At 42.2% G+C, this 57671-nt stretch carries 49 protein-coding genes and 3 pseudogenes (2 of these 52 running past the window's edge); 45 read left to right on the top strand and 7 right to left on the bottom strand.

Features of this window, described 5'->3' with window-relative positions:
• The 5 genes from JI665_RS23195 to JI665_RS23215 all read left to right on the top strand — a co-directional run.
• Nucleotides 1-341: the 3' end of a Gfo/Idh/MocA family protein gene (locus tag JI665_RS23195; RefSeq protein ID WP_206844704.1), read on the top strand. It extends 721 nt beyond the left edge of the window; only the last 341 of its 1062 coding nucleotides appear in the window; its start codon lies beyond the left edge, outside the window; its stop codon occupies nt 339-341.
• Nucleotide 342: 1 nt separating this feature from the next.
• Complete coding sequence (locus JI665_RS23200) at nt 343-1230, top strand: sugar phosphate isomerase/epimerase family protein (RefSeq protein ID WP_206844706.1); 888 nt, start codon at nt 343-345, stop codon at nt 1228-1230.
• Nucleotides 1231-1454: 224 nt separating this feature from the next.
• Nucleotides 1455-2609 (top strand): ROK family transcriptional regulator, encoded by a 1155-nt coding sequence (locus JI665_RS23205; RefSeq protein ID WP_206844709.1) that lies wholly within the window; start codon nt 1455-1457, stop codon nt 2607-2609.
• Nucleotides 2610-2637: 28 nt separating this feature from the next.
• On the top strand, nt 2638-3654 hold the full coding sequence (locus JI665_RS23210; RefSeq protein WP_206844713.1) for an asparaginase: 1017 nt from the start codon (nt 2638-2640) through the stop codon (nt 3652-3654).
• Nucleotides 3655-3687: 33 nt separating this feature from the next.
• On the top strand, nt 3688-4374 hold the full coding sequence (locus tag JI665_RS23215) for a copper homeostasis protein CutC (protein ID WP_206844716.1): 687 nt from the start codon (nt 3688-3690) through the stop codon (nt 4372-4374).
• A gap of 165 nt (nt 4375-4539) precedes the next feature.
• Here JI665_RS23215 and JI665_RS23220 read toward each other — a convergent pair whose 3' ends face one another.
• A complete protein-coding gene (locus JI665_RS23220; protein ID WP_197204514.1) occupies nt 4540-5328 on the bottom strand; it encodes an HAD family hydrolase in 789 nt (262 codons plus the stop codon).
• Between the two features lie 132 nt (nt 5329-5460).
• Between JI665_RS23220 and JI665_RS23225 the strand changes: the two genes are divergently transcribed.
• From JI665_RS23225 to JI665_RS23245, 5 genes are all read left to right on the top strand, one after another.
• Entirely contained in the window at nt 5461-6069 is a 609-nt protein-coding gene (locus JI665_RS23225) for a GNAT family N-acetyltransferase (RefSeq protein ID WP_206844721.1), read from the top strand.
• Between the two features lie 148 nt (nt 6070-6217).
• A complete protein-coding gene (locus JI665_RS23230; RefSeq protein ID WP_206844910.1) occupies nt 6218-6517 on the top strand; it encodes a hypothetical protein in 300 nt (99 codons plus the stop codon).
• 50 nt (nt 6518-6567) lie between these two features.
• Entirely contained in the window at nt 6568-6834 is a 267-nt protein-coding gene (locus JI665_RS23235) for a hypothetical protein (RefSeq protein ID WP_206844724.1), read from the top strand.
• Between the two features lie 223 nt (nt 6835-7057).
• The gene (locus tag JI665_RS28735; RefSeq protein WP_244671298.1) at nt 7058-7219 is read left to right on the top strand and encodes a hypothetical protein; all 162 of its coding nucleotides are present in this window, start codon (nt 7058-7060) and stop codon (nt 7217-7219) included.
• Nucleotides 7220-7655: 436 nt separating this feature from the next.
• Entirely contained in the window at nt 7656-9560 is a 1905-nt protein-coding gene (locus JI665_RS23245) for an endonuclease MutS2 (protein WP_206844732.1), read from the top strand.
• A 376-nt stretch (nt 9561-9936) separates the two neighbouring features.
• On the opposite strand, the pseudogene JI665_RS23250 reads toward JI665_RS23245, so the two are convergent.
• Nucleotides 9937-11366 (bottom strand): annotated as a pseudogene (locus JI665_RS23250) (flavin monoamine oxidase family protein).
• A gap of 505 nt (nt 11367-11871) precedes the next feature.
• Between JI665_RS23250 and JI665_RS23255 the strand changes: the two are divergent.
• From JI665_RS23255 to JI665_RS23265, 3 genes are all read left to right on the top strand, one after another.
• Nucleotides 11872-13224: a helix-turn-helix domain-containing protein gene (locus tag JI665_RS23255; RefSeq protein WP_244671299.1), complete on the top strand. Its 1353-nt coding sequence runs from the start codon at nt 11872-11874 to the stop codon at nt 13222-13224.
• A 384-nt stretch (nt 13225-13608) separates the two neighbouring features.
• A complete protein-coding gene (locus tag JI665_RS23260) occupies nt 13609-15189 on the top strand; it encodes a BCCT family transporter (RefSeq protein WP_206844737.1) in 1581 nt (526 codons plus the stop codon).
• A 26-nt stretch (nt 15190-15215) separates the two neighbouring features.
• The gene (locus JI665_RS23265; RefSeq protein ID WP_206844740.1) at nt 15216-16781 is read left to right on the top strand and encodes an HAL/PAL/TAL family ammonia-lyase; all 1566 of its coding nucleotides are present in this window, start codon (nt 15216-15218) and stop codon (nt 16779-16781) included.
• A 110-nt stretch (nt 16782-16891) separates the two neighbouring features.
• On the opposite strand, the gene JI665_RS23270 is transcribed toward JI665_RS23265, so the two are convergent.
• Nucleotides 16892-18313: a Na+/H+ antiporter NhaC family protein gene (locus JI665_RS23270; RefSeq protein WP_206844742.1), complete on the bottom strand. Its 1422-nt coding sequence runs from the start codon at nt 18311-18313 to the stop codon at nt 16892-16894.
• Nucleotides 18314-18406: 93 nt separating this feature from the next.
• Nucleotides 18407-18601, bottom strand: a complete 195-nt coding sequence (locus JI665_RS23275) for a hypothetical protein (protein ID WP_206844743.1) — start codon at nt 18599-18601, stop codon at nt 18407-18409.
• Between the two features lie 67 nt (nt 18602-18668).
• Here JI665_RS23275 and JI665_RS23280 point away from each other — a divergent pair, with 67 nt between their 5' ends.
• From JI665_RS23280 to JI665_RS23320, 9 genes are all read left to right on the top strand, one after another.
• Nucleotides 18669-18896 (top strand): heterocycloanthracin/sonorensin family bacteriocin, encoded by a 228-nt coding sequence (locus JI665_RS23280; RefSeq protein ID WP_244671307.1) that lies wholly within the window; start codon nt 18669-18671, stop codon nt 18894-18896.
• Nucleotides 18897-19055: 159 nt separating this feature from the next.
• The gene (locus JI665_RS23285) at nt 19056-21011 is read left to right on the top strand and encodes a putative thiazole-containing bacteriocin maturation protein (RefSeq protein ID WP_206844745.1); all 1956 of its coding nucleotides are present in this window, start codon (nt 19056-19058) and stop codon (nt 21009-21011) included.
• Nucleotides 21008-22951 carry a TOMM precursor leader peptide-binding protein gene (locus JI665_RS23290; protein WP_206844746.1) on the top strand — a complete coding sequence of 648 codons (1944 nt, stop codon included), beginning with the start codon at nt 21008-21010 and terminating at the stop codon, nt 22949-22951. The genes JI665_RS23285 and JI665_RS23290 overlap by 4 nt, the downstream gene beginning before the upstream one ends.
• Before the next feature lie 23 nt (nt 22952-22974).
• Entirely contained in the window at nt 22975-24549 is a 1575-nt protein-coding gene (locus JI665_RS23295; protein ID WP_206844747.1) for a SagB family peptide dehydrogenase, read from the top strand.
• 363 nt (nt 24550-24912) lie between these two features.
• Nucleotides 24913-25698 carry an aminoglycoside adenylyltransferase domain-containing protein gene (locus tag JI665_RS23300; protein ID WP_244671300.1) on the top strand — a complete coding sequence of 262 codons (786 nt, stop codon included), beginning with the start codon at nt 24913-24915 and terminating at the stop codon, nt 25696-25698.
• 134 nt (nt 25699-25832) lie between these two features.
• Nucleotides 25833-26510, top strand: coding sequence for a GNAT family N-acetyltransferase (locus JI665_RS23305; protein WP_206844749.1), 678 nt, complete (start codon nt 25833-25835; stop codon nt 26508-26510).
• A gap of 112 nt (nt 26511-26622) precedes the next feature.
• Entirely contained in the window at nt 26623-27045 is a 423-nt protein-coding gene (gene fosM / locus JI665_RS23310) for a FosM family fosfomycin resistance protein (RefSeq protein ID WP_206844750.1), read from the top strand.
• A 115-nt stretch (nt 27046-27160) separates the two neighbouring features.
• The gene (locus tag JI665_RS23315) at nt 27161-27676 is read left to right on the top strand and encodes a DinB family protein (protein ID WP_206844751.1); all 516 of its coding nucleotides are present in this window, start codon (nt 27161-27163) and stop codon (nt 27674-27676) included.
• Nucleotides 27677-27964: 288 nt separating this feature from the next.
• The gene (locus JI665_RS23320; protein WP_206844756.1) at nt 27965-28849 is read left to right on the top strand and encodes a sensor domain-containing protein; all 885 of its coding nucleotides are present in this window, start codon (nt 27965-27967) and stop codon (nt 28847-28849) included.
• A 219-nt stretch (nt 28850-29068) separates the two neighbouring features.
• On the opposite strand, the gene JI665_RS23325 is transcribed toward JI665_RS23320, so the two are convergent.
• Nucleotides 29069-29455 (bottom strand): winged helix-turn-helix transcriptional regulator, encoded by a 387-nt coding sequence (locus JI665_RS23325; RefSeq protein WP_206844758.1) that lies wholly within the window; start codon nt 29453-29455, stop codon nt 29069-29071.
• Between the two features lie 158 nt (nt 29456-29613).
• On the opposite strand from JI665_RS23325, the pseudogene JI665_RS23330 reads away from it, so the two are divergent.
• The 18 genes and pseudogenes from JI665_RS23330 to JI665_RS23415 all read left to right on the top strand — a co-directional run bounded on the left by JI665_RS23330 (nt 29614) and on the right by JI665_RS23415 (nt 51803).
• A pseudogene (locus tag JI665_RS23330) lies at nt 29614-30478 on the top strand (SDR family oxidoreductase).
• 496 nt (nt 30479-30974) lie between these two features.
• Complete coding sequence (locus tag JI665_RS23335; protein WP_206844760.1) at nt 30975-31823, top strand: helix-turn-helix domain-containing protein; 849 nt, start codon at nt 30975-30977, stop codon at nt 31821-31823.
• Between the two features lie 117 nt (nt 31824-31940).
• Entirely contained in the window at nt 31941-32969 is a 1029-nt protein-coding gene (locus JI665_RS23340; RefSeq protein ID WP_206844761.1) for a TRAP transporter substrate-binding protein, read from the top strand.
• 166 nt (nt 32970-33135) lie between these two features.
• Nucleotides 33136-33657 carry a TRAP transporter small permease gene (locus JI665_RS23345; protein WP_206844762.1) on the top strand — a complete coding sequence of 174 codons (522 nt, stop codon included), beginning with the start codon at nt 33136-33138 and terminating at the stop codon, nt 33655-33657.
• Nucleotides 33654-34922 carry a TRAP transporter large permease gene (locus JI665_RS23350; protein WP_206844763.1) on the top strand — a complete coding sequence of 423 codons (1269 nt, stop codon included), beginning with the start codon at nt 33654-33656 and terminating at the stop codon, nt 34920-34922. The genes JI665_RS23345 and JI665_RS23350 overlap by 4 nt, the downstream gene beginning before the upstream one ends.
• 325 nt (nt 34923-35247) lie before the next feature.
• Nucleotides 35248-36438, top strand: coding sequence for a Gfo/Idh/MocA family protein (locus JI665_RS23355; protein ID WP_206844764.1), 1191 nt, complete (start codon nt 35248-35250; stop codon nt 36436-36438).
• Nucleotides 36410-37600, top strand: coding sequence for a dihydrodipicolinate synthase family protein (locus tag JI665_RS23360; protein ID WP_206844765.1), 1191 nt, complete (start codon nt 36410-36412; stop codon nt 37598-37600). The genes JI665_RS23355 and JI665_RS23360 overlap by 29 nt, the downstream gene beginning before the upstream one ends.
• On the top strand, nt 37587-38399 hold the full coding sequence (locus JI665_RS23365; protein ID WP_206844767.1) for a sugar phosphate isomerase/epimerase family protein: 813 nt from the start codon (nt 37587-37589) through the stop codon (nt 38397-38399). The genes JI665_RS23360 and JI665_RS23365 overlap by 14 nt, the downstream gene beginning before the upstream one ends.
• 341 nt (nt 38400-38740) lie before the next feature.
• Nucleotides 38741-39180, top strand: a pseudogene (locus JI665_RS29170) (CaiB/BaiF CoA transferase family protein); the annotation flags it as partial.
• A gap of 169 nt (nt 39181-39349) precedes the next feature.
• Complete coding sequence (gene eutB / locus JI665_RS23375; RefSeq protein WP_206844769.1) at nt 39350-40369, top strand: hydroxyectoine utilization dehydratase EutB; 1020 nt, start codon at nt 39350-39352, stop codon at nt 40367-40369.
• Nucleotides 40370-40677: 308 nt separating this feature from the next.
• A complete protein-coding gene (locus JI665_RS23380) occupies nt 40678-42390 on the top strand; it encodes a PucR family transcriptional regulator (protein WP_206844771.1) in 1713 nt (570 codons plus the stop codon).
• A 389-nt stretch (nt 42391-42779) separates the two neighbouring features.
• Entirely contained in the window at nt 42780-43967 is a 1188-nt protein-coding gene (locus JI665_RS23385; protein WP_206844773.1) for a M24 family metallopeptidase, read from the top strand.
• A gap of 16 nt (nt 43968-43983) precedes the next feature.
• The gene (locus JI665_RS23390) at nt 43984-44988 is read left to right on the top strand and encodes a cyclodeaminase (RefSeq protein WP_206844774.1); all 1005 of its coding nucleotides are present in this window, start codon (nt 43984-43986) and stop codon (nt 44986-44988) included.
• Between the two features lie 14 nt (nt 44989-45002).
• A complete protein-coding gene (locus JI665_RS23395; protein WP_159863011.1) occupies nt 45003-46205 on the top strand; it encodes a cystathionine gamma-synthase family protein in 1203 nt (400 codons plus the stop codon).
• A gap of 29 nt (nt 46206-46234) precedes the next feature.
• Nucleotides 46235-47482 (top strand): M20 metallopeptidase family protein, encoded by a 1248-nt coding sequence (locus tag JI665_RS23400; protein WP_206844775.1) that lies wholly within the window; start codon nt 46235-46237, stop codon nt 47480-47482.
• On the top strand, nt 47472-48527 hold the full coding sequence (locus tag JI665_RS23405) for a homoserine dehydrogenase (protein WP_206844776.1): 1056 nt from the start codon (nt 47472-47474) through the stop codon (nt 48525-48527). Before JI665_RS23400 ends, JI665_RS23405 begins: the two co-directional genes overlap by 11 nt.
• Before the next feature lie 21 nt (nt 48528-48548).
• Complete coding sequence (locus tag JI665_RS23410; RefSeq protein ID WP_206844777.1) at nt 48549-49991, top strand: aldehyde dehydrogenase family protein; 1443 nt, start codon at nt 48549-48551, stop codon at nt 49989-49991.
• A gap of 267 nt (nt 49992-50258) precedes the next feature.
• Nucleotides 50259-51803, top strand: a complete 1545-nt coding sequence (locus tag JI665_RS23415) for a BCCT family transporter (protein WP_206844779.1) — start codon at nt 50259-50261, stop codon at nt 51801-51803.
• A 188-nt stretch (nt 51804-51991) separates the two neighbouring features.
• Here the strand turns inward: JI665_RS23415 and JI665_RS23420 are convergent, their stop codons facing one another.
• Nucleotides 51992-53866 (bottom strand): prenyltransferase/squalene oxidase repeat-containing protein, encoded by a 1875-nt coding sequence (locus tag JI665_RS23420; protein ID WP_206844784.1) that lies wholly within the window; start codon nt 53864-53866, stop codon nt 51992-51994.
• 80 nt (nt 53867-53946) lie between these two features.
• On the opposite strand from JI665_RS23420, the gene JI665_RS23425 reads away from it, so the two are divergent.
• From JI665_RS23425 to JI665_RS23445, 5 genes are all read left to right on the top strand, one after another.
• Nucleotides 53947-55074 carry a DUF2515 family protein gene (locus JI665_RS23425; RefSeq protein ID WP_244671301.1) on the top strand — a complete coding sequence of 376 codons (1128 nt, stop codon included), beginning with the start codon at nt 53947-53949 and terminating at the stop codon, nt 55072-55074.
• Nucleotides 55007-55453: a CBO0543 family protein gene (locus JI665_RS23430; protein ID WP_244671302.1), complete on the top strand. Its 447-nt coding sequence runs from the start codon at nt 55007-55009 to the stop codon at nt 55451-55453. Before JI665_RS23425 ends, JI665_RS23430 begins: the two co-directional genes overlap by 68 nt.
• A gap of 531 nt (nt 55454-55984) precedes the next feature.
• The gene (locus JI665_RS23435) at nt 55985-56137 is read left to right on the top strand and encodes a hypothetical protein (protein WP_206844786.1); all 153 of its coding nucleotides are present in this window, start codon (nt 55985-55987) and stop codon (nt 56135-56137) included.
• A gap of 253 nt (nt 56138-56390) precedes the next feature.
• Nucleotides 56391-57146, top strand: coding sequence for a DUF2087 domain-containing protein (locus JI665_RS23440; RefSeq protein ID WP_206844787.1), 756 nt, complete (start codon nt 56391-56393; stop codon nt 57144-57146).
• Nucleotides 57147-57163: 17 nt separating this feature from the next.
• The gene (locus JI665_RS23445; RefSeq protein ID WP_206844788.1) at nt 57164-57517 is read left to right on the top strand and encodes a GIY-YIG nuclease family protein; all 354 of its coding nucleotides are present in this window, start codon (nt 57164-57166) and stop codon (nt 57515-57517) included.
• Nucleotides 57518-57544: 27 nt separating this feature from the next.
• Here the strand turns inward: JI665_RS23445 and JI665_RS23450 are convergent, their stop codons facing one another.
• On the bottom strand, nt 57545-57671 hold the final stretch of the coding sequence (locus JI665_RS23450; RefSeq protein WP_206844789.1) for a dicarboxylate/amino acid:cation symporter. Its footprint extends 1136 nt past the window's final position; only the last 127 of its 1263 coding nucleotides appear in the window; the start codon falls outside the window, past its right edge; its stop codon occupies nt 57545-57547.

Raw genomic sequence — 57671 nt, forward strand, 5'->3', positions numbered from 1 at the left:
AGAACGGAGCCTCTTTATTTGTGGATGTATCCTATACACTTCATGCGAAGCAAGATGAAATTGGAGTCAAATTATATGGCACAAAAGGAGGCGCAGAACTTGAGCCTGAATTGGCCATTGTAAGTGAAGAAAATAACACAATCCTTAATATTCATCCGCAGATGGATCATTTAACTTTTGATTTTGCCAATGCCTTCCAGAATCAGATCGATTCCTTTGTTTCAAGCTGCATAACAGGAACAAATCCACTGGCGCCCGTTGAAGATGGGGTGGAAATGATGAAGATCCTCGCTGGCATTTATGAAGCGGCTGATAAGAAAAGCGAGGTGACATTTGCTTAAAATGGAGACTGTAAAACTCTCAAATAAAATTGGTGTGATGGTGGATAGCCTGCGGATGCCCTTGTATGAAGGACTTAAAGTCTGCAGGGATATGGGGGCTGATGGTGTACAAATATATGCGGTGGAAGGAGAAATGGCTCCTGAAAATATGGATCAGAACTCCCGGAAACATCTTAAGAACTATTTGGAATCCATTGGTCTTGAAATTTCTGCCCTTTGCGGTGACCTTGGGGGGCATGGGTTTCAGGATGCTGAGCAAAATCCAATGAAGATCGAAAAATCCAAACGCATTTTGGATCTTGCAGCAGAATTGGGAACAAATATTGTGACGACGCATATTGGCATTATTCCTGAAGTGCAGGACAACCCCATCTATGAAGCCATGCAGACAGCATGTGAAGAACTGGCTGTTTATGCAAAAAGCATGAATGCCTACTTTGCCATTGAGACAGGTCCTGAACCATCCGCCAGGCTTAAAAACTTTTTGGATACTCTGAGCACGAATGGGGTATCAGTTAATTTCGATCCGGCGAATATGGTGATGGTAACCGGAGATGACCCGGCAGATGGTGTCAGGCTCTTAAAGGATTATATTGTCCACACACATGTGAAGGATGGAAAGAGGCTTAAGCCTGCTGATCCCCGTGATGTATACGGGTTCCTTGGATATGGCGGCGGCACAGACCATGAGGAAATTGCCGAAATGGTTGCCACAGGTGAGTATTTTAGGGAGATGCCGCCCGGTAAGGGAGAAGTTGATTTCGGGGCTTACTTCAATGCTTTGAACGAAATTAATTATCAAGGGTACTTGACGATTGAAAGAGAAGTGAATCAAAATCCAATAAGTGATATCTCAGAAGCGGTAGGATTCATTAAAAGCTTTAGGTAAATGGATTCATGCTTTGAACAAAGTGTATAATGAGATAGGGATTTCCAATGTAAGCTTCCAAAAGGGATTACTCTTTTGGAAGCTTTACCGGACTTGCACAGAAAAGTGATTAAGTTTTAAAGGATGATGTTGGTTTTTCCAATGAAGGCAAGAGTCAACACGATTCTTTAAATGCACCTTCAGAGTTGGAAGTCTAAATCTGCAGGCATAAAGAAGGTAGGATAATGGAGAAGCACGATCAGCTTTTAATGAAAAGACAAAATAAAAATCTTGTTCTGGATATTTTAAAGACCAAATCTCCTATATCGAGAATTGATATTGCAAAAATGACGGGGATGAGCCCGACTTCCATAACACGAATTGTCACTGAGCTTCAGCTGCAGGGTTACCTGAGGGAAACAGAAGCAGTTGCATCCGGAGTAGGGAGAAAAGCAACCTTGCTGGAAGTTCGCGGAGATGTGTTTTATACAGTTGGCATTGAAATTGACAAATCCCTGCTGAAGATTGGTATTGTCAATTATATTGGAGAAATGGTTTCATTACATAAGAGTAAAAGAAATGAATCAGAGAGTTATATGGAAACGCTTCAAAAAATAAATGCGGTCATTCGAAAGATCATGGATGAAAACGAGATTCCTGCTGCTAAAATAATGGGCCTGGCAGTCGGTTTGCCAGGATATATAGATTATAAAAACGGTATTGTGAAGGTATCGGATCAGTTAAAGTGGAAAGATGCAAGCCTGGCTGAAGATCTGCAAAAGCTTACCTCTTTTAATGTCATTGTTGATAATGAATTAAAAATGAAGATTGTGGCTGAGAGCTTTACAGGCAAAGCGAAGGATACGCAGAATTCCATATTAGTAGGAATTGGTTCCGGAATTGGTTCTTCTATCATGCTTAATGGAGAAATTTACAGAGGGGAAACCAATAATGCAGGGGAAATCGGGCATACGGTGATTGACCCTACAGGCAATGTCTGCAATTGCGGCAAAATAGGCTGTCTCGCAACCTATATTTCTGAAGGAGCGATTCTTGCTGACAGCAGGAAGGTGAAGGATATTTCTTCTATAGAAGATGTGTTCCAATCCTATCGGGACCGAGAGCCCTGGGCACTAAATATTATGGATAGAGCCTCTACTTATATTGCTTTGGCCATCAGCAATCTCCTCTGTCTATATAATCCTGAAGTCATTATTCTAAGCGGCAATACGATTGAAAAACTGCCTGAAATGAAGGAAGCCATTGAGCAAAAATGCGAGTTATATATATGGGAGCCGTTGAAGCAGACAGTGAGAATTGTATATTCAGAATTAAGTGATTATGGAGTTGTGCTAGGTTCGGCAATACAGGCCCAAAATCTTATGCTGGAGCTTGAGTAGAAAAGCCAATTTTAAGGAGAGAACTGAATTGAAATTTACTGCATTAGTAGAGGAAGTCAGGGGAGGGATCGTTGAGAATATACATACCGGGATTATTTGCGGTGTGGATGATCAATTGGAATCCTTTTATCAGGTTGGTGATGAAGAGCATTACACATACTTTCGCTCTGCATCTAAGCCAATCCAGGCGCTGCCGGTCTTTCTGACTGATATAATTGAGAAGTACGGATTAACAGAGCAGGAAGCTGCATTGTTTACAGCCTCCCATCGGGGAGAGCCCTATCATATTGAGGCTCTTGAATCCATGTTAACCAAACTCCCTGTAAAGGAAGAAGAACTTTATTGCCCTCCATCTTATCCTTTAAATATACAGCCAAGAGAAGAGATGATCAGACAAGGGAAACAGAAAAGGAAGCTTTATCACAATTGCGCCGGCAAACACATGGGATTTATTACAGTATGCCGTGAATGGGGATTTCCAGTGGAGGGATACTGGAAAGAAGACCATCCTTTGCAAAAGCACATCATGGATATTCTTTCTCATTTATCGGGCATCCCCGTCTCTGCTATTCATATTGGTATTGATGGCTGCGGGGCGCCCGTTTTTGCCATTCCTTTAAATAGGATGTCTGAAGTATACCTGAAGCTGGCTTGTCCCGATCTGATTCAAGATCCCCGGCTGCAGCAGGCAGTTATTAAGATGACGGGCATTATGAATAACCAGTTTAATATGGTTGCCTCACAGCATTTTATCTGTTCGATTTTATTGGAAGACAAGAATATTGTAGCTAAAGGCGGAGCGCAGGGTGTGTATTGCTTCGGACTAAAAAAAGAACGGGCTGGATTTGCCCTCAAAGTATTAAATGGATCTGAGGACGTCTGGCCAAACATTGTAGCATCTATTCTTGAACAAATACACTACAGCAATCATGACACCATAAAAAAGCTGAGAAGCCTGAGACCTTCCGTTATTCGAAATGATGCTGGAATAGAAGTGGGATCTATAAAGGAAATATTCCAGTCAGAGAAATTGCCATTAAATTAAGTGAATTCCAGCACTATTAAAGGAGATACATACATGTTAATAGAAGTGATCGCAGATACCCTAAGTGATGCGCTAATTGCCCAGGAAGCCGGCGCAGGCAGAATTGAACTGGTAACCGGTCTCTCAGAGGGGGGGCTGACACCAGGCTATGGTGTCATTGAAAGAGTGTGCAGGGAATTAAGGATTCCCGTGAATGTGATGATACGTCCGCACAGCCGCGGGTTTTGCTATTCGGAAGAAGACATTGAAATTATGATTCAGGATATTAAAATATGCAATAAATCAGGAGCAGCAGGTGTAGTATTGGGCGTTCTCACACCTGACCATAAAGTACATAACGATCATTTAAAGCGGCTAATCGATGCAGCAGGTGGGTTGGATATAACTTTCCATAGGGCATTTGATGAGGCTGATGATCAATTTGCAGCTTTGGAAAGTCTAAAGCAGTATCCGCAAATTTCGAGAATTCTTACATCCGGAGGCCGGAGAAGTGCTGCAGATGCAGCAGAAAGACTAAAGAGCCTGCATGAGCTTACAGCAAATAGTCATTTAAAGATCATGGCGGGCGCGGGGCTTTCAATTGAAAATATCCGTGCATTTTTGGATGAGGTGCCTGTATCTGAAGTTCATTTCGGTACAGGAGTCCGTGTGAAATCCAGCTATGAGCATGCAATTGATCCTGAGAGGGTGCTGAAGGTAAAGAAAATTATCGGTGCATAATGGGGAAAGGGCTTTAGCGGAATGCAGCCTGCTGAGTAATGTGGTATTACGTGTGATGGGTTAGTATTTGTAACCCTTACTAAAATAAAAATATTACATTAAAAAAATGACAGGTACTAATTACACCTGTCTTTTTTTATTACGAAAAGTCACTATTAAATTACCTTAAATCGCATAAGATTTAAGAAGATAACGTTCTATAAACTCAGCTAATCCATCATTTTCGTGGTGTCCCGTAACAAAATCAGCTGCGGCTTTAACCTTGTCGCCAGCGTTCCCCATTGCCACACCAGTACCGGCGTTACGAAGCATCTCTATATCATTGGGTCCGTCTCCAATGGCTGCGACCTCATTTGGGCTGATCCCAAGTTCGTTAAGTAAGCTTTTGATAGCAGCCCATTTGGAAACATCAGGAGCAACCAGCTCAAACCCGTCATTCCATTCGATGACTCCTGCTTCCGTTTTAAACAAAGCGGATATTTCAGGACTTGGTGAACCTGTTCGAACACTATATTTAAGAACATCCTGATAAGTTGCCTGTCTTAAATCTCCTATATACTGCGGCGGAATTTGCCCAATTTGAGTCCAATAATCGATTTCTTCATTTGTTTCCTTACAATATAGCCCAGCTGCTGTGTGGATCATAACATTACATGGACTTTCTGCGGTCAGATGGTGAAAGCGTTCTTCATTCAATCTTACGGTTTTTATTTGCGTTGCTCTTCCTGTCTCTGCATCGTGAATAGCGGCACCATTCAAACAGATCATCGGAGTTTGTAACCCAATTTCTTTATGGTAGGGAGCAGTTACCTCATAGTGACGGCCAGTGGCCAGAAACACCATGACTCCCTGATCTATGAGCCGATAAATGGCTTCCATATTTCGGCGGGAAATGCAGTTTGAGGCTTTCAGGAGTGTACCATCCATATCAATAAATACTGCACGCATATTCATTTATACTGCCTCCTCATTCGTTGTTAAACCAATCATATCCTCTGAATATTAAATCCAGGTAAACTCAGTGTATAGATTACGTGTTTTTTATTTATCAAGCTTAAACATCCACAAAGAATAGAGGGATCGACTATGAATATTATTCGTGCTTGTGAAGCAAAAGGAAATATAAGAAATGAGATGAGTGTCATTTTTGTAGACGGCTTTTATCAATGGCTGAATTATTTTTCAAAGGATAAAGCTAAACTTTACAGGACATTTGCCCATATGTTTAATACAGAGGTCTTCTATACAACTGCAGTTGACAATCATATTTCGGCTATAGCCGCCTGTACAAACAATACACCTTCAGTGAAATTGAAATATAGTGAATTTAGAAAGCATCTTGGTTTAATCATGGGAAGTATTGCTTATATCATTCTCAGAAAAGAATTTGAGAAAAAACAATATCCCTTTCAAATTTCTGAAAATATGGGTGCTATCGAATTTGTGGCAACGTCGGTTAATTATAGAGGACAGGGTATGGCGGCAGAACTGCTAAAGACGATAATGGATTCAACTTCATACTGCGAATATGTACTAGAGGTAGCAGATACCAATACAAATGCCATCAAGCTTTATGAAAAACTGGGATTTGCAGAGTTTATGCGTATACCTCAAAAGCATAGTGAAAAAAGTGGTGTCAATAATCTTGTCTATATGAAGCATGTGAAGGAGAAAGAAGCTGAATCCCAGGGCTAAGGGACGAGCTGTGAAACCGATGCTGTATATTCGATTGGAAACCATTTATAAAAATAGAAAAAGAATACGGTTAGAGTAATTTTCCGCGAAAAAGAGGCTTAATAGAAGTAAAGATATCAAAATATATCTAAGAAGGAGATTATTTATAATGGCATCTGTATTCAAAGAAGAGAAACTTTATCGGATCCAGGTAAGTAAACCATGCCGGGTAATAGGTATACTCGACAATTTATTTGGCGGGTTTTATCCTTTTTTAGACGATATTAAAGAAGAAAACTGGGGAATGATCCCGGCAGGCTGTGAAGGGTGGTTAATCAAAAAATGGGGACGAACATACTTTTTGCCTGATGAAAACCAGAATGGAATCCAGCAATTCACACATACAAATCAGCCATTTGTGTTAATTCCATTTCATAAAATAAAAGACTCTTACAAAAAAATGAGCTAGTGGGAGTTGAAAATTAATAGGGTCATAGAAAAAAAGGAGAGGCTGCTGCAGTGATTAATGGCTGGATTCTTACACTTACTATCTTGCTGATTATAATCCCTTGTCTTTACTTTATTACCAGACATAAAAAACTAGCGGTTCAGGTATTTACTTTAGAGAGTTTTTTAAATGCACATCACTCGAATGGAAGTGCGGATACAAATAAAAGTAAATTGGATTCTATTAAAGGATTTTTTGATGAAGCCGATCATGCTGGGAACGGCGATGAAAGTAATACAGGAGACATCGATGATGGAGGCGACGATGGGGGAGAATGAGTGCCAGCAGTTTACCCGAAAATAACTTAGACCATGAGTTTCAAGGTACCCATTTGTGAAGGGCTTTTAGTCCCGCTATTTGAAAAACCTATGTTTTATTTTCATTAACTTTCTTAAAAGAAGGTTAATGTATGTAAAAAAATGGATTACGACCTTCTATTTCCGTTTGGATTCTTCTATGATTACTACTGTAACAAATATAGCAGCCAAGGAGGAATTTGAAATGAAAAAATGGTTATTAGCTATGATGGCAGTTTTAATGATTACAGGTGTGGCTACAGGCTGCAACAATGAAGAGGATCCTGAAGAGACTAACACAGAAGAAACTGAAGATACGGGAACTGAAGAAGGCACTGAAGAAGGAACTGAAGAAGAAACAGAGTAAAGAATTAAATTCAAAGAAAGTGCGCCTTTTGGGGAAGGTGCACTTTCTTTTTGAATGATTGCATAAATATTTCCATATGCAGTTTGACGAGACTGGCAGTTCCGTGCTACATTAATTTCATAATACAAAAAGGTGTGGTGAAGTATGTCGGTAGTAGGTGTCAACTAATTGTTATTAGTTGAATAAGGTGTTTATTTTCTGGTTTTAGCCAGTTTATTAAGAATGCCTTTTTTTCAAACATAAATTGTTTGAATACCTACTATAAGACTGCTTCCATTTCTAAATATTCGTCTAGCTTAAGACACTAAGCCTGCTTCAGGGTTTAGTTTGTTTATGCCTGTTCGAAATAGTACGCCCGCGGAAGCTTTCTGCCCAATTAATATTGGCGGTGGGGAAGGCTTTTGCGGGCTATTTTATTTGGAATGAGGCAGAGAAAATGAATAATATGACTTTTGAAAAATTACAATACCACGAATTGAAGAATAAAGTGAAACAGCATTGCGTCAGCAGTTTAGGGAAAGAGTTAATCGACCGGCTGCAGCCGAGTCCAAATGTGAAAGCCGTCCGCAATCGCTTAAATGAAACAAGCGAGGCCCGAAGGCTGCTGGACGCCGAAAAGCATTTGCCATTAACAGGCATTTCCAATATCACAAGCCATATTGAAAAATTGGAAAAAGGCATCATATTAACTCCCTCCGAGTTAAATGCGGTATCCGATTTTTTAAGAGGCTGCCGGAAAATCAAAAAGTTTATGGCTGATAAAGAATTTTTTGCTCCAGTCCTGTACACGTATGCGCTATCTATGACTGAATTTAGACATATTGAAGAAGAGATCTTATATGCGATTAAAGGAAACATGGTTGATTCCGGTGCCAGCAAAGAGCTGAAACGAATCAGAAATCACATAGCGAAAACAGAAGGGAAAATCGAAGAACGATTGAACAAGTTTTTGCGCAGCGGAGCAAATAAAGAATACATTCAAGAATCATATATCAGCAAAAAGGATGACCGTTTTACGATTCCGATTAAAGCTTCCTTTAAAAATCAGGTAGCCGGAACCGTTATCGAAACATCTTCAAAAGGCTCGACTGTTTTCATTGAGCCTGATGCAGTTTCAAAGCTTAATGTTGAATTGGCGATGCTAAAATCGGAGGAGTCGGTAGAGGAATATCAAATATTAGCCACGCTTTCCGGAGCGATTCTAGAATCCATTCATGAGATCCGCATCAATATTGAATGCATCAGCCAGTACGACATGATTTTTGCCAAAGCGAAGTACAGCAAAAGTACGGACGCGATTGAACCGGAGATTAATAATCATGGGTATATCAAATTAGTAAGCAGCAAGCACCCTTTATTAGAAGGAAACATTGTCCCGCTGGATTTTGAAATCGGGAAAAATTATAGAAGTTTAATCATAACAGGTCCTAATGCAGGCGGGAAAACCGTCGTATTAAAGACAATCGGAATCCTCACTCTTGCTGTCATGTCCGGGTTTCATATTATGGCGAAACCGGGAAGTGAAATCGCCATCTTTGACAATGTGTTTGTTGATATTGGAGATAATCAAAGCATAGAGAATGCCCTTAGCACGTTTTCTTCCCATATGAAGAACATTTCAGAGATCATGAGTGCTTCCTCGAATAATACGCTGCTTTTATTCGATGAGATTGGAAGCGGAACAGAGCCGAATGAAGGTGCTGCTTTAGCCATTGCCATTCTGGAAGAGTTTTATCATATGGGATGCATTACGATTGCCACTACTCACTACGGTGAGATTAAACGTTATTCTGAAATGCATGATGATTTTATGAATGCTGCGATGTTATTCGACAGTGCCGAATTGAAGCCGATGTATAAGCTCTTAATAGGCGAATCAGGAGAGAGCAATGCGCTTTGGATTTCCAGAAAGATGAATATCCGCGAACATGTCCTGAAGCGAGCGCAAATGTATATTGAAAACAAGGATTATAATCTGGAAGCAGTAAAAGAGAACAAAGTAAAGAAACCAGTGATAGAAGTAAATCAGACTGCAGAAGTATATCAATATGACATCGGTGACCGTGTGAAAATGATCAGCCAGGATGATTACGCCATTGTGTATGAGCCAATAGATAAATTCAATAACATCAAGCTGTTCTATAAAGATGAAATAGTGGAAGTGAACAGTAAACGGATTGAATTGGACATTAAAGCAAGCGAGCTATATCCAGAAGGGTATGATATGAATACCTTATTTACCAGTTACCATGAACGGAAGCGGCAGCATGATTTGGAGAGAGGTTCGAAAAAGGCGCTGCGAAAGGTCCAGAAGGAGATTAGAAATAGAAAGCAAGAATAGTTTTATGAAGGCGATCTTCCAATTTTGGAGAGATCGCCTTTTCTTCCGGCTAATTATCAGACAAGAATAATTTGGCAATCTGTCGCCTAAAATGCCGAGGTTCCGCTCATAACTTTGGAAGTTCGCCGATAAAATTGCGATTTCGCTCATAACTTTGGAAATACGCAGATAAAACTGCGATTTCGCTCATAACTTTGGAATTTCACCGATAAAACTGCCGATTTCGCTCATAACTTTGGAATTTCGCCGATAAAACTGCCGATTTCGCTCATAAATTTGGAAATTCGCCGTAAAAACTGCCGATTCGCTCAAAACTTTATAATTTCGCCGATAAAACTGCGATCTCTCGCCATTACACCATGTAATTGAACATTCCTTACTTAGGCAAATCATTCACCTCATAGGCAGCTCGTATTCCGGATTCGATTGCCCCTTGAATCCATGTCCTGGTTTTGGATGTATGCTCTCCGGCAAAATGGACACGCCCCTCCGGTGAAACAATACCGGGAAACAATTCGGTTTCCTGTCCGGGTTCAAAGAATGAAAATCCGCCAGAGGCATATGGATTCAGTGCCCAGCTGTATGAAGCTCCTCTAACAAATTGGCTATAAACGATATTACCGTAAATTTCCGCCAGGTTTTTGAGTGCATATTGAATACGCTTTTCCTCCGGCTGACTATCCCATGTATGAGCCTCATCCGCCCAGGTATAGCTGGCAATAAGGATGGCAGGGCCGCTTGTGCCAATCCCAGGACTTGGCAGATAGGTAAATCGAATCGGCTGGTCTGTAATTGTTTTGCCGCCAAGCTGGCCTGCTATTTCCCAAAACCGGGACTTAAACTCAATGGCAATTTTAGTTGCTGCCATATAATTAAGTTCGCGGATAGCTCTCCGCTTGAAATAGGAAAATGAATGAAAGGGTTCTAAATTTACAAACCGCATAGCTGAAAAGGGGATAGTGACAATGGCAAGGTCTCCGGTTATAGTGGATTGCTCTTTGGTTTGCTGATGGGATAATTGAATGGCCACGCTGTTTGTGCCCTGAATGATTCCCGTCATTTTTTGGTGGAGATGAATATCAGTTTTCAATTGAGGGAGGAAAGCCTTTGGCAATCTGTCCATTCCGCCTGTTATTTCATAGTAAGTTCCTGGAGCAGTGAAAATGACCAGCTCACGTAAAACTTCAGTGAAAGACATTCCCATAAAGGCTTCCAAATCCAGCAGCACACCGATCATATCAATCGCGCCAGCGGAAAAATAAAGGTTTAATATATAGCCAAAAGAGTATTTCTTATATTGGCTTTCCAAAATGGCCCAATTTCTTGCAGGGTCTTTGCTGATAAAGTCAATAAAAGGCTGTAACGCTGTCAGCAGAAGTTCCTCAGCCGATTTTCCTCAGCCGATTTTCCTCTCTCATTAGGATGAATGGGGAAATTTAATATGCCTGGATAGCGCTCATACACCTCAAGCCGAGTTTTGATGCCATTTGCGTATAGTATATCCATAGGAGTGCGGTTAATAAAAACATTTATAGGGAGTTTGAATTTTTCTATATAGGATAAGGTCAGAGAATGGATATGAGGTATCCTCATTGGGCCTGCGTTAAAGTATAATCCTTTGCTGAAAGGGGAGCGCATGGTATAAACACGTCCGCCAATTCTGTCATTTGCTTCCAGAATGGTAATCTTATGCCCGGATTCCTTTAATAAAGAACCTGCCACCAGACCAGCCATACCTGAACCAACTATGACGATATGCTTTGGCGACCGTGTCTTTTGTAGGCCGTGATGAACCACATTCAGCATTTGATCATTCGTTAATTCCGGCTTTTTCTTCCAAGTCATCTCTCCGCCCCTTTGCAATAGGATTCATTGCAGTATATTCAGATTAAGGAATCACCATGTGTCATTATTAGTAAAAGGGCTAAAATTAGAATCTTGTCTTAATACTCCTTATGTGGCGTACAAGCTGAAAAAATTAAATCCTGCAGCTAGTTAGCCTAACCAAAACCATTAGATCATATATTGCCAAGTCAATAAGAGAATTATAGTAAGAAATATTGTCATAGGATTTGTTTGGTTGTAATTATCGAAAAATAGTTTATTTATTAAAATTTCCTTTATACTAAATAAAAAAGTTTTACAACTTAGTAGTTTAACATTTTTCAAATTAGGATTGGCAGGTGCAGCGATTATGAAGTTATTAATTTCTGAAAGGGACCAGCATGAAAGAATAGCAATTGAATGGCTTATTTCAGCATACTCACTCCCAATACATCAAGTAGTTACAGCTAGCACGATGAAGGAAACGATGACATTGTTAGAAAAAGAAGCGCCTGATATTTTATATATTGAGATTGATATGATTCCGAATGAAAATTGGGCCTCTATGACAAGAATTGTCAAAAGATTCTGCAATAAGGTGATTTCAGTTTCGGCAGAAGCAACTTTTGAAAGAGCTAAACAAGCTCTTGAATGGCAAAGCGTTGATCTGCTTGTAAAGCCACTTGACCCGATTAAAATTAAACGCTGCCTTCAAATGGCCATTTCTCACGATGTACATCGTGAGCCAGCCGATATTGCATCATCAGTCTTAAAAAATAATCAGTATTCTTATCGTACTTTATTCTTACAGGATGAACTCTCGGAATCTGATGCATCCCTTATGCTTCTGCAAACAGAGAATCAAGGTGTATTAGAATTAAATGCATTCATAAGCTTTTACTCATTTATGGAGCCCCCGGTGATTATGCCTTTAATGGACGCTGTTGTCTGTGTTTTCAGAGGCACTAACGGGGGACTGAAAGAAGAGGCTTGGAAAATTTTAAGAGATTGGGAAGAGTTGAATTTTGAGCCGTTAGCAGCAGTCATCATCCCTGGAGGAATTGAAAGCGGTTCCGTTCATGAAAAATATTTAAGGGCAAGAAGCTTGTTGAAAGTGACTTTTTTTATTGGTTATAGACAGGTCATCTTTCCGAAAAATGGATATGAAACCTGGTGTGAAGTTGATCCCTTTTTGACTCCAAATGAACAACGTGAGTGGATAAATATGATGAACAGTTTTGATAAGCCAAAAATAAAAGAATGGATGCATGATGAATTTTCACATATTCATACACCTTTTCCAAATCCAGAAAACCTTCGTACAAGATTGACTAGTATTTTAGCCCAGATTAGGCGTTTTATGAAGACCTATAAGCTCGACAAACAACAATTGGAAAGTGATTATATGAAAATATACTCTGAAATATTAAACAATAGCGTTTTATTTCGAATCGTACAGGAAATGCTTTTATTTATCTATCAAATAATTGATTGTGCTCTTCAGGCAGAAGCAGTTTCTAAAAATGATGTAATAGAAAAAGGAATCAGGTTTATTGAATTAAATTATAGTAACCCAGATTTATCATTGGAGATAGTTGCTGAAGAAGTCGGCAGGAACCCTTCATATTATAGCCACTTATTAATGAAAAAGCACGGCACGCCTTTCCGGCAGATCTTAACTAATGTAAGAATTCAAGAGGCAAAACGACTTTTAACTTCTACGGAATTTTCAATTAAAGAAATATCGTATAAAGTTGGTTTCCATAACCCCAATTATTTTGCACGCCTGTTTAAAGAAACTACTTACTTTACACCAAGAGAATATCGATTAATTAAATAGTACATATAATTTCTCTGGTTCATCTAAAAAAAATATAGAAAACTAAAATAATTATAGATTTCCATGATAGACACAATTAAATATCAAATAAATGTATTGATGTTCAAAACGAAGGTGCATTTTTATCAAACGTTGTATAATTTATAATTTTCAGTAAATTAGCAGGAAGTTGGTGAGTACACCGTTTTAGTAACACAGTGTAATTATCTTACTAGGTATGAAGCTTTTTTAAAAGAACAGTTGCGCAGGGAGCACGGTAAATTAGGTAAATTCGGCAGGGCTGTTAAGAGAAAATCAAATCTTACTTACTTCAGGATTGTAAAACGGGGCCGAACCCTTTAATGTATTTTTATTTGTATTTAATTTGTAAAAGGGGGAATTGTCATGTCTTTAGAAACGGGTAAGCCAAGCAGTCCAGAGATAATGGTTGAGACAGAAAGGAAAACACGGAAAGGTGTTTTCTGGCCAGCGTTCCTGATTGTAGGCGGAGGGGCTATTCTGGGGATCGTAAACAACAAAATGCTGACTGACATTTCAATGAATGGTTTTTTAGGTTCATTACGAGGATTAGGCTGGCTTTATCAAATTATTTCTATAGTAGCTTTGGTCATTGTTGCACTGGTCACGTTCACAAAGCTTGGGAAAGTGCGGCTGGGGGGAGATGATGCAAAGCCAAAGTTTTCATTCCCTGTTTGGTTTGCGATGGCATTAACAGGGGGGATTGCAACAGGTGTTATCACATATGGGGTCAATGAACCCATTATCTATTTTGGGAATATTTATGGAGAAATGGAGCAAACCGGAATCACCCCAGGAACCACAGAAGCAGCAATTTTTGCAATGGGGCGAAGCTTCTATAATTGGAGCTTTATACCTTATGCCATGTATTCCTTAAGTGGCCTCGTTGTAGCGTACATGTACTTTAATCGTAAAAAATCTCTCTCGGTTACAGCCACGTTAATTCCCTTATTCGGAGACAAGGTGACAAAGGGTATTTGGACGAGCATCATTGATACTTTGTCGGTACTAGCCATTGCATTAGGTCTAGCATCTTCACTTGGTGCAGGGTTGGCTCTTGTTGGCTCAGGAATTGAGACAACTTATGGAATTCAGCAGGGACCTGTTGTTTGGCTGGTATTAACCTTCCTAATAACTGGTACATTTACACTTTCTGCTTTGAAAGGTTTAGATAAAGGGATTCGTATCTTATCTGATGTAAATGCAAAAATCTTTTATGTTATCTTAATTACTATCATAATTGTTGGTCCCACTCTATATATACTGCGCACTTCTACTGCAGGGATGGGATATTGGCTTCAGAATTTCTGGTCTTGGGGACTGGATCCTATAGACATGGGCGGGGAAGCGCTTGTCATGTGGTGGACTTTGTATGACTGGGCCATCTGGATAGCATATGCACCATTAATGGGAATTTTTCTGGCTATTATCTCGCATGGAAGAACCATTCGAGAGTTCATGCTGATCAATTGGATTTTACCCTCTGTATTTAGCATCATCTGGTTTGGAATCTGGGGAGGAACGGCATTATTCTGGCAGCAAAATGACGTGGTGGATCTGGTTGGGACAATAACAGAAAGCGGAGCAGTTGCTGGACTGTGGGCTTTCTTAGCTAATTTGCCTCTAGGCAGTATATTAATTCCTGTTATCATGATAACCCTAATTCTTTCTTTTGCAACTGCTGCCGATTCCATGGTTCGGACCATTGCATCGTTATGTACCGAGAATATACGTCATGACGAGGAACCTGCTAAGTGGAAAAAGCTTCTTTGGGCACTTTCGATTGCTGCGATAGCATTTATCATGGTGGCATATGCTGGTGGAGCACAAGGGGTTGACGGAGTAAAATATTTAGCAGCCCTTGGAGGTTCAACAGTCCTCTTTATATTTGTACTTCAAGTCGCGTCCGCGATAAAGATGTTTTTTATTGATAAAGTTGAAAGATAGATCGTATAGAAATGGGGGGATGGAGAATGCATGCTAAAGATATAAGAAAGGTTGTCTTAGGCAATAGACTGACCCTGGGAGAGGTTGTAGCGGTCGCCCGGTTTAAGGCTGATGTTGAATTTTCTGCAGTTTATCAGGTGAAGGTGGATAAATCTCGGCGTCTGTTAGAAAAGCAGATCGAGCAGGGGGAAATCATGTATGGTGTTAATACCGGTTTTGGAGCACTCTATACTCAAATAATCTCTCCTGAAGAAACTGCACAGCTGCAGAGAAACATTTTATTATCTCACGCAGCCTCTGTTGGTGAACCACTTCCAAAAGAAGTCGTAAGAGCGATAATGCTAATGGTTCTGCAAAATCTTGGCCAGGGTTATTCTGGTGTTCGTCTTGAAACTTTGGAGATGTACCGACAATTCTTAAATTTAAACTTGACTCCATTTTCTCCAAAAGAAGGATCGGTGGGATATTTAAGTCCAGAGGCTCATATCGCCCTTGTTTTAATAGGGGAAGGACAGGCTTATTTTGGCGGGGAGCTGATGTCGGCGAAAAAAGCGCTGCACCTGGCTGGGATTGAACCAATAAACCTTTCAGCAAAAGAAGGGCTGGCACTTACGAGCGGTACAACCAGTCCAACTGGCATGGGAGCACTGGCATTGTACGATATGTTAAAGGCAGCGGAGACCGCTGATATAATTGGAGCCATGTCTCTTGAAGTTTTAAAAGGAACAGTCCGAGCTTTTGATGAACGGCTGATTTCTGTACGACCGCACAAAGAACAGCAAGAAACAGCTTCCAACATACGTAAGATACTTTCAGACTCACATATGGCTAAAGCTTTTGAAAATTACCGTTTACAGGACCCCTTATCCCTAAGGGCTATTCCACAGCTGCACGGAGCGGCAAAAAAAACCCTTAATGATGCACATACAACAATTGAAATAGAGATGAATGGATGCAGTGACAATCCAATTTTATGGCCAGATAGTGAAGAAGGGGGTACAATCTCAGGCTGCAATTGTGATTCTTCCTATGTTGGCATTGAACTGGATTCTGCCTGTATCGCGGCAGCTGCCCTTGCCAAGATGTCAGAAAGGCGTAATAGCAGACTCATTAATGAAAAGCATTCCGAGTTACCCAATTTTCTAATTAAAAATGCAGGGTTAAATTCTGGTCTAATGATTCCGCAATATAGCCAAGCTGGTCTTTTAAATGATATGAAAATACTTTCCCATCCTGCAACAGCAGACAGCATTCCTACATGCGCTGATCAAGAAGATTATGTTGCGATGGGCTACAATGCAGCAAAAAAGGCACGAGAGGTTGCCTCAAAACTGGAATATGTGTTAGCAATCGAGTTGTTATCTATTTACACTGCTCACCAGTTAACTGACAATTATCCTTCACCAGGATCTGCAAGCCAAGCTGTTTTGGACAAGCTTGCTTGCTTTATCCCTAAAATGGAAGAAGACCAATATTTATATCCTTTTCTCGAAGGAATTAGAGATTTGATACATTCGGGTGAAATGATTCAATGTGTGGAGGATAAGCTAGGGAAGATTTTTAATAAAGAATTTATAAATGGGAATTTATGAAAAAACTAATTTGCATTTAATGAATAATAGATGGACTAAATACAGTTGCTTTCCCATGGCTAGAAAGGCTCCTGCTATAACAGCAGGAGCCTTTTGATATATTAGATATACTATTGGACGAACAACCCGCCAGCAATGAATAGCCCGGCTGCAATCACGCCGCCAATCGCTGAAACCTTCAATTTGTACCGGGCATAATCAACTAAATCCATATCGAGAATCGAAGCAGTGGTAATGGTCGTATCTCCAAGCGGTGAGGTTAACGCTCCGAATGCCCCGCTTGCAAATACGGCTCCAACAGTAAGCGGAATGGAGGCGCCAGTCGAAACCGCCAGGGTAATTCCAAGCGGCATGAATAATCCCCAGGTTCCCCACGAGCTTCCAATAAAGTAGCCGACCACTGATCCGAGCACGAAGATGGCTGCTGGAGTCAGGAAGGCTGGCAGAAAGCTTCCAAGTGAATGCCCGATAAAGTCGGAGAACCCAAGATCCTCCGCCGCCAGTGTCAGCGCCCAAATCAGAATGAGCAGGCTGATCGCCTCCATCATCTGATTGCCTCCGTCATAAAAATGATAAAGAATTTCGTTCATCTTCTCCCGTCTAATTATGTAGAAAACAAAGGTTAAAACGAGGGTAATAAAAACAGCCAGCAGCATCACAAATGTAGCATCTGCCATGGAAAAAGCCTCAAATATTGTATTTGCGCCCTGTGCCATGCCATCCTGCCATAACAGGAACAAAGAAAAGGCAAGCAATAAAAAGACCGGGAAAATCAAATGCCATGGCTGGGCTTTGACAAGCGATAATTCCTTCTTAATTCCCATCCGGTGGAATTCATGCTCTTCTTCTTCCAGATCTGTATGGGCTTGCTCCTGCCCTTGCTTTTTTCTTCGCGGCCAGAATGTCTGAAAAATACCAATCAGCAGCATAATGATCGCGTAAAAGTTAAACAAAATACTTAATAAAAAAATCTCATATGCCGACATATCCAGGTTCAGCCCGCTGATGCCGCCTTCAACCAGGGACACCATGAAGCCTACAAATGCCGTTGCAACCGGAAGCAGCACGATGACTGATTCGGTTGAAATATCCAAAGTCATGCCCACTTTTTGCTTGGACAGGTTCATCTTTTTGATTAAGGATTTTATAATAGGCCCAATCATCATAATTCGAAACATCGGCATCATGAAGGTGAAGGGGAGGGTGATCCAGATGAACAAAAGAAGACCGCGTTCTGACCGGATCCGCCTCCCGGCCCATTCGGAAAACCCCTTAATGCCACCCGCAATATTCATCATCCCGACAAGCCCGCCGAACAGATATAAAAATCCGACTATCTTGATATTCGTTTCATCGGATAGGGTCGTTACAATATAAGCCACCGACTGTTCCGTCCCCGCAAGCAAGTCTGCCGAAACTATAATGGAGCCAACAAGTATGCCCACTACCAAACCCGGCAGGATGTTCTTCAGCCAGATGGACATTCCGATTACGATTAGAAATGGTATGAGCGATAGCCAGGTGTTATTCAAGTTTATGCCCTCCAATGAAAATGCCGTTACTAAATTAGTATTGCCAGGGAAGAGGGGTAAATTCCTGAAATTTGACCGCTATTCATGATACGTCTACTCCTGTGGTGAAGGGTACTGCCAGCTATTAGCAGGTACATCCTTTTTTGCTTTAATAAATGAAACCCGCTGAATATGGGTGTTTGATTCAGTAACAATCCCCCATCCTGACACATATTTTGATGAAGAGAGTATCCGAAGAACAGACAGGATCATGATTGATTTCTGATGTTCTTCATTATGCCCCTTCATGTTGCTGGCACATTATATTAAAAAATTCGGAGGTATGATCATGAATGATTTCCAAAACGAACTTCAAATGCTGAATGTTGGTGATTTCCATGCGAACGAGGCCGTTCCGTGGGATCAGAACCAATACTATATGGATCAGGCTCGGCAATGCGGCGGGTTTGGCGGCTGCTTTAGCTGTTTTTTCTTTTTCTGCTTCAGCTGCTTTAACTGCTTTAATTGTTTCCGGTGCTCTAACTGTTTTAGATGCGGAGGCCGCTGTGGCGGGCGCTGCGGTGGCCGTTGCGGCGGACGCTAGCCTGTTTGGTATTTTCAGTTTTATAAGAAAAGGGAAGCCCCTCAGTATGGAGGGGCTTTTCATCTGAGTCTCAGACATATGAGACAAATCCCAATACATAGAATGATGGAGAAGGTATGTTTCATAAATAGGCATAGTTTACGGGTAAGGAGGAGCGAAATGAAAAATTTGACCCCTTCTGTGCGGCTGAAGGTAAAAAGGGACACGTTTTTTATCCCTGATCCAGCCAAAGGTGTGTATTTTCGGAATAATGCAAGCTCCTTCCGCATGGAAGGCAGCATGATCGATCAGTGGGTGCAAAAGCTGATGCCAATGTTTAATGGCGAGTATTCGCTGGGGGAATTGACAGCCGGCTTGCCAGGCCCGCATAGGAATCGGGTGTTTGAAATTGCAGAAGTGCTGTACCGTAACGGCTTTGTACGGGACGTAAGCGGGGACCATCCTCATCAATTGGAAGAGCATGTTCTTAAAAAGTATTCTTCCCAGATTGAATTGCTGGAAAGCTTTGGTGATTCGGGTGCATTTCGCTTCCAGGCCTACCGGAAGGCAAAAGTGCTGGCAGCAGGATCCGGGCCATTTTTCGTTTCGCTGGTTTCTTCGCTGATTGAGTCGGGATTGCCTAAGGTTCATATGTTCATAACTGACCCTGAATCGACTAATACAAAGCGGCTGAAGGAGGTTGTCGCACATGCCCGGCAAACAGACCCCGAAGTTACTGCAGAGGAGGCAGCCCGCGAGAGTGAGGAAGATCATACCTGGGCAGAATTGATTCAGCCGTATGATTCCATTTTATATGTGTCAGAAGCAGGGAATGTAGAGGAGCTGCAGGTTATAAATGCCGCTTGCAGGATAGAGAAGAAGATATTTATTCCTGCTATTATCCACAAACAGGCAGGTATGGCAGGTCCCATCGTACATCCGGAATCAGATGGGTGCTGGGAGTCTGCCTGGCATCGCGTACATCAATCCGCGTTTTGCGAAGACAAGCAATTGCACACCAGCTCCTCCACGGCACAAGCCATGCTGGCTAATTTGATCGTGTTTGAACTGTTTAAAGAGGTTACCGGATTAATCAGTGCTGAACAGAGAAATCAGTTTTTCCTGCTGAATCTGGAGACGCTTGAAGGAAATTGGCATTCCTGCCTGCCTCATCCGATCCTGACCGGAAATGCAGCTGTGGAATGGATTCAAGATGTTGATCAGAGGATCGGTCAGAGTTCCGGAAGAAATAATCCTGACAGCTTGTTTCTTTTTTTCAGCCAATTGACTTCCAAAGAATCTGGGATTTTTCATACATGGGAGGAAGGGGATTTAAAGCAGCTTCCTTTAGCGCAATGCGAGGTTCAGGCAGTCGATCCGTTGTCAAAGGGACCGGCGGATCTGCTGCCGAACATTGTCTGCACCGAATTGAGCCATACGGAGGCACGCCGGGAAGCGGGTTTGACCGGGATTGAAGCGTATGTGTCGCGGATGGCCGGCCGGCTTGACCTGCCTCCAAATATTGAAATAAAGGAAAATATTGTAGATTTTTCTGATCCAGCTGGAATTGGAGCAGGGGAAACATTTGCAGAGGGTGTTTTACGCGGGCTGGATAGGTGTTTGGAAAAGGAACTGGCTAAGCGTCAAGCGATTCAGAAAACAGTTGCTCCGCTGCGATTGAGTGCAGTAGATGATGAACGCTGCAGGTTCTATTTGGATGCATTGACAACGCTGCAGGGAACACCGAAAATCTGCCTGGGTGAGGAAGTGTCCGGCTTCCCTGTGGTCTGGGTAGGTACGAACGATCGCTGGTTTGGCAGTGTTGGCTTTAATATGACATTAGCTTTGAGGAAAGCGCTGCAGCATGCGATTATACAGGTGCAAAACCAAATGGGCAGACATAAGGGAACTGCAGTGGAGGCATCATCTGTGCTTCTGGAAGAAAATGAGCCTCAATGTCTAGTCATTCCTCCTTGTGATGAGAAGGAACAATCCCAGATCTTGCTGTATGCCAGACAGGTGCTGGAAGAGAACAGCAAGCGGCTCTTTGTCTGTGAATTTTCGTTCGAACCATTCTTGAAAGAGAGTCTGGCAGGGGTTTATGGGGTGTTCATACGAGAGGAGGAATCTCAGTGAGCGCTATCGTGGTAGTCGTGGGAGAAGGACTGCTGGCGGACAGCATATGCAAAGAACTGCCCGCCGAATATAAGGTAGTTCATCATGTGAATTTCGAGCCTGAACTGCCGGATGGGACTGATTTGATTCTGGTGGTGAACGATACCTGGATGCCTTCAGCTCATAAAAAGGCGGAAGAAGTGTCACGATCATCAGGTATTCCCTGGCTGAGAGGTTTTGTATCATTTGGAGAGGGTGTGATTGGCCCATTCGTTCACCCGTCCGAGCCGGGATGCTCACAGTGTGCGGACACTCGAAAACTTCTGGCAGGGCGTGACCGGGAAGAGATGTGGGAATTGCAGCAAAGATTCGAAGAGAGCAGCGGATTAAAGCGTGACGCATGGTCATCGCGCTCGGGACTTTTACAGATGTCCTACCTGCTTGCGGCAGAGGTGCAAAGGGTCCTGGAGGACAGCTTGGCGGACCTGGAAAGGCGAATGTATTTGGTCAGCCTGAAAACATTTAAAACCTCTTGCCACCTCATTCTGCCGGATTCATTGTGCCAAGTGTGCAGCTCCCTGCCTGAAGATTCACGGGCAGCTGCAAGAATTACCATCAAGCCAAGTCCGAAAATAAGCGCAGACAGTTACCGCTGCCGCTCATTGGAAGATTTAGATCAAACGCTCGTCAGAAATTACCTGGATCCGAGGACAGGTTTATTAAATGGCAAAATGTATGATTTCACACCGCCTTTTGCGGATGTAGTCGTAAACCTTCCGATGTTTAGAGGGGACGAAGGTGTGGCTGGCCGCACTCATTCCTATAAAGTGAGCGAGCTGACAGCCATTTTGGAGGGGCTTGAACGTTCCTGCGGCATATCGCCCCGTGGAAAGAGGACAGCAGTCTATGACAGTTTCCGTAACCTGGAAGATCAGGCTCTTAATCCTTTAAAAGCAGGTGTGCATGCAGATGAACAGTATGCACGGCAGCACTTTCCATTTAAAAAATTTGATCCTGATATTCCGATGAATTGGGTATGGGGTTATTCGTTTTTGCAGGAGCGCCCGATTTTGGTTCCTGAGCTGCTTGCTTATTACAGCCTAGGGTGCGGGAATGGATTTGTCTATGAAACATCCAACGGATGCGCACTGGGCGGCAGCCTGGAAGAAGCGATCTTCTACGGTATTTTAGAAGTGGTGGAGCGTGATTCATTCCTGATGGCCTGGTACGGGCAGCTGGCCCTTCCGCGTCTTGATCCTTATTCCTCCAATGACCAGGAATTGCATCTGATGATTGATCGGGTGAGAACAGTGGCGGGATATGATCTGCATCTGTATAACGCGACAATGGAGCATGGAATTCCGAGTATTTGGGCGATGGCGAAAAACAGGAAGAAAAAAGGCTTGAATATCATTTGCGCGGCCGGAGCCCATCCCGACCCGGTACGGGCGGTAAAAAGCGCGGTTCATGAGTTAGCTGGAATGATGGGGACACTGGACGATAAGTTTGACGAGAACAAGACGGATTTACAGCAAATGCTGCAAAATTCTTCCCTCGTCGGCAAAATGGATGACCATGGGATGCTTTACGGTTTACCGGAAGCAGAGGAGCGCCTAAAGTTTTTGCTGGATGAAAATCGTCCGCTCCGAACGTTTTCAGAGGAGTTCAAGCGGGATAGGAGACATGCAGATCTGACAGATGATCTGCAGGACCTTCTTCAGGCATTGCACCGGCAAAATCTGGATGCAATAGTGGTGGATCAGACGACACCGGAAATAAAACGGAGTGGGTTGCATTGTGTCAAGGTTCTGATTCCCGGTATGCTGCCCATGACATTTGGACACCACCTGACACGTGTAACAGGGCTGGAAAGGGTGTTAAAGGTTCCAATGAATCTCGGATATGTAAAAGAGCCGCTTACACTTGAACAGCTTAATCCACATCCCCACCCATTTCCATAAGCCCTGACCGGGAGGTAAATAGGATGAATCCAGATACATTTCTGCACAATTTGCATTTTGATATTGACCAGATAAGCCCGCCGGATTGGGAAGTGGATTGGGACGATGCACCGCTTGCCTATAAGCTTTACCGGGGCTTGCCAGTTGTTCCCCTGTCGCTGGAGGTTCCCCTTTCTCTTGAAGAATGCGAGGCACCGGCAAATCCTGACCTTAGGAGAATCGGTCATTTTCTTTGGTATACATTCGGCCTTAATCAGTTTAGCCAATCTGTCTCTCCAATGGGTTCCAATGAAGAGGCGGATGGGTTTATGCAGTCGCTTCGGCGGTCTGTACCTTCTGGCGGAGCGCTGTATCCTAACGAATTATACATGTTTCTGAAATTGGATGATTTGCCGGAGGGGATCTACCACTATGATGTGCTGCACCACCGCCTGGTGCTGCTGCGCAAGGGTAATTTCGATTCCTATATTGCCCATGCTCTTGGCAATCGCTGTGATGTGTCATCTTGTTTTGGGACTGTGTTTGTGACGACCATGTTCTGGAAAAATTACTTTAAATACAATAACTTTGCTTATCGTCTGCAGGGCTTGGATGCAGGTGTAGTGATTGGACAGTTATTGGAGGTTACAAAGAGGTTTGGTTTTGCAGCGGGAGTTTACTTTCAATTTCTTGATCGTGCTCTTAACCATCTCCTTGGACTGTCTGATCAGGAGGAGAGCGTATATGCCGTTATCCCGCTGTCAGTTGAACCGACCAGCTGGTTTGCGAACAGAAGCAGCAGGGACGAAATGGCCACTGCCTCTGATTTGTGCCAGGAAGTAACATCGATTGATAATAATTACTGCGTCAGATCCATCAAAGTGAAAGAATTTCCGATATTAACCAGCATCAATAAAGCATCCATGCAGGAATCAGCTAAATCGTTTCGTCAAATCATCACCCAAGAAAGCAATTATGAAGGCCGGCATTTGACTCTTCCCCCTGTAAAAAGGATATCGTATGATTTGGCGGCAGTCTGCCGGGAGCGCTTTTCACCGGACATGGATTTCGTTTCAGGCAAGGTAAGCCAGGAGCAGCTTGCTGCATTGCTTCAGGAGGCGACAGAATCCTATTTGTATAGAAACGATTTAGATATGGCTCTAGAAAAGCGCGCGTCACGTGTAACTCTATATGTGTGTTTGAATAATGTCGAAGGGATTCCGGATGGGGCTTATTATTACGACAGCGATGCTCATTCACTAAGGGAGCTTAATCCCGGAGACCATCGGCTTGCGCTTCAATACGGGATGCCTGCTGGCAATGTGAATCTGTACCAAGTCCCGCTCTGCTTTCATGTGGCAGGGGATAAAGATTTCTATAGAACTACACTTGGGTACAGAGGCTATCGCATCCAGCAAATGGAAGCGGGCATGCTCGTGCAGCGGCTGCTTTTAGCAGCGACAGCTCTTGGGATGTGCGGACATCCGCTACTCGGGTTTGATGTGAAATTGTGTGATGATATATACAGAATGGATACACAGGGAAAAACCAGTCTGATCCAAATCCCGATTGGCTTCTACCGGGCCCGTCCGTGGCTGAGGGGAAATTTGATTAGCTAGATTAGAAGATGATTCTGCCCGCAGTAAAAGAATTGCCTTGATTAGCGGCCATCCATAATGAGGATTGGAAAATTCAATCAAACTGTAAAAAAATATGGTTAAATCTATTATTAAAACCGTTAATAAAGATTTGACAAGGGAAGGCTGTTCCGACAGCCTTTTTTTATACCTAATTAAGCTTGTAAACATTGTACTTAAATTATAGGGTGCAAGATTGAAGATCCAATAGGCTCCGGCTCTTTTTTATTATTCATCTAAAGGGCAGCATAAGTTGATTTAATTATATTTAAGTTTTACCTTGACCAAGTTTTCAGTTGATCTATACTTAGAGTGCTGATGGAAGAATATGGGGAGTGGGTCGATTTGGATACTAAGCTTTTCTTAGACAAAATAACTAATCTTTTTAAAGAAGAACTTAGGGATAATTTGTTAGGGATTTATTTACATGGATCTCTGGCAATGGGGTGTTTTAACCCCGATAAAAGTGATATCGATTTCTTAGTCGTCGTAAAAGAAAAGCTAACACCAGTAAATAATTCCAGGATCGCAAAAATAGCTTTATCCTTACATGATGAAATGTCTAATGAGCGCGGAATAGAGTTTACTATTATCTTAGAAACTTACCTAAAAAAGTTTGTTTATCCAACTCCTTTTGAGTTTCATTACTCCGATTATCACAGGGAGAAATATTGCACAAATGAGAATTATCTTTGCGGGGGATTTGAAGATGAAGATTTAGCTTCACAAATCGTTGTTGCCTATGAGAGAGGAATAACACTGTATGGAAAACCATTAAGTGAACTTTATGAACCGATCGATAGTCAATATTACCTTGCCTCCATTCTGCATGACGTGGAGGGAGCTGCAGAGGAGATTATAAGCAATCCACCTGCGTACCTGACTCCTATGTACCTAACCTTAAATCTCTGCCGAGTTCTTTTTTTTATTAAAGAAGGTAAGATATCTTCAAAGCGAGAAGGCGGGGAATGGGGATTAACTAATCTGCCTCATAAATACCAGCAGTTGGTTGAACATTGTCTAAATGAATATAACGGAAGAGCAGTTAGTAGTGGGCTTGTTTCCCAAATTTTTTATGAATTCATTGAATTCATGCTTAAAGAAATAAAGCAAGACATCTTATTGAGCTAACTGGTGTTTATGTTCAAGAACAGATTCGAGCTGAGAAGGATTTTTTGTGCTATAGAGGCAGGATTAAATTAACCGGCAGGAAATGACTCTGTTATCTTGAATATAAGATAGAAAGATGATGGCGGAGGAATAGTATGATAACTGATTTAGAATTGATGGAGCATCATGTGAATGTGTTATTTAGACATGATAGTGCAAATCGAGTGACAGTTGTGAATGAACCACCTTACAGTGCAGCGCCAAAAATTTTCGTTGGTGCCACTAGAATGGGGAGTATTGTAAGGTATTCAAACTCTCTGGATAAGAGTATTGCAGAGAAGTTAGAGCAAGTTATACGAGCTAACTCTGATGATCATCTAGAAAAAATTATAAAGGCATTAAGCATTGACCATCTTTTAAATACTGTATGGATTGGGCCGGCGTATGTATTCCCTGATGTAAGGGACAGAACTTATTCAAGAGCAATTAAAGTAACACATGAAAACAAAGAAATTTTAAAGCCTCATTTTCCATATACATATGAAGATTTTGATTACAAGCAACCCTGTTTTGTAATAATTGAAGACAATATACCAGTTTCAATTTGCTGTAGTGCAAGGCAGACTTCAAAAGCCGACGAAGCAAGTGTATTTACACATGAAGACTACCGTGGAAGAGCATACGGTGCAGATGTTGCAAAGGCCTGGGCTGCAGAAGTACAAATACTAGGAAGAATTGCGCTATATAGTACTTCTAAGGACAACTTAGCATCTCAATCTGTGGCAAAGAAACTACAATTAGCCCATTATGGAACAGACATTCATATAAGTTGAGTAACACAGGACTGCTTTTTTGTTAAAGTCACTATTGATTAAACGGGGCAGAATACTTCAATATGACTATTGTATTATGACTATATAAACAAACTTAGTTTGGGGTGATTTGGTGACAATAAAAGGCATTAATCATTTTTTATTTTCAGTTTCCAATTTAGAAGCTTCTATTGAGTTTTATAAAAATGTGTTTGGAGCAAAGTTGTTAGTTAAGGGAAGAAGTACTGCCTATTTTGATATAAATGGTATATGGCTTGCCCTAAATGAAGAAAAGGATATTCCCCGTACTGAAATTTGCCAATCATATACACATATAGCTTTCTCAATAGAAGAAGCGGATTTTGATAATATGTACCGTAAGCTAAAAGAATTGAAGGTAAACATCCTGTCAGGTCGTCCAAGAGACGAAAGAGATAAAAAGTCTATTTATTTTACTGATCCAGATGGGCATAAGTTTGAATTTCATACAGGTACTTTACAAGACAGACTAGATTATTATAAAAAGGAAAAAACACATATGGAGTTTTACAATTAATGATTTTTGTTGGAATTCCAAATTTCTGGGATTAATCCTTAGAGAAAAAAGGAGGAGGTAATCTTATTAAAAGGGAGAATTTTAAAATAAGAATATATTTGAGAGGTGTTTGAAGATGTATCATAGCTTAAGCGATTTTTATACATCCTGGGAATTTGAGGCTGGAGCTACAAGCAGGATTCTTAAAAATCTTACGGATGAATCATTAAAGCAAGAAGTCACTCCAAATCAATGGCCTTTAGGACGTATTGCGTGGCATACTGTCACATCTATCAAAGTGATTAGTTCACAGGCAGGTTTAAGATTTGACGCTCCTAGTGAAGACTGGTCTGTTCCATCTTCTGCTAATTTCATTGCTGAAAGCTATATTAAATCTTCACATGTGTTTGTTGAGGCTTTGAAAACTCAATGGACTGATCAGATCCTGTTGGAACAAATTGATTTCTTTGGTATTAAAATGACAAAGGGAAGTCTTTTATTATTTCTAAACCAACACCAAACTCATCACCGGGGACAAATGACTATTCTAATGAGACAGGCAGGGCTTAGAGTTCCAGGGATCTACGGTCCTTCAAAGGAAGAATGGGCACAATTTGGAATGGCTGAACCAAGACAATCTTTATTTGATTAAGTTTTAGAGATATACTGCATCTAGATATTAATTAATTCACTATTAAACAAAGACTCTAATAACTGATTTTTTATCCTGCTGCCATCTTAGGCGGCTTTTCTTATTGTGCTGAATGGGCAGTTTTGTATAAAATGGTGTGTAATTCTCTGTGCTGTTTTTGCAGCTCTCTTCTCTTTTACTCCTTTTCAGTCTGTTAAGCTAGTTGAATTTTATTGCTTGCAAGTTTAGTATGAGATAAAATGAAAAAATTGAGAATGTATTTCAACTTTACATAAAAAGGATATAAATATGTTTAAAAATATAGATTTATTTAATCAGGCCTTTTTTTTTGCTCCGATTGGGATGGCCTTAGTCTCATTAGAGGGAAAATGGATTAAGGTGAATCATGCTTTAACTAACATTACTGGTTATACAGAGGATGAGCTTCTTACCACGAACTTTCAAACCTTAACTTATCCCAAGGACTTATATACAGATTTATCTTACACACAAGAATTAGTTGAAGGAAAAAGAGACTCTTTTGAGATGGAAAAAAGGTATGTCCACAAAAGCGGGAAGATCGTCTGGGTGTTATTATCTGTATCCATTGTGCGGGAAGGAAACAAGCCATTATTCCTTATTTCTCAAATACAAGATATAACCGATCGTAAGACCTCAGAGAGATTATTGAAACAAATGGCTCATTATGACTTTCTTACACAATTGCCAAATCGGAGATTATTTGAAGAACGGCTTAATCATGCAATTGAATCAGCTGATTACAATAAAGGGCTAGTCGCAGTAATGTATCTTGATTTAGATGGGTTTAAGCAAATAAATGATAACTTTGGTCATGACTTAGGAGACATATTGTTAAAAGAAGTCGCCAGTAGGCTTACGGCTTGTACAGAAAATAAGGATACTGTGGCGAGGCTTGCAGGTGATGAATTCACAATTCTACTTCCGGAAACTACAATCGACGATGCAAAACATGTTGCCCAACAGATCATCGATACTCTATCTAATAAAATGTCGGTGCAGAATATTGTTATCTCAATTACTCCCAGTATCGGAATTGCCTTTTGCGATGATTTCAATATGGATGTCAGGAATTTGCTGAAATATGCTGATGGAGCTATGTATCAAGCAAAACTGAACGGAAAGAATAATTATCAAGTTTCACAGAACAGATAAAGCTAAGATATGACATTATTATGAGCGTTGATCCATGAAGGATTAATGCTTTTTTGTTGAATTCAATTAACGGTGCAGTTTAGTTTAAGTTTAAGTCAAATGCTGGATGGAGTTACGAACTAGGTATTTGATATAAATAAATGAAAAATAAAAAATTCCTGCGAATAGAACCTGCTTTTTTCGTTGGCATTTTGTTATTGAGGCTTTTTAAATGCCCTATTATTTTTCTATTTGCGTGGAGTAGTTGTGTTCCTCTATTTTTTTCTTCATAAATTCTTTACCCCATTCTTTCATCGCATCCAGTACTGTGATAAATCTTTTCCCTTGGTCTGTTAGCGAGTATTCCACTTTAGGAGGAACTTCTTTATACACTTCTCTGTGAACTATTCCATCCTCTTCTAATTCTCTCAGTTGTCTTGTCAAAATTCCTTTTGAAATGCCAGGTAACAACCTTTGAAGTTCGTTAAATCTAATTGTTCGCTGGCTTAGATGCCATAAAATGATGATTTTCCATCTTCCAGCAATTACATTTTGCGTAAGTGTCAAAGGACACACTGCCTCTAGTTCTTCAGGAGGCTTTTCTCCTTGGAAATTAAATCGAGCCATTTATTGTTTTCCCTCTTTCTCGTAATAGTACTATTTTTGTGACTATGTTATAAAAAAATGCCTACTTTTATTATTGTGACTGTACCTATAGTATATTCTTAAGCTTAATGATTAAATATGAAAATTTTAATATGAAAATTTTAAATGGAGGGAAAGAAATGAAAATATTAGTTACAGGTGCGACAGGACAATTAGGATTAAAGGTTGTAGAAGCATTATTAAAAACTATACCAGCGAGTAAGTTGGCTGTAAGTGTTCGAAATCCAGAAAAAGCAGGAGGGTTGCGAGCTCGTGGAGTAGATGTTCGATACGGTGACTTTGATAAGCCAGAAACATTAGATTCTGCTTTTTCAGGAATTAATCGGCTATTAATTATATCTACGTTCGGGGATCATGAAACAGCATAAGAATGCTGTATCTGCAGCTCAGCGTGCTCAAGTGAAGTTTATTGCTTATACAAGTGTAACAAATGCAAGTGAAAGCCAATTTTTCCTCGCCCCACCTCATCGAGCTAGAGAAGAAGCTATTTTGAAAACAGGCATCCCATACTCATTTTTACGGAACAATTGGTATTTTGAAAATGAAATTAACAGCATAAAAGGCGCGATGGCAGGAGCAGCTTGGATTACATCTGCTGGTGAAGGTAAAGTAGGCTGGGTACTTCGACAAGATTTAGCGGAGGCAGCAGCGAATGTATTAATCGGAGAAGGGCACGTGAATACGGTTTACGAACTTTCCGGTAAGCTAATGACTCAAGAGGAATTTTCTTCTGCTCTAGGCGAGGTTTTAGGGAAAGAAGTACCTGTACAACAAGTCGATGATGCTGCTTATGCAGACATTATGAAAGGTGCAGGAGTACCAGAAGCCTATCTTCCTATGCTCGTAAACATGCAAAAAGGTATTCGAGATGGAGGATTAGAGATAGACAGTAACGATTTAGAAAAATTATTAGGTCGCCCTGCTACACCAATAAACGAAGCTTTGAACCAAATTGTCAGCCAAATATCCCAAACAGGAAATTAAATTTTATCCAAAAACGACCTTCTCATATATAAATGGAGGTCGTTTTAATTACAAAGGACTAGAAGTAGGAATTTGGTCTAAATTAATCCCGGTCAAGGTTTAAGCATTGCTATTATGAAGTTCATTTTTCTAGTTAGAGCCTTCATTGTGTTTCGAATAAATGAAAAATAATTAATAATACAAAAAAATTAAAGGAGAGGTCAATTTATGAATATTGGATTTTGGTAAATCCCATCATTTCTAATCCGGCTAAGAAAACCAGTCTATCTGCAGAAAACAGCAGCTTACGAAAAACCTTCCAAAAGGAATTTGGAGGGTTATTTGACTTGCTTTCAAAAGTATAACACGGTGGATTAGATAATTTAATAAGAAGGTCTGGATTCCTATTGGCTGGTTTATATCATTTTCCTTCGCCGAAATTTATTAAAGGGTAACCTTTGAATATAGAGAATATTAAATATCATCACAAAATATCTCGTTTTATAAGGAGGACCTCATGGACAAAAAGCTTTATAGAAAATTCGATTTTCCGGAAACAGGAATTAATTTGTATGAAAGCAAGCACCTCAGAGGCAAGTTTGTTTCTGAGCATTATCATGATCATTTTCAAATTCTCTATGCTCTTGAAGGGGAAGGTGATATTACCCTTGACGGCAAGGCCTATAACTTTTCCAAAGACAAAGTAGTGCTGATTACTCCCAATTGTGTTCACTCCATAAAAGCGACCACAAAAATGACGGTATTGGTTCTGGCATTTTCATTACCTTCGATGGAAATAAACCTGCAAAAAGAGCTGCTTGCCTTAATGGAGAAAAACTCCCGGCATTTCGAACTCGATTTATATACAGCAAGTGAAATTCGGCCATTAATTAGAAAAATGCTATATGAACAAAAAAATGGAGACCTTTTTGGAAAATTGTCCATGCCTGTATATCTTATTGAAATTATCATTCATTTGCTGCGCCAGCAGAATTATTCTTCTGTTCAGGATGCGAATGATATTCGCTCCATACAAATGAAGGAATACATAGAAAGGCATTATTTCAATAATATCACGGCAGAAAGTCTGTCTGCTGTATTCGGAATCTCAACAAGATACATGAATGATATTTTTAAAAGGAAATTTAATGACACCCCCTTGCAATATCTTCAGAAAGTAAGGATTAAGCATGCAAAGGAATTGCTGCTTCAATCTGATCAGGATATCGTGTCCATTTGTTTTGAGGTTGGATATGAAACATTATCAACCTTTTATCGTACTTTCAGAAATTTGGTGGGGATTTCACCGAATAAATTCCGCTTGTCCTCTCAGCCACCTTCAGATGTTTCAGATACCGTTTCCTAATTTGCCTATCTCCAAAATTAAGAATTTTTCTCTCAATCTCATAAGACAATAGTTGAAAGAAAATTCAAAATAGTAAACAAGAGAGAAAAATATTTTATATAGGAGGGCCAAAGGGACATGAAAAGAAAATGGGGATTATTTTCGATTTGCATTTTGATGATTGCTATGGTTACAGCTGGCTGCGGGAATAGTGCAGCAACAGAGGGAACCGGAAAGGCTGAGGAAAATGGGGACTATGTTATAAAATTTGCACATGTTGTAAGCGCTTCAACAGCTAAGGGGAAGGCTGCGGAAAAGTTCAAAGAGCTATTGGAGGAACGTACCGATGGTCAAATCAAAGTGGAGGTGTTTCCTGATTCCCAATTGGGAGCGGATCGGGAAATCACGGAACAAATGCAGTCTGGAACCATTCAGATGAACGCTCCTTTTACCGGCGTTCTGCCTGCCTTTGTTAAACAATTTGAAGTGTTTGACCTGCCTTATTTATTTAAAGATCGTGACCATGTTAAAAGCGCTGTAAATGGGAAAGTGGGTGAAATTTTCAACCAGCACCTGGAGAAACAGGGGCTTCGTGCATTAGGATATTGGGACGGCGGATTCAAGCATCTAACGAACTCCAAACAAGCCATTCAACAGCCGGAGGACCTAGACGGCCTGAAGATGCGTGTTTCCCAGAGCCCGCTGTTAATTTCGCAGTTCCAGGCGATGGGTGCCGGCGGGGTTTCCATTGATTTTGCAGAATTATATACAGCTCTCCAAACCAAAACGGTTGATGGGCAGGAAAATCCTTTAAGCAATATTGTCAGCAAGAAATTTTATGAAGTCCAGGATTATTTAACGTTAAGCAGTCATGGATATATGGCTTATCCATTATTAATTAGCGAGCAATTCTATCAGAAGCTTCCGGCAGATCTTCAGAAAGCTGTAGATGAAGTGTCGGCTGAGGTAACGGATTGGCAATGGGAACAATCTGCTGCGGATGAAGAAGCCTATATGAAAACATTAAAGGAATCAGGGATTGAAATTACCGAACTGACAGAATCAGAAAAAGAGTTATTTATTGAGGCTACAAGTGAAGTATATGAAGACTTTAAGAAAGTGGAAGGCGGACAGGAATTACTGGATGCCATAAAAGAAGCGCAATAGCATGTTTAAAAATACAATCAAGGACGGCTTATAGCCGTCTCTTTTTAACAAAATAAGAAAGTATAAAACTTTGAACGTCGATTACTGTCTAGCTCCAGCGCCTACCCCCTCGAGGTGTCGGGGGTGGGCAAGGCGCTTGCGCTTTTCATAAGAAGGAGGGAATTATATGCAGAAAATCAATCATATCTTGAACTATTTTGAAGAATATGTGGGAGTGATTTCCCTAATCTTTACTTCCTTGCTTGTGTTCGTTCAAGTAGTGCTCAGATATGTTTTCAATTATTCGCTGTCCTGGTCAGAGGAGGTGGCAAGATACTTAATAGTGTGGTTTGTGTTTATAGGGAGCAGTATTGCCGTCAGAGAAAAAGCGCATGCCACTATGGACGCCCTTGTTACGTATTTGCCTGATAAGGGGAAAAAAATCTTTTCAATGATATCCAATCTGATTTCCATCGTTTTTTGTATCTTTTTAATTTGGTCAGGCAGCGGGATTGTTTCAAGTGTTATTGAATTCGGCAGTGTGACTCCGTCCACCGGAATGCCGATGTATATTCCATATCTCGCTCTCCCTGTTGGGGCAAGCCTGATGATGATTCGCTTTCTGCAGCTTTTAGTTCAGGATGTGAAAAGTTTACGTTCAGTAAATCAAACTGTTATTCCTCCAAAAGAGGAGGCTTCAAAACTATGATGCTATTAATTATCTTTGTGCTTCTTTTATTATTGGGGGTTCCAATTGCTATATCCATTGCGTTAAGTACGATTATCGTTATTTTTCAAAGCAATGTTCCGATGGATACATTAGCGAGAACAATGTTTTCAGGAGTAGATTCCTTTTCACTGATGGCCATTCCTTTCTTTGTCTTTGCAGGGGATTTAATGCTGGCAGGGGGAACGTCCAAGAGATTGATTGATTTTACGAAGAAATGGGTCGGCTGGACAACCGGGGGCCTGCCAATTGCAGGGGTGCTATCATCCATGTTTTTTGCTGCCCTTTCGGGTTCAAGCCCTGCAACGGTTGCTGCGATTGGGGGCATTATGATTCCATCATTAAAGGAAGCGCGCTTTTCGGAAAGATTCTCGGTTGGATTAATGTGTGCATCCGGCTCGCTCGGCATCATTATTCCTCCCAGTATAACGTTTTTAGTCTATGGCTCTGTTGCTGAAGTTTCAATCGGCAAATTGTTTATTGCCGGAATCATTCCGGGAATCTTCATCGGACTGATTCTTATGACTGTCGGCTATGTTATTGCCAAGAAACAGGGACATAAGCCAGATCCAAGACCGACCGGAAAAGAATTATGGAAATCAACGGTTTCTGCCATCTGGGGAATTTTGATGCCAGTGATCGTCCTTGGCGGCATTTACTTTGGTGTATTTACGCCTACCGAAGCCGCGGCGGTTGCGATTGTATACAGTATGATCGTTGGCTTTTTCATCTATAAGGAACTGACTATTAAGGAATTATTTGCCGTAACTAAAAGATCGATTGTGACATCTGCCATGATTATGCTTGTCATTTCTGCTTCGAAGGTGTTCAGCTGGTATTTAACATATGAACAGATCCCGTCTACCGTCGCAGGAACATTAATAGAGTATGCATCAAATCCCGTTGTTTTCTTAATTCTGGTTAACATCATCCTGCTGATCGTGGGGATGTTCATGGATTCGAGCGCAGCAGTGCTGATCCTCGTCCCGCTGTTTTTGCCGGTAGTGCTTGAAATGGGAATTGATCCGATTCATTTCGGCGTGATCATGATTATCAATCTGGCAATCGGAATGCTGACTCCTCCTTTCGGATTGAATCTTTTTGTGGCATCAGGCATCAGCAAAATGTCGCTGGCTGGAGTAACTCGGGGTACCATGCCGTTTATATTTGTGCTGATAGCAGCGTTAATGGTTATTACGTATGTGCCACAGCTGTCTCTTTATTTAGCAGATTTTGTTTACCAATGATCTCATTAATTACCGTCCTTCAACTGAGAAGTGACGGTATTTTTTTTGAAAGATCTAAAAAAGTTTTTAGCACCCTGTTGATTGGAGTGGAAGGTGAGAAAGCTCCGCGGAGGCTCCCGGACCGCCCGCGGAAAGCGACTACCTGCAACGGAAATCAACAGGCAAATTTAACAGAGCTAAGTCTAATAGATTTCCCCCCTCTTATCTCCGATATTGCAAAAAGCCTTCCGATATGGATGAGATAATCCTTTCAGAAATTTTTAGAATAAAAGTAAGCTAAACAACAAATTATTTGGCTCTAAAGTCAAAAAGGAGGAAGAGAATTATGGCAGTTAAAAATATTGGGATTATCATGAACGGTGTGACCGGAAGGATGGGAACAAATCAGCATCTAGTGAGATCTATCGTGGCAATCCGCGAGCAAGGCGGGGTGGAGCTTGCCAATGGTGATGTCATTATGCCGGATCCGATTTTAGTAGGACGAAACCAGGATAAACTGCAAACGCTTGCTGAAAAGCACAATATAAGCCGATGGAGCACAGACCTTGATGAGTGCCTGGCTGATCCGCAAAATGTGATCTATTTTGATTCTCAAACAACCGTCCGCAGGGCAGATGCGATTCGGAAAGCCATAAAAGCCGGCAAGCACATTTACTGCGAAAAACCTACTGCCACAAGCTTGGAAGAATCTATTGAACTGGCAAAGCTGGCGTACGGAGCTGGCGTGAAAAATGGGGTTGTGCAGGATAAATTATTCCTGCCGGGACTATTAAAATTAAAGAGACTGATAGATTCAGGGTTCTTCGGCAAAATCCTATCCGTTCAGATGGAATTTGGCTATTGGGTATTTGAAGGGGACTGGCAGGCTGGACAGAGGCCATCCTGGAATTACCGCAAGGAAGATGGCGGCGGGATTATTGTTGATATGTTCGCCCATTGGCGATATGTCCTCGACAACCTATTTGGCAATGTAGAGTCTGTTTCCTGCCTGGGTAAAACCCATATTCCAAAACGGGTCGATGAAAATGGAAAAACGTACATGTGCACGGCCGATGATGCTGCATATGCAACATTTGAACTCGAAGGCGGCATTGTTGCACAGGTAAATTCATCCTGGACTGTCCGGGTTAACCGGGAAGATTTATTAACGATTCAAGTAGATGGCACACACGGAAGCGCTGTAGCTGGTTTAAAAGATTGCAAGATTCAGCATCGCATCAATACACCGAAGCCTGTTTGGAATCCTGACATTGAGAATCCTTTTACATTTACAGAACAATGGCAAACAGTCCCGGATAACCAGGTATTTGATAATGGCTTCAAGGTCCAGTGGGAGCTATTTTTGAAGCATATTGCAGCCGACGAACCGTTTCCATGGGATTTGCTAGAGGGTGCCAAAGGGACTCAGCTGGCTGAATTAGGGCTTAAATCGTGGGAGGAGCGGCGCTGGATTGATGTACCTGAATTAAGCCTGGAGGTGAGAAAGAATGGTGAAACGGTTAACTCTGCCAGATAAAACCGGCAAGACATATGAATACCATGCTGGAAATCATAAAGCTTTCATCCTGCCGGAAGGCCCTTTCAAAAGCAGGATCGCCTTTTCAGCTGCACATGTGGTTTGTGATCCTCTTGCAGATTCCGATCCCGTTTTAAAGGCAAAGATCGACTGGGAAAACACTTTAGCTTATCGAAGACATCTATGGTCTATGGGTCTCTCGGTGGCAGAGGCGATGGATACGGCCCAGCGCGGAATGGGTCTTAATTGGGAGCACGCAAAGGAGCTCATTCGCCGGTCGGCGGCGGAGGCAAAAGCGGAAGGCGGCAGGATAGCATGCGGAGCCGGGACAGATCAGCTGCTCCCCGGCCCATCCGTCACCTTAGCGGATGTTCAGGCTGCCTATGAGGAGCAATGCGAATTTGTGGAACAGCACAACTCGCAAATCATCCTGATGGCAAGCAGGGCCCTGGCAGATTGTGCTCAAGGCCCTGAGGATTATGAGAGGATTTATGCCAATATTTTAAGACAGGTCTCAAAGCCGGTTATCCTGCACTGGCTTGGCGATATGTTCGATCCATCCTTAAAAGGGTACTGGGGCTACAAGAATCTGGATGATGCAATGGAAGTCTGTCTGAATGTCATTTGGGATAACAAAGACAAGGTTGACGGAATTAAAATCTCTCTTCTTGATGCTTCCCGTGAAATTGAAATGCGCAGGCTTCTTCCTCCAGGTGTAAAAATGTATACCGGCGATGATTTCAATTATCCTGAATTGATTAAAGGGGATGAACACGGATACAGCCATGCACTGCTGGGGATTTTTGACGCCATCGCACCAGCGGCAGCTGCAGCCCTGCATGCTCTGGATGAACATGACTATGAATCCTATCATGCATTATTGGAAAAAACAGTTCCGCTGTCACGCCATATTTTCCAGGCGCCAACTTATTCCTATAAAACCGGTATCGTCTTCATGGCCTATCTGAACGGGCACCAATCCCATTTCCGCATGATTGGCGGGGCTGAGAGTGCCAGGTCCATCGTGCATCTGTCTGAACTGTTTGTATTGGCAGACCAGGCCGGACTGCTGTCGGACCCTGAGCTTGCTGCTGAAAGAATGAAGCTGGTATTGAATTTAGCCGGGATTCGTCAGGAGGAATATTCAAGTGGAAAACTATGAGCGTCTTAGTCTGAATCAAATTACAACAGAGCAATGGAATTTAAAAGAAGCGATCGAGGGATGTGCCCGGGCGGAAGTTCCCTGGATCGCCCCCTGGAGACATAAGGTAGCGGAATTAGGCTTAAGCTCAAGCAAGCGGCTCATAAAGGATGCCGGATTAAAGGTTTCCAGTTTATGCCGAGGCGGCATGTTCCCGGCTGGGTCTGCAGCTGAACGGCAAAAAAGAATAGACGATAATAAAAGAGCGGTGGAAGAAGCGGCCGAGCTGGGGACGGATGTTCTCGTTCTGGTCTGCGGGCCGTCTCCTGACCGTGACATTGTATCTGCCCGGCAAATGGTCGAGGAAGGAATCGCCCAGCTGGTTCCTTTCGCGGAATCGCATGGGGTGAAATTAGGAATCGAGCCGCTGCACCCTATGTACGCGGCAGAACGGTCGGTGGTCGTTTCAATGGACCTGGCTAACACTCTTGCGGAAGCATACCGGCCTGAACAGGTAGGGGTCGTTGTCGATGTCTTTCATGTATGGTGGGATCCGGACTTATATAACCAGATCAGCCGGGCCAAAGGGCGAATTCTGGGCTTCCATGTTTCCGATTGGCTGGTTCCTACACCTGATATGCTAAAGGGACGGGGCATGATGGGCGACGGTGTCATTGAAATCAGCCGCATCCGTAAAGCTGTAGAGAGAGCAGGCTACTCAGGGCCCATTGAGGTGGAAATTTTCAATGATCAAATCTGGAGCCAGCCTGCCGATGATACTTTAATTCAAATGAAAGAAAGCTATTTGAAGCATGTGTAGTAAAAAAAGAAGCGACCATATTTGTCGCTTCAGTTTAAAAAGACCAAAAGGGTTCGGAAAAGTCTCATTCCGAATCCTTTTTTGATTTTTTGTGGGAAATTATGCAATAACAGAGAGAATTGCAGACCTCTACGAGGTTATCATTTAGGCAATTTCTGGACCTTTCCAAGTCCAGTTGGCCATCTTCTTCAAATTCATGGCAGTTCAAAATCGAAACTAAAATATTTCAAATTGGAAATACCATCAGGCGATCAAGTTTAAAAATCGTCATTTATCCTGGCTATTTTAAATTGGCACAATTTTTGCAGCAATAAGTGTAACAGGTACAAGGAGGTTAAAGAATGAAATTTGAAAAGCCGTTATCAGGTTTGAAGGTGTTAGAGATGGGTCAGTTAATAGCCGGACCATTCACAACGAGAATGCTTGCTGAGTTCGGTGCAGAGGTCATAAAAGTTGAACCGCCGGGAAGGGGAGATCCCATTAGAGAATGGAGACACATCTATAAAGGAAGCTCACTTTGGTGAAAGGTTCAGTCACGCAATAAAAAGTCCATCACAATCAATTTAAAATCTGAAGAGGGCCAGGGAATTATAAGGAATTAGTGAGGTCATGTGACATCGTCGTAGAGAATTTCAGGCCAGGGACATTAGAAAAATGGGGCCTGGGATATGAAGATTTATGCCAAATAAATCCAGGATTGATATTAATAAGAATCTCAGGATATGGCCAGGATGGACCTTACAGAGATAAACCAGGCTTTGGGAGTATAGGAGAAGAAATGAGGAGCAAAAAAGAGGGTTATCGTTTTCTTTAGGGCCATAAAATAATTTCCAATCGTATTATAAACTTTGTATGAAAAAATCCCACTTTTTATTGGCACTTTGGACAATTGAATTTTCTGAAATATCGAACTACTATTAGATCAAGGAAACTCTTTTAAGGAGGGGAACATGATGCATTCAAGAACTGTAAAGGAAAGAATAGATATTTCCATCCGCGATATTTGGGAAGCAAAGAAACGAATTTCTTCCCTGGTATATAAGACACCATTGATTCAATCGGCTATCCTGTCTGAAAAAATGGGCCGGAGGGTTTTTTTGAAACTGGAGAATGTTCATGAAATTGGCGCCTTTAAAGTCAGAGGGGCAGCGAATAAAATTTTGAGTTTAAGTCCCGAAATGAGAGAACGGGGAATCGCTACCTATTCAACAGGGAACCATGGTATGGCTGTTGCGTACGTGGCAAAAAAGCTTGGAATTGAGGCAGTTGTATGCTTATCAAACCGTGTCCCAAAAGCTAAGGTCGATTCATTAAAAAGGCTGGGAGCCAAAATAGAAATCTGCGGTGACAGCCAGGATGCAGCCGGGGAACGATGCTATGAGCTGGAGAGGATGGAAGGGCTTACTGTGATCCAGCCGTTCGATGATCCCCATGTGATTGCCGGACAGGGAACGATTGGTTTGGAAATTTTGGAGGAACTTCCTAATGTAACAGATGTGATTGTCCCCCTTTCAGGCGGCGGGCTTCTTTCAGGGATTGGGCTCGCATTAAAATCAAATGACAGAGGGATAAGGGTTTCAGGTGTTTGTATGGAAAAATCCGCTGTAATGTATGAGAGTTTAAAAGAAGGGAAACCGGTATTGCTTGAAGAGAGTGAGACTCTTGCAGACAGCTTGCTTGGCGGAATCGGTCTGGATAACAGCTACACCTTCCGTATGGTTCAAGGATACATGGATAACGCTTATCTGATTCCTGAAGAGGAGATTGCATACACCATGGCTTTTATGATAGATAAGCACAGAATGATTATGGAGGGAGCAGCAGCTACTGGAGTTGCAGCGGTTTTAGGCGGGAAAATTCCCCGGCAGGAGGGGGACGTTGCTGTAATCATCAGCGGACAAAATGTGGATCTTTCTGTCATTCATCGGATACTTCAAGATTATGCTATCAGTAATGAAGAGAATGAATGATATAACTGCCGAAATTGATTGTATTAGATTTATTCAGGTGAAGGAGTGATCGAAAGATGACTATAAATATAAGTGCCACTGAAGTTCTCCTCAGTTAGGGCTTCCGCATTTAAGAAAGCTTGATTAAAGCTTTGTCTATAGTACACCATCCGTTCCCTTTAATATGGAAATATACTGAAATTGTTATATTGCTAAAATATAAACTGGAAAAGCGTAAAATTAATAGTGGACGTTGCTATCTGAATATGGTTTCCTATAATAAAAGTCTTCTATATTATTAATCTTAAGGTGTTCAGAGGGGAGCCAACATGAGATTAACAGTTAAAGATGTACTGGAATACAAGATTCTCAATAGTGCCAAGATTGTTACCGGAAAGGAATATGCTGAAAAAAGGAAAATCCAATGGATTTCAGCCATCGAAATGCCGGTGGAGAACTTTGTCCGAAAAAATGAAGCGGTATTGACGACGGGGATTGGCTGCGGGGAGGATGCTGAAACTTTCAAAAGGTTTGTTCAGGATGTGATCGATTCCGACGCTTCCGCTCTGATGGTCGCTTTGGGAAGATACATTTTTGATATTCCCACTGAGGTCATTGAACTGGCCGAAAAGAATAATTTTATTATTATTGAGATTCCATGGGAAATCCGTTTTTCCAGTATTATCGAATCGGTCATGAAAGAAATTAATGACATCGAATATAAAGAGCGTAAAAAATCAGAAAAGGTTCAGCAGGAACTTCTTAAGCTCATTCTAAAAGACACCGATCTGAAGGAAATCTCAAAATTCGTTGAAAAGCATATTGGGTACCCGATCGTCATTACAGACCGATCCGGCACTCATCAGGAAAAAAGCATCCACACACAATCCTTTATAAAGGAGTGGAAAACATATGTCCTGCAAGGAATTCTTCCATCAAGGGCAGAAAACACTCTATTAAAAGGAGACCCTATGTTTCAAAAGTTCCAAATGATAAAGATAGAAAACCGGATCGTTTTTCAAATTCCGGTGCTCCAGGTAGCCGACAATCCACAAGGCTATATTTTTGTATTGGTTCCCAGTTCCGAATCAATCGAATCCTTTCTCACACTTTTTCGGGTTAACGTGTTAGAGCATGCTGCAACTACGATTGCTCTTTGGCTTTCAAGGAGAAATGCCATTGAAGAGACAAAAATGCGCCTTCGCAGCGATTTTGTCCATGAGCTTTCTAAGGGCGAATTCCTATCACTTGAACAAGCCGATACAAGGGCAAAATTGCTGGGATATAATCTTAAACTCCCATATGTGTGTATTGTCGGGTATCCGGAAAATATGAAATTATTATTCCAAAAGCGCAAGCAGGACTATGATTCCTATGAACATTGGCTTGAAAGCATGATTCAATATATCGAAGAAGAAATCTACTATGCCGCCCAGTCTCTTAAAAAGGACATGCTGATGACCTATCAGGGTGAACAGCTTGTCATCTTCCTGGAAACTACTGGGGTAAAGGGAAATGAAAACGCTACAAATTTCCTTGATCTTGTAGAACGGCGCCTGGGAAATCTGCTTCCTGAAGTTGTCATATCCTGGGGCATCGGCAATGCGTTTGAAGGAATTTTAGGATTTGGGGAAAGCTTCCGTCATGCAGGCACTGCTTTAAGCATCGGGCGGCGGAAAAAGGGTCCCGGGCAGCGGATGATGTATGAGCAAACCAGAGTGGACAGAGTGCTGTTAAATTTGGCCGGCAATAAAGAGATGGAAGAAATCATTATGTCAACTATTGAGCCTCTTGTACAATATGACGAGCAGCGGCACATGGATTTGATCGGCACTTTCATCGCCTATAATCAATTTCATGGAAATGTAAGTCAGACAGCGAGATCGCTAAATCTTCACCGGCAGTCCCTGCTGTACCGGCTAAGGAAGATTGAAGCTTTGACTGGTTTATCCCTTATTGATCCGGATGATTTATTTCTTTTGGATCTGAGCATAAAGATTTGGAAAATAGGAGAACATGCCGTTATGGCAGGTCAAGATTAATTTTATTGAAAAAAAGAGAACTGTGGCAAAAATCCTTTATGGATTTTTCCGCAGTTTTTTTTCATTTAAACTTCACAAACCTCGGCCCTGCCCTTCACAGGCTCTCTGCAGCTGTTGGACCCCTTGGACAGGAGAGTCACGAACCATCCGCTCCAATCAAATACAATGCTAAATCAGCATCCATTTTTGACCATCAATCTATTTAAGGAAAATTTCTTATTAAGACTTTAAAGCTATATAATTCTCAATTTTTCGCTAATTTGACTAAAATAAAATTTGAATTTTCATACAATTTTGCGGATGATAGATTTCTTACCCTGACACTATAATGAACCTACAAACTAAATACCCGAAAATTATATACCGGTTTGGTAGGAGGGAGCGCCACCATGTCATTTGGAACAGCAGAGTATAAAAAGAGAATCTTGAAAACAAAAGAAAAAATGGCAGCAGAAGGGATTGAAGTATTGCTTATTACGGATCCCGCTAATATGAATTATTTATCCGGTTACGACGGATGGTCCTTCTACGTGCATCAAATGCTTGTCATCATCATTGATGAGGAACAGCCGATCTGGATTGGCAGGGGGCAGGATGCAAATGGAGCCAAGGTAACGACATGGCTTTATCATGAAAACATCATTCCCTATCCTGACGATTATGTACAATCTGAAACCAAACATCCAATGGATTTTGTGGCAGAAATCTTAAAGCAAATCGGACAGCAAAATCGTTTCATTGGTGTTGAGATGGATAACTATTATTTCACTGCAAAATGCTACGAGCAGCTGAAAAAAGGACTTCCAAATGCTAGTTTCCGGGATGCATCCCTGCTGGTGAACTGGGTCCGCATTATAAAGTCCGATACAGAGATCGAGTATATGAAGAGAGCAGCCAAAATTGTGGAGAAAACAATGGCAGCAGGAATTGAGCTGGTGAATGAAGGTGTACGGGAATGTGATGTGGCAGCGAAAATCTTTCATACACAAATAACAGGCACGGATGAATTCGGAGGGGATTACCCGGCAATCATGCCTCTTCTCCCATCTGGAGAAAGAACTTCCACACCGCACTTAACCTGGACGGACCGGCGTTATAATTCAGGCGAGCTTGTGATCCTGGAGTTGGCCGGATGCTATAAGCGCTACCATTCCCCACTTGCCAGAACCGTTCATATCGGCCAGCCCTCCGAAGAAATCAAAGCACTTTCGGAAGTGGTTGTCGAAGGCTTGAACGCTTGTCTGGATATGATTAAGCCAGGGATTGCCTGCGAAGAAATTGAGGAAGCATGGAAAAAATCGATTGAAAAAAGCGGAATTATAAAGGAATCGCGTCTTGGATATTCCATGGGTCTGAACTATCCTCCAGATTGGGGTGAGCATACAGCGAGCATCCGCAATGGAGATAAAACCATCCTTCAGCCCAATATGACATTCCATTTGATCCCGGGTATCTGGCTTGATCAATACGGTTTCGAAGCAAGTGAATCATTCAGGGTAACCGAAAATGGATGCGAAACATTTGCAGAACTCCCAAGGCACTTATATATAAAAGAAGCATCACTTTCAAAAATTTAGGAGGTGAAGCGGAAGGATGCTAATTTTTACAGAACAGGAACTTAAACAGTATGTGCAGCTGAATAATGAAGCGATTGCTATTGTGGAAGCAGGATTTACGAAACTTGCAGTAGATGAAGCCGTCATGCCGCCGATTATGCGTGTGGACCTGCACGACCAAAATGGGGAAGTGGATGTCAAAACTGCTTATGTAAAAGGGGAAGACATGTTTGCAATCAAAGTATCTTCCGGATTTTTCAATAATTATAAGCTGGGACTTCCAAGCGGAAATGGACTTATGCTCTTGATCAGCACTCAAACAGGCATCCCGCAGGCAATAATGCTGGATAACGGCTATTTGACCGAGGTACGGACAGCCGCAGCGGGAGCGATTGCAGCAAACTATCTCTCCCGTAAAAACATTGAAACAGTAGGCGTAATAGGAGCAGGAAGCCAAGCGAGGTACCAGGTAAGGGCACTAAAACTCGTACGGGATTTTAAAAGAATCCTGGTCTATTCCAGGTCAGAGGATCGTTCGAGAAAGTATGCCGTGGATATGTCCGCCGAATTGGGGATTGAGGTCCAAGTGGCTGAGAGTGCCGAAGCCTTAGTCCGTAATAGTGATACGGTCATTACGACGACTCCGGCAAAAGAACCGGTGATCAAAGCGGAATGGCTTCATCCCGGACTTCATATCACGGCAATGGGATCAGATGCTGAGCATAAGCAGGAGCTTGAAGCTGAAGTCCTTGGCCGGGCGGATAAGCTTATCTGCGATACAAAAGCACAGTGTGCCAGGCTTGGAGAATTGCATCACGCACTTGACAAAGGAATATTAACGAATGAATCGCATGTTATTGAACTGGGTCAATTAACATCCGGAAAGCTGAGCGGGCGGGTAAATGACGAAGAGATTACGGTTTGTGATTTAACTGGTACAGGAGTCCAGGATACTGTCATCGCCCTGTTTGCATACACTGAATTGGTCAAGCGGGAAATCGGATTGATTGTTGAGAACAAAAAAATGGCATTAAAAAACTGAGAAGGAGTGATCGTATGGTAAAAGAAAATGTTCAGGCAGGTACAAAAGCAGTGTGGGCTGGGGAAAAGGAATATTTGGTTCATGGAGCTACCCAGGTGCCGGTCGTACTCAGTGTGGCATATGGCTATGATGATATGGATGAATGGTATGATGTAGCGATTGGAAAGAAAAAAGGCCATATTTACGGAAGAAATACAAATCCAACGGTACAGTCATTTGAAGATAAAGTAAAAATCCTCGAAGGCGCCGAGTCAGCAACAAGCTTCTCGACAGGCATGGCTGCCATCAGCAATACATTATCGACGTTCCTGGTGCCGGGAGACCGCATTGTATCCATGAAGGACACTTATGGCGGAACAAATAAGATTTTCACGGAATTCCTGCCGCGCCAGCAAATCGATGTAGTTCTTTGTGAAACGGGTAATCATGAGCAGATCGAGGCGGAAGTGGCCAAAGGGTGTAAAATTCTTTACCTTGAAACACCGACGAATCCAACCGTTAAGATTACTGATATCGAACGCATGGCAAAAGCAGGACACGAAGCCGGTGCAATCGTGATTGTAGATAATACGTTTGCAACGCCAATGAATCAGAACCCTATTAAACTTGGTGTGGATCTGGTTATCCACAGTGCTACAAAATTCCTCGGCGGTCATGCCGATGCACTTGGCGGAGTCGTATGCGGTCCGCATGATTTAGTAGAAAAAATCTATCATTATCGTGAAATCAACGGTGCCACAATGGATCCGATGGCAGCTTACCTGATGATCCGCGGAATGAAAACGCTTCACCTTCGTGTCCGCCAACAATGTAAAAATGCGATGGCGCTTGCCAAATACCTGCAGACAAAAGATATGGTGGAATCGGTTTATTATCCAGGGTTGGAAACACATCCAAACCATCATATTGCCAAAAAGCAAATGAAGGATTTTGGCGGGATGCTCAGCTTTGCTGTTAAAGGCGGAGTCGATACTGTCCGTGACCTGCTGCCAAAATTGCAATTCGCCAACCGCGCTGCCAACTTAGGCGCTGTTGAAACAACAGTAGGGCCGGCCCGAACAACCAGCCATGTGGAATGTACTCCTGAGGAGCGGGCTGCTGTAGGCATTCCGGAAGGATTAATCCGCGTCTCCTGCGGTATTGAAGAAATTGAGGATATCATTGCAGACTTTGAGCAGGCATTCAGCCATGCAGAAAGTGTATTGCAAGTAAAGTAGATTACTAGTTCCGATCGAGGTGAGAGAGGATGTCAGAACATCATCCTATCGTTAAGCAAGCGAATAATCTGGCTGGACGTCTCGTAGAATGGCGCCGTCATCTTCATCAGCATCCCGAACTCAGCTTTCAAGAGTTCGGGACCTCCCGCTTTGTTGCGGAGGTGCTAAAGGAAATAGGCGGAATCGAAGTAGAAACAGGAGTTGGTCTTGAAACAGGAGTGGTCGGCACTTTGACCTCGGGTGATGGACCAGTCATTGCCCTGAGGGCTGATATGGATGCCTTGCCGATTATGGAGGAAAATAGAACAGGCTATTCGTCCAATACGGAGGGTGTGATGCATGCGTGCGGCCATGATGCACACACCTCCATTCTACTCGGAGCAGCTTCCATTCTTTCTGACCAATTTAAAAAGGGCGAATTGAAAGGAACGGTTAAGTTCATTTTCCAGCCGGCAGAGGAGAGTACTGACGAAAATGGACTTTCCGGGTCGCCTTACATGATCGGAGCAGGGGCTTATGACCAGGCTGACGCGGCCCTTGCCCTACATGTCTGCCCGTGGCTACCCGTCGGGGAAGTTCAAATCAGCGATGGCTACAGCATGGCTAATGTAGATGTATTTGAAGTGAAAATTCATGGCTCCGGCGGCCATGGAGCTTACCCGGAGCTTGGCACAGACCCTATATGGATGCTTGGGCCGGTTATGCAGGCACTGTATGGAATTACGGCAAGGAGAGTCTCAGCGCTGGATGCTGCTGTAATCAGCATAGGCAAAATCCATGCAGGTACAGCAAGCAACATCATTCCGACTGAGGCAGTTATTCAGGGCACTATTCGGAGCTATACACCGGAAATCCGTGAGTTATTGGCATCTGAAATAAAGAAAGCGCTTTCTATAGTGGGGCATCTGGGGGGAACTTTTTCTATGAGCATCCAAAATGGGGAGCCGGCTTTAAAAAATCATCCTGCCGTCAATGAATGGATAACGGACGCCATTATACAGACATATCCAGGCATGGGAATTACAAGGCGCCCATTTGGACTTGGCGGGGAAGATTTTGGCTATGTGACTGAAAAAATACCGGGATCGATGTTTTTCCTAGGTTGTGCACCAAGAGAGGGAGAGCAGCGCGATCTTCATACCCCAATTTTTGATTTGGATGAAGCCTGTTTGCCGATCGGAACAGCCATTTTGGCACAAACAGCGGGCACGTATTTAAAAAAGAGACCGCAGGTACAAAGAGACAAGAATTTGGAGGTGGAGATGCTTGGCACATAAGTTGGCGTTTATAGGATTTGGGGTTGTTGGCCAGGGCTTGGCGGAGATTCTCCGTGATAAAAAGCAGTCCCTGAAACAGAACGAAGGATTTGAAGCTGAAATTGTGGCTATTTCCGATTTGATGAAAGGGTCGATCTACCATCCGGGCGGCCTGGATATCGATACCGTTTTGCAAGTAGTGCAGGAAACCGGGAGTTTGGAAAATTATCCGGAAACACCGGGGCTGATCAGGGAATGGGACAGCATCCGAACAATCCGGGAAACCAATGCAGATACGGTTGTAGAGGTTTCCTATACAGATGTCAAAACCGGGCAGCCTGCCATAGAGCATTGCAAAGCTGCTTTTGAAAAAGGAAAAAATGTGGTGATGACCAATAAAGGTCCTGTTGCTCTTGCGTACCAGGAGCTGTCCCGGCTGGCACAAAAACATAATGTCCAATGGGGATTTGAGGGCACAGTCATGAGTGGCACACCAGCATTACGAATGCCGGCAGCTACTCTGGCCGGGAATGAGATTACGGAAATACGCGGCATATTGAACGGAACAACCAACTACATCCTGACCAAAATGGAGGAGGAGGGCGTTTCGTATGAAGCGGCATTAAAAGAGGCCCAGGAGCTCGGCTATGCGGAGGCAGATCCTGTAAGTGATGTAGAGGGCTATGATGCCAGATATAAGATTGTCATTCTTTCCAACCATGTCATGAATGCTCCTTTATCAGTCGAGGAAGTGGAATGCCAGGGCATTACAGGCATCACGCTGAACGATATTGAAAAGGCGAAGGCAGAAGGGAAGACCTGGAAGCTCATTGCAAAAGCCAAAAAAGAAAACGGAAAGGTGATTGCCTCGATCGCTCCTGAGAAGCTGGATGATACAGATCCTTTAGCTTCCATTGGAGGAGCTGTCAATGCCATTACGTATCAATGCGATTTATTGGGCACAGTCACTTTAAGCGGAGCAGGAGCTGGGAAAATAGAAACCGGATTCTCCCTCCTGATTGACTTAATCTCCATTCATCGACAAAGGCAGCTTGTTTCAATCTAAAACGGAAAGGCGGTAATAAGCATGACCACTCAATTAACCGGACAAAATATGTTTCTCGCAGGCGAATGGACGACAGGCGAAAGATTAATTGAAGTTCGTGATCCGCAGGATAACAGCATCATTGATACTGTACCGGCAGCTTCGAAGGAAGATATGCTGAATTGTATTGAAGAAGCGAAAAAGGGAGCGAAGATTGCCGCTTCCCTGCCTGTTCATCAGCGAATGGCGATTATTAATCGGGCTGCAGACTACATTGAAGCCAGAAAAGAAAAATACGCCAGAACGATTGCAAGGGAAGGAAGCAAAACCATTCGGGAAGCTTCAAAGGAAGTGGAAAGAGCCATTCAGACCTTCCGGATCAGTGCAGAAGAAGCAAGAAGAATTCATGGAGAAACCATTCCGTTTGACCAAATGCCCGGGAGTGAAAACCGCCTGGGATACTACCGCCGTTTCCCGATTGGTATTATAGGAGCCATTACACCTTTTAACGATCCATTAAATCTGGTAGCGCATAAAGTGGGTCCTGCCATTGCTTCCGGGAATGCCATTATCGTAAAGCCCGCTACTGTGACACCACTCAGCGCCCTTTTAATCGCTGAAGCCTTTGAAAAGGCCGGATTGCCGCCTAAAGTGTTATCGGTCATCACTGGTTATGGAAGCGAAATTGGGGATGTTCTTGTTACCCATCCTGCTGTGCGAATGATTACTTTTACTGGAGGCCTGGACGCCGGGGAACAAATTACCCGGAAAGCGGGATTAAAAAAGATAAGTATGGAGCTGGGGTCCAATTCTCCTGTCATTGTGCTGGAGGATGCTGATTTAGAAGAGGCTGTTGAATCAACGGTTTCCGGGGCATTTTGGGCAGCAGGGCAAAATTGCCTCGGTGTCCAAAGAGTGTATATCCAGAATTCCGTTTATGAGGCATTTCAACAGGCATTCGTTGCCAGGACAAATCAATACTGCGTAGGGGATAAGCAATCAGAACTGACGGATATGGGGCCGCTTATTACGGAAAAAGAGGCTGTCCGGGTTGAAAACATGGTTAATGAAGCGAAACAAAAAGGAGCAGCCGTATTAACAGGCGGGAAAAGGAATGGGTCTTTTTACTCTCCTACTGTTCTCGAAAATGTTCCGGAAGATTGCACCATTGCGAAAGAAGAAATTTTTGGTCCGGTTGTACTTTTGTACCAAGTATCTTGTCTTGATGAAGCAATCAGTAAATCGAATGACATAAATTATGGCTTGCAGGCCGGAATATTTACCAGGGATATCGAAAAAGCACATAAGGCCATTGCCAAAATGGATGTAGGCGGAATAATGATCAATGACAGCAGTGACTACCGCATTGATGCGATGCCATTTGGCGGTGTGAAAAATTCAGGGTTAGGCAGGGAAGGAATCAAATTCTCCATTCAGGAGATGACAGAACCGAAAGTAGTCTGCTTTAAATTATCGAACTATTAGAAATTTTTAATTTAATACTGCCAGACAGCCATCAAGCTGCCTGAATATCGTATGAGGAAGAACAATCCGGCTGCTCCGGAGGGTCTTCCTTTCCTTTTAGATAGCTGAAGTCATAATTTATGTCATTCAACAACATTCATATACCTATGAAATGCAGACAGGCTTTATATTAAAAAAACCTATCAAACTTCCATCAGGCACACAGGTGCTAAATCAATGCTTTGATAGAGCCATATAAAAGAAAGATTTAATAAGGAGGATTTTATTTTGAAGAAAAACCGGGACCGCGCTTCATATAACAATCCAGTCTTTAAAATCTCAGCCATAATCGTTGGACTTTTTACCATTTGGGGAGCCTTTTCACCTGATAGTCTTGCTAAAAATGCCTCTATTGTTTTTAACTTTACAAGTAAATCATTTGGATGGCTTTATTTACTCAGTGTAGCTCTTTTTGTTTTCTTCTGTTTATACCTTGCTTTTAGTAAATATGGAAACATAAAACTCGGCCGGGATGGAGAAAAAGCCGAATATTCCTTATTTGCCTGGATCAGTATGCTGTTCAGCGCAGGTTTCGGGGTAGGAATTGTCTTCTGGGGTGTAGCAGAACCGCTGTCTCACTTTTCTTCTCCACCGCTTCCTGGAGTAGAGCCGCAATCAGCAGAAGCCGCACGGGTAGCCATGCGATATTCCTTTTTTAACTGGGGCATTCATCAATGGTCAGTCTTTGCCATTGTCGGACTGGCTCTTGCTTATTATCAATACCGTCATAAAAGGAGGGTTCTTGTAGGCGAAGTATTAAGCGCAAATCACCCCGAAAAAAGAAAAAGGCTGAAGTCAGCAGTTAATATACTGGCTGTCATTGCAACGGTAACGGGAATTGCCACCTCGATGGGAATGGGTGTCCTGCAAATTAATGGCGGCTTGAACTATGTCTTCTCAGTTCCAAACAACCCTTGGGTGCAAATCGGCATTGTTGGCATCATGCTTGCCCTTTATCTTGTTTCAGCTACAACCGGTATTGATAAAGGGATTAAGATTTTGAGTAATACCAACATGATCCTGGTCCTTGCTTTAATGGTGTTCTTCCTGTTCAGGGGCCCCACCGTATTCATATTTGAAAGCTTCGTCCTTGCCATCGGCGACTATATCCAGCATTTTATGGAAATGAGCTTCTATTTGACCCCATACACAGGTGAAACGTGGGTTCAGGATTGGACAGTTTTTTATTGGGCATGGGTGATTGCCTGGTCTCCTTTCGTCGGTTCCTTTGTTGCCCGGATTTCAAAGGGGAGAACGATCAGGGAATTTGTAATAGGTGTAATGGTTGTCCCTCCAGCTATTGGGTTTGTATGGATGGCCATTTTCGGAGGAACGGGATTATACATGGATTTATTCCAGGGTACCGCCATATCCGAAGCTGTTTCGCAAGATGTGACAACTGCCATTTTCGTTCTGTTAAAGGAGTTTCCATTATACACATTGTTATCAGTGATCATGCTGGTCCTAATCGTCATATTCCTTGTAACTTCGGCGGATTCAGCGGTTTTCGTTCTGGGCATGATGACATCAGATGGGGATTTGAATCCATCCAACATGGTAAAAGTGATCTGGGGAGTATTAATGGCCGGGATTACTGCCGTGTTAATTGCCAGCAGCGGATTAAAAGGGCTGCAAACTGCTTCCTTGGTCTCAGCTCTTCCTTTTACGATCATATTGGGCATTATTAGCATATCGCTCTATAAATCATTGTCCAGGGAGAGAAAAGAAGCAAAAGGACAAGCCAAATCGGTTCCCCTGCAGAAAGCCCAGTAATAACTGGTGGAAAAATTCAATTTCTAAAGAGTGTCCTATAACATGCCCTTCAAGCGGTGAACAAATGATTACCCCATTAACCAAAAAACGCTATTCTTTCTGTAATATCATGGAAAGGATAGTGTTTTTTTTTTGTAGGAAGGTTTTAAATGAAGTTATTCAGATTTCACAGGAATTGCAACCTCTTATCATTGACCAAACTTCCTATGATAATTCGCCAAAGCCATAAGGGGGAAAATGTACCGATAGCTATGATAATGGATGTAAAAGCTTCCTGCCATAGCCTGCCCTTTTGGATAGGCTGTCGTCCAATCCTTTTTATTGATTGAATGGGTCAGGTAATGAATTCCTTTTTGAATTGCTTCTGTCGGGTGGTCCTCGGCTGCAATTAAGGCATCCAGTGCCCATGCCGTGTCTGTTAAGGTACTCGCATTCAAAGGAACATATGATTTTTCGCTGTCGCTCAAACAGGATTCCCCCCAGCCGCCATCCTGGTTTTGAATTTCCTTCAGCCAATCAGAGGCCTTTCGGATAGAAGGATGGTCTTTTGAAAGCCCTGCCGCGCAAAGCCCGGTTACGGCTGCCCACGTGCCATAAATATAGCAAATGCCCCATCTGCCATACCAGGAGCCATCTTGTTCCTGATGGTCCAACAGCCAGTTAACCGCTTTTTTATATAAGGGGTCATCAGCTGGCAGATTTGTATAGTTCCCCAAAAACTCCAGCGTCCTCCCGGTCAGGTCGGCAGAGGTTGGGTCTCCAAACATATATTCACCCTTTTCAATTGGCAGGAAGCCGAGCCATGGATTCTCGGTGTTCCTCTCAAAAGATGGCCAGCCGCCATCCTCATTCTGCATAGATAATAGCCACTGAATGCCCCGATCCCAGGCTTCCTGATTGACTGAATCACCCTCCACACTTCTGGCGATCGCTCTTAACGAAGCAGTGGTATCGTCTATATCGGGATTGCGGGTGTTTACGTCGGAAAAGCCCCATCCGCCCGGCAAAGCAATCGGATTATGAATGACCCAATCCCCAAACTGATCATGCTGCCGCTTCAGCAGATAGGTGTTTGCTCTCTTTACAGCAGGATCTTTTGGCGAAAGGCCGGCTAATTGGAGAGCGGTATTTATAAGCGAAGTATTCCAGACACTGGCGTTAGCATATTGCATATGGGGAAGACCGTCGATATCAGTCCTGAGCGATTTTAGTCCTGCGACCGCCTTCTTTATAATTGGATGATCCTTGGCATAGCCAAGAGACAGGAGCGCAAAAATCATTAAAAAGGTTGAGCTGAAATAACTATAGAATGTTCCATCCGGTTCAATCCGCTCGAGCATATATTTTTTGGCCCGGTCCATAGCCAATGAGTGAAACTGTTCAGACAGTCCTAAAAGATCTTCAACTCCTTCTTTGATGAATGATAATAATGACCGGTATTCTGGCTGGATTTCCCATGAAACTGCTCCTGACCTTGTTAATAGCAGATTTGAAAGGTCAGGGCTGCTTTTCGTTTTGATGCTGAACTTTGTTTCTGCCAGAATCAAAATCGGAGCTAAATTCACACGCCCGTACACGGAAAATTGATAAAAGTTTAAAGGAAAGGATAATGGGAGCAGCATAATCTCAACGGGAACCGGAAAGGATTCTGGCCATGGATATTGTCCCGTAGTGGAAAGCATAATTTTTGTAAAAACATTTACGCTTTCCATTCCGCCATGCTCCCGTATAAATTTCCTGGCAGCTTTCATCCTGGGATCTTCCTTCTGAACATAGCCGGAATAAAGAAGCCCGTAATAAGCCTCCAGAGTGGAGGTGGCATTTCCATCCTTTTCATCCTCGAAAATCTTCCAGGCGCCATTTTCCTCTTGCTTGCCTATGATCCTCGCTGCCAGCCCATGTATTAATTTTTCATCATGTATCTCCAGTGTCCTTAATAAAATGATCATATAAGCATCTGTTGAAATGCCGGTTTCAAATGGATAATTCCAGGAACCATCAGGAGACTGGCCTTTTCTTAATAGGGTGATGAGATCGTTAATGCCGGAAATCGTATCAGTCATTTCATGCACATTCCTCTCAAGTAAATTGGATCCTTTAGATACATATTCATATGGCTGAAAGAGAATTCATGGAGGAGGGGATGCTCATCTTTTTTCAAAAGAAACAAGGGAAGTCCCCGATGGGCTGGTTAAAGGAAGAATTAAAGAAAAGGACAGGAACTCAAAAATCGATCCATCTTTCAGATGAGGAGAAGGGGATCCTCGGCTATATTAAACGGGAGACAATGGGCTGGAATCTAAATAATGTCACCAGGACAAAAGCCTATCTTGATTTCTACCGGCAGCATCCGGAAATCCACTGGGCGTTTTTAGGACATATGGTTTCCCGTAATGGCGGCTGGAATATGACCGATTTAAAAGGGGAGATTCTGTCCCGATTAATGCCGGAGAGTGAAAAACATTCCTTCTTTTCCTTTCTGGAAAGAGGGAATTGGCTCATTTTTCAGGATGCCTATCCGCAATTTTTGATTTACCGGGAGAGCCTGAAAAGAAATAAGCCATTATTTTTCCTGTTTCCGTTCCTTAATATTTCCGTCTTCATGGAAACGGTCTGGAGCTGTTTTTGGAGGAAGCCCGACCCTTACCTTATCACCATTGCCCTTGTCATAAATGAACAAAGCTACTTAGAAAAAAGGGTGATTCAAAATCCGCTATATAAACAAGAGGTTTTTCAAAAGCTTGAATTTAAGCTGCAGGAGCTGCTGTCCTTGAATCACATCCTTTTTCCTTATGAAAAGAATGGCATTACCCATATGAAGGGCCAGACATTGAATCATTTTGAATCGCTTCATGAACGGATCCTATTAGGAAAAAAGCTGTATGATGTCCTGTTTAAGGACAAAGAAGAGCTTGCCCTAACAGAACAATGGGCTTATGCTCACCCCCATACCGGTTCAAGGAAGGATTATTGGCCGCATATTTTCAATGATATCCATGAAGGACTGCCAGGCGAGCAATATCAGTTTCAATTAAAATCATGCCAGCTGCGGCCGGGGGGAAGAAGGATTTATAGCCCAGGCCTTGAAACGGCCTGGAAAAATGTGATCCAGCCTGAAGCCGAATCAGGGGATTGGTTTAGAGATTCTCACGTATTAGAGTATTTTCTGGAGTTAGACGATATGATCAATGGGGAGATCCAGCATGCATACTGTAAAACACTTGAAAGGCTCGAGCTCGCAGCCCTTGCCAAAAAAGCCGTCTGGAATTAGAAGCTATATGCCTGCCATGCTATTGGCATCGTTATTAGGCACATACTTAGATCTTTATTTTATCGGGAAGGGAATGTACTACTTCCCGATCCGGCCATTCGCAGCCATCTTTTCAATCAATATTCTGTTCACCCTGGCAGTCCTTCCGAGCTTCATGATTCCTTTATTAAAAATCATGAAAAACCTGAATGGCTGGCTAAAAGGGATGGTTGTTTTGTCCATCAGTTTAGCAATGGCAGCCCTGGAAAGAATGGCAGAGGATATAGGACTGTTTGTCCATGCAGAAAACTGGCATCATTTTTATACCTTTGTGGGATACAGTTTATTTATTGGATTGATCTCTGCTTTTCACAGTTGGATGAATGGCAAGAAACAATGATCAAAAAGCCTATGTGGAAATAGGCTTTTTTCTGTTTCGTTAATCAATTAATCCGTTCTTATTGTCATCGGAAAAAATAGACAACTATTTGTCAGTTAGAATACAAAAATGAGATTTATTAAAGGAAGTTAACACTCTATTTACAAATCGGTGAAGAACCAATTGTTCGACATATTTTTAAAAATCACTTGATATAATGACATTATTTTAAGAAGGAGGGAGATGAAAACAGCTAAGCACGTTCAGGTTTAATACGATTTGACAATCCTTAGCAGCGAGAATACACCCGTCTAAAAAGAAAATCAAGTCAAAATCATTGGGGGAGGAATCATGACGGAGGTTTTACTTTATGTCGGTACATATATTTCCCTTACTTTTGCGTTAGGCTGGCTGATTACGGTTGCTTTTAATCTGTTTTTAAAATGAACACAATCCTCTCACTCCCATAAAACTTCATTCCCATAAACTATAGAGGGTTCTGCGGATTGTGCTCAATCTTCAAGCATCTTTATAACCAGGGAGGTATAAGATTTGTGGATTCTAACACTTTTTTTACATGACAAAGTCAAAATGTTTGAGTATGACAATAAGGATGAAGCCAGAACGGAGTTTGAGAAAGCAAATGGATGTAAGATTCTTTCTGAGATCATACATTACAGGGACTTTGAAAAAAGAGGAAGTTAAAATCCCTGGAGCAAATGAGCAGAATCGTAAAATTCCAGACCTTCTTAACCGGAGGTCTTTTTTTATTTGTCTGAGTTTGTTATCACTGTATACACAAACCTTTTTTTTAAATCGTTTGAAAATAAACAAACATATTAAAGGTATGTTTGTTTTATGTTTGACTAAATTCAAACTTTATTTTATTATGTTTAATATAAAGCAAACAAAGAGATAATTTGTTTATTTTTTAAAGAATTAGGATGTGTTTTGGCTAATGGAATTATCAAATCTATTCTGGGACGTTTCTCTTGAGGAGCTAAAGCAGGGCTATATCGAAGAAAAGGATTCATTTACATGCCTCTTATGCGGGGAAAAGATTGAAAAAGGCATTGTTTATCCATATAAAGATCGGTTTTACGAAGCAGAACGGTATATGCGCATCCATATCGAAACTGCGCATAGCTCGGTGTTTGATTATTTGCTGTCCATGGATAAGAAGCTTACAGGGCTTACCGATCATCAAAAAGGCCTTCTGCAGCTTTTTTATCAGGGAAAGAGCGATAAGGACATTCAGAAAGAACTGGACATGGGGAGTACCTCGACCATTCGCCATCACCGTTTTGCTTTAAAGGAAAAGGAACGGCAGGCGAAGACCTTCCTGGCAATCATGGAATTGCTGAAGGAAAAGGATGAATATGCACCAGCGTTCCTGCCTGTTCATAAAACAGCGACAATGGTGGATGACCGCTACAACATTACAGAGGAAGAACAGGAGAAAATTCTTAAGAAATACTTTCCTGAAGGCACTGATAAACCTCTCGTCAAGTTTCCGCCAAAGGAGAAGCAAAGGCTGATCGTGCTGAGGGAGATTGCCAGCCAGCTTCAGCCTGAGCACACATATGGAGAGAAAGAGTTAAATCAGGCATTGAAGGACTTTTATGAGGATTATGCTCTGATCAGGAGATATTTAATCGACTATGGCTTTTTGGACCGAAAGCTGGATGGCAGTGAGTATTGGCTTAAAAAATAGAATAACGGGGGATTACCATGGAACGCAAAAGAGAATTAAAACAGCAGTTTAAAGAAACGCCTATTGAAGCAGGGGTTTATCAAATAAAGAATAACGTGAACAATAAAATCTTCATCGGCAGCACAAATAATTTAAAAAGCTTGAATGGAGTAAGATTTTCACTCGAAACAAACGGCTACATGCCAAATCGGGAGCTGCAGAACGAGTGGAATCAGTACGGGAAAGAGGCTTTTGAAATCGCCATTTTGGAGAAGCTGAAAAAGAAAAATGATCCGTATTTTAACGAGAAGGAAGCTCTGGAAAAGCTGGAAGAAAAGTGGCTGGATGAGCTGGAGCCTTATGGAGATAAGGGATATAACAAGAAGAAATGACGTGTGGATATTCCACACGTCATTTCTTTAGGCCTGTTTCGCCAGTAAGGATTCCTTCAGCCAATTCTTGCCTTCAACAATCCGGCTGACCATCATGGCCGAAACCGTGTTGCCGGCTGAATTCAAAAGGGTTGCCGGTGCATCAATGATTGTT

It is taken from the genome of Bacillus sp. NTK034 (genome assembly GCF_017303275.1).
In the GTDB taxonomy this organism is placed as follows: domain Bacteria; phylum Bacillota; class Bacilli; order Bacillales; family Cytobacillaceae; genus Cytobacillus.

Excerpts from the sequence above, each read along its gene's own strand:
- JI665_RS23200 (WP_206844706.1), top strand. The coding sequence starts at position 343 with ATGGAGACTGTAAAACTCTCAAATAAAATTGGTGTGATGGTGGATAGC.
- JI665_RS23205 (WP_206844709.1), top strand. The coding sequence starts at position 1,455 with ATGGAGAAGCACGATCAGCTTTTAATGAAAAGACAAAATAAAAATCTT.
- JI665_RS23215 (WP_206844716.1), top strand. The coding sequence starts at position 3,688 with ATGTTAATAGAAGTGATCGCAGATACCCTAAGTGATGCGCTAATTGCC.
- JI665_RS23220 (WP_197204514.1), bottom strand. The coding sequence starts at position 5,328 with ATGAATATGCGTGCAGTATTTATTGATATGGATGGTACACTCCTGAAA.
- JI665_RS23225 (WP_206844721.1), top strand. The coding sequence starts at position 5,461 with ATGAATATTATTCGTGCTTGTGAAGCAAAAGGAAATATAAGAAATGAG.
- JI665_RS23230 (WP_206844910.1), top strand. The coding sequence starts at position 6,218 with ATGGCATCTGTATTCAAAGAAGAGAAACTTTATCGGATCCAGGTAAGT.
- JI665_RS28735 (WP_244671298.1), top strand. The coding sequence starts at position 7,058 with ATGAAAAAATGGTTATTAGCTATGATGGCAGTTTTAATGATTACAGGT.
- JI665_RS23245 (WP_206844732.1), top strand. The coding sequence starts at position 7,656 with ATGAATAATATGACTTTTGAAAAATTACAATACCACGAATTGAAGAAT.
- JI665_RS23255 (WP_244671299.1), top strand. The coding sequence starts at position 11,872 with ATGACATTGTTAGAAAAAGAAGCGCCTGATATTTTATATATTGAGATT.
- JI665_RS23260 (WP_206844737.1), top strand. The coding sequence starts at position 13,609 with ATGTCTTTAGAAACGGGTAAGCCAAGCAGTCCAGAGATAATGGTTGAG.
- JI665_RS23265 (WP_206844740.1), top strand. The coding sequence starts at position 15,216 with ATGCATGCTAAAGATATAAGAAAGGTTGTCTTAGGCAATAGACTGACC.
- JI665_RS23275 (WP_206844743.1), bottom strand. The coding sequence starts at position 18,601 with ATGAAGGGGCATAATGAAGAACATCAGAAATCAATCATGATCCTGTCT.
- JI665_RS23280 (WP_244671307.1), top strand. The coding sequence starts at position 18,669 with ATGCTGAATGTTGGTGATTTCCATGCGAACGAGGCCGTTCCGTGGGAT.
- JI665_RS23285 (WP_206844745.1), top strand. The coding sequence starts at position 19,056 with ATGAAAAATTTGACCCCTTCTGTGCGGCTGAAGGTAAAAAGGGACACG.
- JI665_RS23295 (WP_206844747.1), top strand. The coding sequence starts at position 22,975 with ATGAATCCAGATACATTTCTGCACAATTTGCATTTTGATATTGACCAG.
- JI665_RS23305 (WP_206844749.1), top strand. The coding sequence starts at position 25,833 with ATGATAACTGATTTAGAATTGATGGAGCATCATGTGAATGTGTTATTT.
- JI665_RS23315 (WP_206844751.1), top strand. The coding sequence starts at position 27,161 with ATGTATCATAGCTTAAGCGATTTTTATACATCCTGGGAATTTGAGGCT.
- JI665_RS23320 (WP_206844756.1), top strand. The coding sequence starts at position 27,965 with ATGTTTAAAAATATAGATTTATTTAATCAGGCCTTTTTTTTTGCTCCG.
- JI665_RS23325 (WP_206844758.1), bottom strand. The coding sequence starts at position 29,455 with ATGGCTCGATTTAATTTCCAAGGAGAAAAGCCTCCTGAAGAACTAGAG.
- JI665_RS23335 (WP_206844760.1), top strand. The coding sequence starts at position 30,975 with ATGGACAAAAAGCTTTATAGAAAATTCGATTTTCCGGAAACAGGAATT.
- JI665_RS23340 (WP_206844761.1), top strand. The coding sequence starts at position 31,941 with ATGAAAAGAAAATGGGGATTATTTTCGATTTGCATTTTGATGATTGCT.
- JI665_RS23345 (WP_206844762.1), top strand. The coding sequence starts at position 33,136 with ATGCAGAAAATCAATCATATCTTGAACTATTTTGAAGAATATGTGGGA.
- JI665_RS23350 (WP_206844763.1), top strand. The coding sequence starts at position 33,654 with ATGATGCTATTAATTATCTTTGTGCTTCTTTTATTATTGGGGGTTCCA.
- JI665_RS23355 (WP_206844764.1), top strand. The coding sequence starts at position 35,248 with ATGGCAGTTAAAAATATTGGGATTATCATGAACGGTGTGACCGGAAGG.
- JI665_RS23360 (WP_206844765.1), top strand. The coding sequence starts at position 36,410 with ATGGTGAAACGGTTAACTCTGCCAGATAAAACCGGCAAGACATATGAA.
- eutB (WP_206844769.1), top strand. The coding sequence starts at position 39,350 with ATGATGCATTCAAGAACTGTAAAGGAAAGAATAGATATTTCCATCCGC.
- JI665_RS23380 (WP_206844771.1), top strand. The coding sequence starts at position 40,678 with ATGAGATTAACAGTTAAAGATGTACTGGAATACAAGATTCTCAATAGT.
- JI665_RS23385 (WP_206844773.1), top strand. The coding sequence starts at position 42,780 with ATGTCATTTGGAACAGCAGAGTATAAAAAGAGAATCTTGAAAACAAAA.
- JI665_RS23390 (WP_206844774.1), top strand. The coding sequence starts at position 43,984 with ATGCTAATTTTTACAGAACAGGAACTTAAACAGTATGTGCAGCTGAAT.
- JI665_RS23395 (WP_159863011.1), top strand. The coding sequence starts at position 45,003 with ATGGTAAAAGAAAATGTTCAGGCAGGTACAAAAGCAGTGTGGGCTGGG.
- JI665_RS23400 (WP_206844775.1), top strand. The coding sequence starts at position 46,235 with ATGTCAGAACATCATCCTATCGTTAAGCAAGCGAATAATCTGGCTGGA.
- JI665_RS23410 (WP_206844777.1), top strand. The coding sequence starts at position 48,549 with ATGACCACTCAATTAACCGGACAAAATATGTTTCTCGCAGGCGAATGG.
- JI665_RS23420 (WP_206844784.1), bottom strand. The coding sequence starts at position 53,866 with ATGACTGATACGATTTCCGGCATTAACGATCTCATCACCCTATTAAGA.
- JI665_RS23425 (WP_244671301.1), top strand. The coding sequence starts at position 53,947 with ATGCTCATCTTTTTTCAAAAGAAACAAGGGAAGTCCCCGATGGGCTGG.
- JI665_RS23430 (WP_244671302.1), top strand. The coding sequence starts at position 55,007 with ATGCATACTGTAAAACACTTGAAAGGCTCGAGCTCGCAGCCCTTGCCA.
- JI665_RS23440 (WP_206844787.1), top strand. The coding sequence starts at position 56,391 with ATGGAATTATCAAATCTATTCTGGGACGTTTCTCTTGAGGAGCTAAAG.
- JI665_RS23445 (WP_206844788.1), top strand. The coding sequence starts at position 57,164 with ATGGAACGCAAAAGAGAATTAAAACAGCAGTTTAAAGAAACGCCTATT.